Raw genomic sequence first — 57671 nt, forward strand, 5'->3', positions numbered from 1 at the left:
CTGGCGTCTGTCTGCCACCGCGAGACGATCTCCTGAAAGATCGGATCGTAGTGGACCATCTCGATCTCGAACTGGGTGTCGAAGGGGATGGCGGCGAGCTTGGGGTATTTCTTGTACGCGGCGACCAGGACCTTTTTGACTTCCTTGGCCCAGGTGTCGCCGTCGTAGACGCCCATTCCGTGAACCAGAAACAGCTTGTGGCGCATGGTGCCTCCGCGCAGCAGGTGCGGCGACGGTGAGACCTCTCTGGGGCATCGTTACCGTTGTGGCCTAAACGACAGTGCAATGAAATCGTTTTTCTACGCCATCGAGTTTCGCCGTAACCCGTGCCGTGCCCGGAGCGACGGCATGCAGGGTTCCATCGGGCAGCACGGAAAGTGTTGCTGGATTGTCCGTCGCCCATGTAATTCCGTGCAACGGCACGGTGGCGCCGGTTGCATCGGTCGCCGTGACTGTAAGAAGCTGATAGAGGCCCACTGAAAGGCTGGGAACCGGATCGGGGTCTATCTGAATACTCTTCGCCACAGCGAGCTGGTTCCTGAAATCCTTCACCGCACTCCGAAGCACGTCCTCTCCCACGACATTGAGAAGAGCAAGTCCCAGGAGACTCACCTTCACTTCGTCACTCAGATTCTGGAGGCCGCGAATGTCGTTGATGGTTCTTGCAAGCGACTGCTGTTGGTCCTGCGGCAGGTTCTGCATAAGCGCGAGACATAAGGCCGGCAACGCAACAGCGGCCTTGGTAAAGGAGACGTCACCCATGAGCTTTGATACGGCTGTCGAGCGAGCGCCCCCGCGGTGGCGATCCACTTCGCGGTCGGCCGCGGTCAGAGCGAGCTGGAGAAAGCTGGCCGGCCCCACGCTGACATCCTGATTGCCTACCCGGACCGTGAAGAGCGAACTTCGGAACACAGCCATGGCTCCGAATCCGGCGGTGACCAATTGCGTCCAGCGTATGGCTTCCGGCGAGGCGCCGCTGCCGAGCCCGAATTTCCAGTCGAATGCCCGTATCAGGCTCAGGACAAAAGCGGCCGCAGCGGCGTTGAGAGCGATATAGATCCATCCCGGAGTTGTATTTACGGCACTCACCGGGGCGTCACGATAGCGCGAGACGAGCTCCCCTGCCCCGATGAGTCCTCCAAACGCCGCCACGAGGCCGAAGTCGATCAGAAGCTGCCAGTTGATGCCCATCGCTCAACGGGTGAATTGATAGTCCGACAGTAGCCGCTGCCCTTCCGGGGAAAGATCAATGACCTCCCCTTTAGGCGACGTAGAGATATGTATGAGCCCGGCATCGAGCATGTTGTCGATGAGCACCGCAAACTCCCGGACATCTATCTCTTCCTCGACTGCCAGGTCGCGGGCCAGGTGCGGTCCGTCAGACAGCCGCCTGAGGAATTTCGTGGGAATGTAGCCTCGGCCTTCCGACTGGTTCTGCCGCTGAAGTCTCGCGGATTCTTTCAGGAATGTCGAGAACCCTGTTGGGTCCCCGCCGCTGCCGCCCGAACTTTGCATCTGCTTTACCTCGCGATTACGGCTGGCGTTGTGGTCTGGTGAGCCCGGGGAGGCTCAAATAGGAGATATGGTCGGGTCCCACTGCCAGTACGCGGTGACCGACCTCAGTCTCGGCCTGCATCCATTCCACCACCGCGAGCGCAGCACGCACTGCATCCGCCCTCGACTTGAGGGCAAGGCGATCTCGAATCGCGTCGAGCGCCACGGCTTCGTGGACGGGCAGGTCAAGCTGAATCCGAACTTTGGATTTCGCGTTCCCAACCCTGGATGCTACCACTGATTTTTTACTCATGTCGTTGAATATATCATACTCAGGCGCGTGAGTACAGTATCGCGCGGCGTCCCACGGGGGACGAGGGATTGGTGGCCGGAAATTCCACGCGATCGCTAAGGCCTTACTTTCGGGCGGCCTCCCTTTGCCCCGTTGGCCCGCGCTGCGCGAGCTTTCGCCGGACTTCGCGACGCGCCTCCGCTACGCCCCAGTAGCCGCATCCAACGACTGCTGCCCACTATGGCTTCAAGCACACCTGCAACGTAACCAAATTGGTTACATGCCAACCCCCAACATAGTGAAGCCATCTGATATCTACGGATCGGTGGCGTCTGGGAGCCAGAGGCCGGCAAGCGACATCGATCTCGTAGTAGTTGGTCGGATCACGTTGACCAAGTTGTTGCCCCGATTGCGACGCCTTCAACGCCAGCTCGGCCGCGAAATAAATCCCACGATCTATACGCCCGAAGAACTAAGGTCCAAGTATTCGCACCGCGAATATTTCGTTCGCCGTGTTATGGAACGACCAAAGATCATGTTACTGGGGACGGAAAATGACCTTGCGGAGCTGGTTGGTCAAAGAGGTCTACTTGATAGCAACCACGCTGCGAGACAAGGTCCGAGCGTGGCTGGCTGAACGCCATCCAGAGAAGGTCGAGGCGGGTGAGCGTCGGACGGCAGACTTAAGAGTGTGAAGAATTTTCATGGCCAGAAGGGGCCTCCTTCAGGTAGCGCCGCGTTTCAACTGGTATCGCCCAGAAGTAACCGGTCGCGCGGATTTACCGGGCTGATTGCGAAGCAGATATGTCCAGGCTGCCCGTCGCCTACCACCGCGCAGAGTCACATACACTCGCTTCCGGGTAAACTCCGGACCCTCGTATCTGTCCAACGTCTCGAGCGAGCGGTCAGTGGTCTTCTCCGGAAAAGCGTACAGCTCACCGAAGACGCGATTGCCCGCGGACCTTTCTCGATAGACGCCCGGGTAGCGGCCCAGGTCGTAGAGCATTCCAGACATTGACGCAACGTCAACAAATTGCGCGTTGCGCATGAGAGCATGAGGAGAACGCCTGGTGGAGCGCTTAAGCGTTCCATAGACGAAAATCGGCAGTGCCATCAGTTCGAAGCCAGCAAGTTGGTTTGCTGAGGATTTCGTTATCAGAAATCTGGCGGAGTTGCCCCAGGCTTGCCAAGAGTTCAAAGAAATTCAGATACCTGAAAAACTCGTCGACAACCGGGAGGTATTTGCCCGCTGTCACGGCCTCTTGAAGCTCAGTGTACGCGGGATCTTCGTGGTAATCCAATATTCGGCGCACGTGAGCGTATCGGTCCGTTTCAAAGAACTTCTCGTGCAGCGAGGAGAGCCACTCGGCGCGTCTCGTGCGAACCGCCCGACGATAGTGGTTGATCGCGAACAAAGCTCCGCCCATCGTCACCCGAATTGTTTTACTCGCGGCGCGCGAAGCAGCCGCGCGTGCGAACGCTACAGATCCATCTGGTACCCGATAGCACGGTATCCGCGCAGCCGCTTCTCGAACATCCGCACCAGCACCGGAATCGCCCGATCCACGTAGTCGTAGACATGCACCTCCCGCTTCCCGGCATATGCCCGGTGGAGTCGTCCGGCATATTGCACCAACGTTCCTCTCCACGCGAAGGGCATGGCGAGGAAGAGCGAATCGAGCCGTGCGTCGTCGAATCCTTCGCCAAGATAGCGGCCGGTTGCGAGCACCAGCCGTTCTTCGTCCGGTGGAATATCCGCCAACTGGCGCATGACTTCCCGTCGCACCTTCGTACCAGTGCCCCCGTGCATGACTACCAGATGCCGCGTGAATGGCCGAAGCCGGTTGGCCAGATACTCCAGGTGATCGCGTCGCTCTGTGAGGACAAGTGGCGAGCGCCCCACTTCGAGAGCACACAGGATATCGTCGAACAGCAGATCGTTGCGTGCCTCGGATGCGCCGAGAGCGGCGTACAGCTCCTGGATGCTCTGCTCGGTGAGGCCGGCGGCGAACGGTGTGTCACGAACGATCAGACGATGTGACAGTCGTCCGCGCAAAGCCGCCCCGGTGCCGATGACGTGTCGCACCGGCCCGAGCTGCATGTGCACGATGGGGTGCAATCCATCGCGCCGCGTTGGCGTAGCGGTCAACCCAAGGATATAGCGTGCCCATACGTGAGAGAGCACGCGCTCAATGGAGACCGCCGCGACGTGATGGCACTCGTCGACGATCACTGTTCCGTACGATGCCACCAGATCGTCGACGACTCCATTCCGCACCAGGCTCTGGACCGTGGCGACGTCGATCGCGCCGGTGACATGTCGCTTTCCCGACGTGATCTGCCCGATGTCGCGACTCTGGAGCCCGGTGAAGGCAGCAATGCGCGAGACCCACTGATCGACTAGCGGTCTGCGATGAACCAGCACGAGCGCATTCCGCCCGCGCCGCGCGAGTAATGCGATGGCAATGACGGTTTTCCCCGAACCCGGCGGTGCCACCAGAACGCCGGTGTCGGTCAAAGCGAGAGTCTCGACGGCTTGCGCCTGTTCTGCGCTCAACGTGCCGGTGAAGCGCACATCGGCTGCGGCGCCATCAGTGCGCCGGTCTTCGACGACCAGCGCCACGCCATAACTCGCTAGCAATGCCTGCAAATCGTCCAGGCAACCGCGGGGAAGTGAGATATGCGCGGGGAGTTCCTCGGCGCAGCTGACAATCCGTGGTGTGTCGTGGGTTGAGAGGCGCAGTCGCTGCTTCTGGTAGAATTCGGGGTTCTGGAACGCCGCCAGTTGCTTGATCTGCGTGATGAGTGACGAGGGTAGCCCAACCAGGGGAACGAAGAGTCGCTGGGCGATCACTGCGGCGACGCATTCGGGGACGGGATCCGTGAGGCGACGCGATTGCGACTCCATCGGCGATGGAGCGAGTTCCCATGGTTGATCCTCCGGCTGTGTGTCCGTCTCGCGGACGGCCCGTACGCCGAGGATGCGTCCGCTTTTCTCCGCCTCTCGGGCGAGGAGCTCGAGCGCGGCAGCCGTATGTCGCTCAACTGACGCGAGATATTCCCATTGATCGGCCTGCGGTTCCCACCGATCGTTGAGGAAGAGTGTGTTGCCCTGTTCGGCTGCGCTGCGTTGCAACGGCAGCGCGATCAGGTTTCCGAAGCCGCCTTTGGGTAGGGTGTCCTGATTCGGGAAGAGCCGGTCGTACGACGTGAGCCGGAGCTGGTGCCGGCGCACCATCGTCTCGGTAATCAGAAAGCAGCCCACGGTGCGCGCGGTGCGAGCGGGCACCGGACTGGAGAAAAAAAACCACACATGCGCACCCCTCCCGGAGCGCGACCGCTCGACTGACGGCTCAAGACCGAAAGTCCGACACGTCTCCGCAAAGGCCGCTACATCATCGCGCCAGCCGTCGTCATCGAAGTCGGCCGCGAGGAACCAGCACGTGTCGTCCGTCAGCAGCGGGTATACGCCGATGGTGTGCCGGCCGCGCAGGTGATCTTCAATCACGCGATCCGTGACAGGGAGAAACTCACGATTCAGAGCGTCTCCGCCCCGGAGCAGTGGCTTCTCGCGAACGCCCCGGAACCATTCGTTGGCGCACGCCGGGGCATAGCCCGACCGATTGAGTTTCGGGTTGTGCCAGAACTTCGGATAGACGTCTTCGCGGCCACGAAAGAGCGTGCGAAACCGGGAGATTTTCTCTGGAACGCTCAGTCGGGATGATGTCCCCGGCGGCGACGGTGCTGGTACTGAAGGACGCACCCCCAGCGCGACGGCCTGCCGTTCACGCAGATCCAGCAGGTGCGCTCGAGCTTCGGCTAACTCGTGGTCCAGCCGTGCTACACGCGCCTCCTGTTCAGCGAGCGCCGATTCGATACCGGGCGGGTCGTCCTCAGAATTCATATCCATCGGGTGGACTCGAACTCTGAGGCTCAAGCCGCCCGCGTCGCGGAGGGCTTGCGAGGCCGACCCCCACGGCGCCCGTTCCGCCTCGAGGCAGCTGCTTTCGCCGAACTTCGCGCACTCCCGCCCTTCTTACCCACTTCTGCCATCCAGCGGCGCGTACCGAAGACCCCGCCTAGCAGCGCCGGAACGTAATGGTCAATCCCAAGCGCCGGCCAATGCAAGCCTGATCCGGGTCCTTCGATCTCGATTTGACCCAGTTCTTCGGGCTTCCTGCCTTCAAGGCCTTGTATCAGGGCGCGCGGAATGGCCACTTCGATACCAGTTGAGAGCAGCAGAACGACATGATCTCCCCGGGCACGATACTTCGCCTTTATGACCCGAATGCCCCGCTCTTCCTGACTCCTGGCTTGTGCAATCGCCTTCTCGATCTGAGCGTCGTTTGCCAATACCTTGGCACTTGTCCTCACGTGTGCGGTTCTGAGCTTTGTCATCGGTGCATTGCCTCCCATGCCGCGACTAGCATATCAAAGTTGTCAGCTGCCAAATCCAGAATGTGTCGCACCTGATTTCGTTTCGCTTTCCCTGGCTGTACTGCATCCTTTCGATTGGCCAGAGTCACAGTTGCATTCTCATTCAAATCGAAAACGACCTCGATTCCCTGGTAGAGACCATGCACATGTCGAGGCGTATGGTCCTGCGGATACACTTTGAAGCGCACTCCGCCTATTTGTATCGTGGCCACGAGTTTCCAGTATAACCTAAGCGGCTTAGGTTTTCAAGGTTGAGCGTCTGTTGGTTTGACGTTCTGACACCTTCCCGAAGGTGTGGAGCTACGACCAACGGGGAAACCAGGAGAGAAGTAATTCCCGTCGCCGAGTCGATATCGCGCTGGTGATCCTCAGAATTCGTATCGCATCCGGACCCAATAGTGCCAATCCGCGACCGCCCGGGTTGTCTGGGAATCGGTGGCAGGGATGGGCTTGAGTTGAGCCAGCGGCACCGCCAGACTCCTCTTCTCCCACCGGATCGTAACAAATATCTCGTGCGCACAGACATCCTCGGCGGGCATCCGAATGACATCGATTTCGTCGTTCACCCGGAGCGGAGAGATTGACCGCTTAGCGATACAGGTCGCGGTGAACGGAAAGCGGAGCTGCTCGTGGAGGTAATTGTACCAACTCATCGCCCGTTCCTCGGCGCCATAAGCGTCAACGACGATCTCCTCGATTATTCGGCGTTCGCGATCTGTGTCCTGTTTTGGCATGGTCTCCGCGCTACGGCCTTACTTTCGGGCGGCCTCCCTTTGCCCCGTTGGCCCGCGCTGCGCGAGCTTTCGCCGGACTTCGCGACGCGCCTCCGCTACGCCCCAGTAGCCGCATCCAACGACTGCTGCCCACTATGGTTTCAACCACACCTGCAACACTCAGGTCTGCATCCAACTCCTCCCACATCAACCCTTCTCCGGACGGGCTTACCTCGACCTTGGCAAGGTCGGCGTCAGATGCCCTTTGCAGACCAAGGGAAAGTTTCGCTGGAAAGCTGAATATTGCGCCGTTCGTCAGCGCCACTGTAACGCGCTTCGTTGCCCGGCTGTATCGAGCGCTTCTGGCACGCGGCTCGGTTGCCTTTGCAAGACGAGCCCGCTCTCTGGCAGCGGGAATCTGAGCCAGTATCTGGGCGTCAGTCAATTTGTTATCCGCCATGATGCTTCCTCCAATATTCCATGAGCGCGTCTGCGTTCATCTCGACGATCCAACGTGAGCAGGCCCATGCTCCCTTGGGGGCAGAAAGACCTTGATCGCAAAACCATCAATTCGAAGGACGGTCGGCATCGAGAAATTAACCCAACGGTTGGGTTCTAGCAACTGGTAAAGGTTCCACAGGCCACGAGGGCATACCCTTCGCCACGTCTTGGCGAGCTGCGTGATGTAGGAGAAAAGGAGGGATTCAGAACAAGCTTTCATTGGCTTGGATCATCGTTCCGCTGCGGCGCGCCGAGAACGAGGGAAGCGCTTCAGCCGCACGGGAGTCCAATCTCAGCGGCCGTTCCGGCTGAGCGTCATCCAGGGTTGCTCGAGTAGCCTTACGCTGTGGGACGCCTGCCTCACTCCGATTCTGCTTTTAAGCCGTTCGGCGCTTTGGTCGCGTTTTCAGATAGGCTCGCAGCGCTGACCGCCCTGGAGTTGGGAAACGCAGCAGCGAGGTCGGGGTCCAAAACAATCAGATGGGCGCCATTTGAAAAGTGCCTGGCGTATTTGTTCCGAACACCGCCGCGGAAATCGTATTCCACCCGCATCTCATTCGCGGAGTCAGACGTTGACTTCTTCGCGCGAGACGGTCTGGAACTCTTCTTCATACACTTTCCGTTCTCGACGGTTGGCGAGCCGAGCGTTGATGATTCGGATATTGTCGCCACGCTCGGCATGGGCGACGATCAACAGATGTCTTCGCCGCGACATCCCGATCAGCAGATACCGATTTTCGTTTGAGGAGTGATCGGGGTCGGGGATCGCTGACCACATGTGGACCGTTGAAGAAATTCCAGAAAAGATGAGTCCCGATTATCTGTTACAATCAAACTGACTCACTACCGGCAGAGTTGCTGGACTTGCCGATTTCCCGAATTGCATGCTATTGTTGAGGGAGATCCCTGACCCGTGGCGATTTAAAGCAACTTGCGGCCACGTTAAACATTCCGCTAAAGCGCTCCCGCCCAGCGCCCACGCGTGGGCTTTTTTCGTATAGGTATCTCGCATGACCGCTCGACCAACTGACTCGCCCTACCTCAAGCTCCTCGAGAACCGCGTCCTCATCTACGACGGCGCCATGGGGACGAGCATCCAGCGCTTCAACCTCACCCCCGAAGACTTTGGCGGCAAATCCCTCGAAGGCTGCAACGACAACCTGGTCCTCACCCGACCCGACGTCATCCAGGCAATCCACGAGTCGTTCCTCGCGGTCGGTTGCGATGTGGTCGAGACATGTACCTTCCAGTCCACTCCCCGCCGTCTGGAAGAATGGGGACTCGGTGACAAGGTTCGAGAGATCAACATCGCGGCAGCAACAATCGCCCGCGCCGCAGCCGATAACTACAGCACTCCCGAAAAACCCCGCTTCGTTGCCGCCTCGATGGGCCCGACAGGCATGCTGCCCTCGAGCTCCGACCCCGCCCTCGGCAACATCACATTCGAAGAACTCTCGCGGAATTTCCACGACCAGGCCCAATACCTCATAGAAGGCGGCGTTGACCTCCTTCTCATCGAGACGTCGCAGGACATCCTCGAGGTCAAAGCCGCGGTCGCGGGAATCGAGCAGCTCTTCGCTGAGCTCGGCCGCCGCATCCCGATCCAGGCTCAGGTCACGCTCGACGTGTCGGGCCGCATGCTGCTCGGTACGGACATCGCCAGCGCGATGACTACTCTGGAGTCGCTCGGCGTAGACGTCATTGGGCTCAACTGCTCGACGGGCCCGGAGCACATGCGCGAGCCGCTCCGCTACCTCTCCGAAAACGCGACACTCCCGCTATCGGTCATCCCGAACGCAGGACTCCCGATCAACACAGGGGTTGGCGAAGCGGTGTATCCGCTCGAGCCGGCGCCGATGGCAGAGGCGCTCGCGGAATTCGTGAAGGATTTCGGCGTGCGGATCGTCGGCGGATGCTGCGGAACGACACCGGCTCACCTCGACGCGGTGGTCAAGGCGGTGCACGCGGTGGAATCGGCCGCGACCGCCGGCCCCCAAGCCGAAGTTGGCCGGAACGGCAAGCGAACCGGACACCACCACGTCCCCCGCGTCAGCTCCGCAATGCGCGCGATCACCCTCCACCAGGACCCACCACCCCTCCTTGTCGGCGAGCGGGTCAATTCCCAGGGCTCACGCAAGGTGAAACGCCTCCTCCTGGCCGACGACTACGAGGGAATCCTCGAAGTCGCACGCGACCAGGTGGACTCGGGCGCCCACGTCCTCGACGTCTGTGTCGCCCTGACCGAACGGGCCGACGAAGCCGAGCAGATGTCGAAAGTGGTGAAGCTGCTCTCGATGTCGGTCGAGACGCCGCTGGTCATTGATTCGACGGAAGCCGACGTGGTCGAAGCCGCCCTCGAGCACATCCCGGGGCGCGGCATCGTCAACTCCATCAACATGGAGAACGGGCGCAAGCGCATCGAAGCGATCGTGCCCCTTGTCAAGAAGCACGGCGCCGCGGTCATCGCGCTCACGATTGACGAAGTCGGCATGGCCAAGACCCGCGAGCGGAAGCTGGAGGTCGCGAAGGCCATATACCATATAGTAGTGGACGAGTACGGACTCGCCCCGGAAGACATCATCTACGACTGCCTCACCTTCACGCTCGCCACGGGCGACGCTGAATGGATCGACTCGGCGCACGAGACGATCGAAGGCATCCGCCTCATCAAGCGCGAGCTCCCGGGCGTCTCAACGATACTCGGCGTATCCAACGTCAGCTTCGGCCTCACGGTCGAAGCCCGCTCGGTCCTGAATTCGGTGTTCCTCCACCACTGCGTCACTGCGGGTCTCGACGCGGCGATCGTCAACCCTGCCCACATCACGCCGTACGCGGAGATCTCGGAAGAGCAAAGAGTATTGGCCAACGACTTGGTCTTCAACACCCGCGCGGACGCCCTCCAGCACTTCATCGAGTACTTCGGGGAACACAGAGGCACAGATGGCACGGATGTCACAGAAAAGGCGGACCCTACCGCCGGGATGACGGCAGAAGAGCGCATTCACTGGATGGTTCTCCACCGGAAAAAAGACGGGATCGAGGAGCAGCTTGATGCGGCAGGGGTGAGGGAAAACCCTGTACGCGTTCTGAACGAAGTGCTTCTCCCCGCCATGAAGGAGGTCGGCGACAAGTTTGGCGCGGGCGAGCTGATACTTCCGTTCGTGCTGCAAAGCGCAGAAGTAATGAAAAAGGCGGTCAAGCACCTCGAGCAGTTTCTCGAAAAGGCCGAAGGCTACACAAAAGGCAAGGTCGTGCTCGCTACGGTTTACGGAGACGTGCACGACATCGGCAAATCGCTCGTCAACACGATCCTCTCCAACAACGGCTACACTGTCTACGACCTCGGCAAGCAGGTCCCGGTCAATACGATCCTCGAAAAGGCGATCGAGGTCGAAGCGGACGCGATCGGACTGAGCGCCCTGCTCGTCTCGACGTCGAAGCAGATGCCGCTGTGCGTGAAGGAGCTGGACAAGCGCGGGATGAAGATCCCGGTCATGATCGGCGGAGCGGCGATCAACCGGCGCTTCGGACGCCGCGCGATGTTCGTCGAGGACGAGCGCGACTACGCCCCGGGTGTGTTCTACTGCAAGGATGCATTCGAAGGCCTGGAGACGATGGACAAGCTCCAGGATCCGGAGCGGCGCGACAAGTTCGTCGCGAAGAATCTCGACGATGCGAAGAACGACGTCTTTCTTCACACCTCTGTCGGCAAGGACATCGCCGCCGGCGACGACGCAGGGGTGCGCAGCGACGTCGCGGCGAACAACCCGGTGCCGGCTCCGCCGTTCTGGGGAACGCGCGTGCTGCGCGACATCCCGGTTGACGAAGTGTACGATCTGCTCGACCTCGACGAGCTCTATCGCCTGCAATGGGGGGCGCGCGGGTCGGGCCCGCAGTACGATGCGACGGTGAAGAACGAGTTCGAGCCGGTGCTCGCGCGCCTCAAGAAGGACGCGGCGGAGAAGGGCTGGGTCAGGCCGGAAGCGGTTTACGGATACTTCCCCGCGCAGTCGCAGGGCAACGACGTGATCATCTACGATCCCGCCGCCTACTCGAGCGACGGCGGATCACTCCGGGAGATCGCGCGCTTCCACTTCCCGAGAATGGTGGGCAGAGAGCGCCTTTGCCTCGCCGACTACATCCGCTCGGTCGAATCAGGCGACGTGGATGTCATTCCCCTTCAGATCGTCACGGTAGGCAAGGAAGCGACGCTGCACTTCGAGAAACTCCAGGGCAACCACGAGTACACTGAAGCGTTCTACTCGCACGGCCTCTCGGTCGAAACGGCCGAAGCTACCGCGGAATGGCTGCACCGCCGCATCAAGAGCGAGCTCGGCATCGAAGGCGCACACAAGTTCAGCGAGGGCGAAGCTGCGCGAGGCGGCAAGCGCTACTCGTGGGGCTACGGCGCATGCCCGGACCTCGACGATCACGCCACTGTCTTCAAGCTCCTTCCCGCCAAGGAGGCGTTGGGCATGGATCTCACTGAGTCGTTCCAGCTTCTTCCCGAGCAGAGCACGGCTGCGATCATCATTCATCACCCTGAAGCCAAATATTACGCTGTAAGGGGGAACGCTGGTGAGCCCGGTAAGACCGGTGAGATCTCGCTCGCCGAGGCGGGGACGGCGACGTGAGCGACCGCCAGGAGCTGCTTCAACGGCTGCTCGATCCGGAGCAGGTCGTCGTCTTCGACGGCGCGATGGGGACGATGCTCTATTCCAAGGGCGTCTTCATCAACCAGTGCTACGACGAGCTTAACCTCCGCGCGCCCGAGCTCGTGCGCGAAGTACACCGCGCATACGTGAAAGCCGGTGCCGAAGTCATCGAGACGAATACCTTCGGCGCAAGCCGTACCAAGCTCACGGGTTACGGACTCGAGACGCAGGTGCACGCGATCAACAAGGCGGCAGCGACGATCGCCCGCGAAGAAGCCGGCGAAAACGTCCTCGTCGCCGGCGCCATCGGCCCGCTCGGAGTCCGTCTCGAGCCGTACGGCCCGACGTCGCATGAGGAAGCGCGCGCCATATTCGCCGAGCAGATGCGGGGACTGAAGGACGGCGGCGCGGATCTCTTCATCCTCGAGACGTTCGCCGATCTCACCGAGATCGAGGAGGGTATTCTCGCCGCACGTGACGTTGATCCGAACATGCCCGTCATCGCCCAGATGACAATCGGCACGGACTGCCTCACGCCCTACGGCGCATCGGCCGAGGACATCGCGAAGTCGCTCGATGCATTCGGCGCGGACATCATCGGCCTGAACTGCTCGGTCGGGCCGCAGATCATTCTCGACGCGATCGAGAAGATGGCGAGAGTCACACGCAAGAAGCTGAGCGCGCAACCCAACGCTGGAATGCCGCGCGAGGTCCAGGGCCGCAGCATGTACATGGCGAGCCCGGAGTACATGGCGACCTATGCGGCGCATCTGGTCCGAGCCGGAGCGAAGGTCGTCGGCGGATGCTGTGGCACGACGCCCGAGCACATCGCCGCGATGGTCGAGGGAATCCGTCCGCTGTCCCCGAGGCATCCGCGGGTAATACACAGAGGCCGCAGAGCAAGTGCAGAGACCGCAGAGATTCCACACGACAAGCCGGTCGAGCCAATCCCGTTCGGCGAGAGATCGAAGTTCGCGGGCAAGATCGCACGCGGAAAGTTCGTCACGTCGGTCGAGATCGTCCCGCCGCGCGGTGTGGATGCGTCGAAGATGCTGCGCGATACAAAGGCGCTCAAGGACGCAGGCGTTGATGCCGTCAACGTTCCCGACGGCCCGAGAGCACAAAGCCGCATGGGCGCGCTGCTCACCAGTCTTCTCATCGAGCAGCGGGTCGGCATCGAGGCGGTCACGCACTACTGCTGCCGCGACCGCAATCTCCTCGGCATGCTCTCCGACCTGCTCGGCGCATCGGCGATCGGGCTGCGCAACCTGCTCATCATCACCGGCGACCCGCCGAAGATGGGCCCGTATCCCAACGCCACCGCGGTGTTCGACATTGATGCCATCGGCCTCACCAATCTCGTCAACAACCTGAACCACGGCCTCGATCCCGGCGGCAATGCCATCGGCGCACCGACGTGCTTCGCGATCGGAGTCGGCGTGAACCCCGGAGCGATTGACATCGAGCACGAGCTGAAGCGTTTCACCTGGAAAGTCGAAGCAGGCGCCGAGTACGCCATCACCCAGCCGGTGTTCGACGTCGAGCAGCTCGAGAGCTTCCTCGCGAAGCTCGACGGCAATCGCATTCCCATCATCGCGGGCATCTGGCCGCTCGTCTCGCATCGCAACGCCGAATTCCTCGCCAACGAGGTGCCCGGGGTCACGGTGCCGGCTCACATCATCGAGCGGATGCGGAAGGCGAACGAGAAGTCGAAGGAGCACGGCGTGCAGGAAGGCATCGCGATTGCGCGCGAGATGCTCGATCGCGTGCGGCCCTCAGTGCAGGGTGTGCAGGTCTCTGCGCCGTTCGGTAAGGTCGAGCTGGCGCTCGAGGTGTTCAGGGAAACGCTGGCGGCGACAGGCACATGAAAACAGGTTCATCGCGGAATTCTTATCCCGCGACCACCTCCCCCGCCGCGGCTCCAGGCGGTAGAATTGCCAATCCCATCGCTAACGGGCATCAGGAATTGCTTGAACAGCTAGAGAAGGCCCTTTCCGGGAAATACCAGGTCGAGCGCGAGCTCGGTCGTGGCGGCATGGCGACGGTCTACCTCGCCCACGACCTCAAGCACGACCGCGAGGTCGCGCTCAAGGTCCTGCATCCCGAGCTCTCCTCCTCGACGAAGCGCTCTACCTCGCTCGCGGAATCGCCGGAGCGCTTGACTACGCGCATCGCCAGCGGGTGGTCCATCGCGACATCAAGCCCGAGAACATCATGCTTCACGAAGGTGAAGCGATGGTGATGGATTTCGGGATCGCCAAGGCGGTCAGCGTGGCCAGCGGCGACACGCTGACTCAAATGGGCATGATGGTCGGCACGCCCGCGTACGTGAGTCCGGAACAGGCCGCCGGTGAGGCCGAGATAGATGGACGGAGCGATCAGTACAGTCTGGCGTGCATGCTCTTTGAGATTCTCACGGGCACGAAGGCGTTCGAGGGATCGTCCACACAGGCTGTGTTGAGCAAGCGATTCACCGACCCTGTGCCATCTCTCAAGAAAGCCGACCTGACTGTTCCCGACGAGATAGACGAAGCGGTTACGCGCGCCCTCTCGAAAGAGCCTCGCGAGCGGTTCAACACCTCCGGCGAATTCGCCTTCAAGGGAACTACCGAAGACATCCGCCAGGTCGGAAAGAAGCTGGATGTCGCCACGGTTCTCGAGGGAAGCGTCCGCAAGGCGGGGATGAAGCTGCGCATCAACGCGCAGCTCGTGAACGTCGCCGACGGATACCAGCTCTGGTCGCAGCGATACGACCGCGACATGGAGGACGTGTTCGCGATCCAGGACGAGATCGCGCAGAACATCGTCAAGGCACTGCGGGTGATACTCAGCGAGGACGAGAAGCGCGCGATCGAGAAGGTGCCCACGGCCAACGTCGAGGCGTACGAGTGCTATTTGCGAGGCCGCCAGTTCTTCCACCAGTTCCAGAAGTCCGCGCTCGAATTTGCCCGGCAGATGTTCACGCGCGCGATCGAGATTGATCCGACGTACGCGCTGGCATACGCCGGACTCGCTGACTCCTGCTCGCTTCTCTACACGAACTTCGACGCGTCCGAGACGAACCTTCGCAACGCCGACACGGCGAGCCGCCGCGCGCTCGAGCTCGGGCCCGAGCTGGCCGAGGCTCACGTCGCGCGCGGTCACGCGGTTTCGCTGAGCGGAAACCAGGCGGAAGCGGAGGCGGAGTTCGAGACCGCGATGCGTCTCAACCCGCAGCTCTTCGACGCCGCGTACATGTTCGGTCGCGCGCTGCTCGCGCAGGGGCAGCTCGAGCGGGCGGCGGAAATGTTCGACCGCGCGGGAGAGCTTCGTCCCGAGGATTACGTCGTTCCCGGTCTGCTCGGCGGAGCATATGCGGGACTGGGCCGCACGGCCGATGCCCAGCGCGCGTTCAGGCGTCAGCTCGACGCGGCGAGCAAGCGCCTTCAGCTCAATCCTGACGACCCGAGAGCCCTCTACATGGGCGGAGTTGCCCTTGCCCGATTGGGCGAGGGAGCGCGCGCCAGGGATTGGGCCAGCCAGGCCCTCGCCATCAACTCGAACGACGCGACTGTTCTGTACAATGTCGCGTGCATCTTTTCACTCAGCGGTGAGATCGAGGAAGCGATCTCCATGCTCGAGCGCTCTGTCGGCGCGGGGTTCGGACACTGGAGCTGGATTGAGAACGACTCCGATTTCGAGCCGCTTCACAGCCATCCCCGCTACCAGGCGCTGCTCGCCCGCAAGGACCGGTAGCCGCTCACACGGGCTGAACAACATCAACGCAATCCTGAAATGACGACACAAGCCGAAGTGCGCCCCGCACTCACCATCCTCTCCGAAGAAGAGGAGATGTTCCGCGACGCCGTCGCGGCTTTCGTGGAAGCAGAAGTTCGCCCCCGCGTGATGGACATGGAGCGGGCGGCAAAAATAGACCCCGATCTCATCCCCAAGTACTTCGAGCTCGGCCTCATGGGCATCGAAGTGCCCGAGCAGTACGGCGGCGCCGACGGCTCGCTCTTCATGGTCACCCTCGCAGTCGAAGAGATCAGCAAGGTGGACGCTTCCTCCGCCATCCTTTGCGACGTCCAGAACACGCTCGTCAACTATCCAATCAGCCGCTACGGCTCGGATACGCTGAAGTCGAAGTACCTGCCGCGCCTCACATCGGACACGGTTGGAGCGTATGCGCTCTCCGAATCCGGCTCCGGCTCCGATGCTTTCGGACTCGCCGCGCGCGCGGAGAAGAAAGGCGACAAGTGGATCCTCAACGGCGAGAAGCTGTGGATCACCAACGGCCACGAAGCCGGGATCTTCGTCATCTTCGCCAACGCGAATCCGTCGGCCGGCTACAAGGGAATCACGGCGTTCATCGTCGAGCGCGATTCCCCCGGATTCTCCGTCGGCAAGAAGGAGGACAAGCTCGGCATCCGCGCCTCCAGCACGGTCGAGCTGCTGCTCGACAACTGCGAAGTTCCGGAGGAGAACGTGCTCGGGCCGGTCGGTCAGGGATACAAGATCGCAATCGAAACGCTCAACGAAGGCCGCATCGGCATCGGCGCGCAGATGATCGGCGTCGCACAGGGCGCACTCAAGGCCGCGGTGCAGTATCTCAACGAGCGCAAACAGTTCGGCAAGTCGCTCAGCGAGTTCCAGGGCATCCAGTTCCAGGTCGCGCAGGCCGCGACGGATCTCGAAGCCGCGCGGCTCATGGTGTACAACGCGTCGCGCCTCAAGGACGCGGGACGCGACATCGCCCGCGAAGGCGCGATGGCGAAGCTCTTCAGCTCGCAGGTCTGCGAGCGCGTAACGTCACTGTGCGTCGAGCTGTTCGGCGGGTACGGGTATACGAAGGACTACCCGGCCGAGAAGTTCTATCGCGACGCCAAGATCGGCGCGATCTATGAAGGAACCTCCAACATGCAGCTCCAGACGATCGCCAAAGCGGTCCTGAAAGGATGACGATGACAAGTATCACCCGACGTTGTTTCCAGATTCTCGCAATTTTCTCCACGCTCTCTGCGATTGGAACACTGGCTGGGGCGCAGATCGCCACCTCCGAGTACGCAACCCGCCGCGCCGCACTGGCAGAGCGGCTCCAGAATGGAATCCTCGTCGCACTCGGCTCCCCCGAGCCCGAAGAGGATTACATCTCGTTCAACCAGAATTCGCCGTTCAGATATCTGACCGGGTTCAACGAGCCGGAAGGCGCGCTGGTGATGGTGATCCGCAACGGCGCGATCGTTGGCACGCCGATGCTGTTCGTCCAGCCGAGCGATCCCGCGCGCGAGGTCTGGACCGGCCACCGCCTCGGCCTCGATGGCGTGAAGACGATGCTCGGCTTCGACGGCCGCCCGTTCGTATCGCTCGGCGCCGTTGTGGATACGCTGCTCTCACGAGACACGACCGCCGTTCTCCGCACAGTCGGCGCCTTCAACCCGGCGGGTCCGATCATGACGCGCGACGACCAGATCGTCGGCACCCTGATCAGGAATCACGTCGGGACGAAGGTCGATTCCGCCAACGCCGATGTGAGAGCCCTCCGCCGCGTGAAGTCAGCGGCCGAGCAGGACTTCATTCGCCGAGCGGTCAACGTCACAGTCGGGGCGCAGCGCGACGCCATGCGGCTCATCGAGCCGGGGGTGAACGAGTTCGAGGTGCAGGCGCTGATCGAGTACGACTTCCGTCGAAATGGCGCGGATCGCCCATCGTTCTCGACGATCGTGGGATCGGGACCGAATTCGACGACCCTGCACTACAACGCCGACGACCGCTTCATCGAGAAGGACGACATCATCGTCATGGATATCGGAGCGTCTTACCGCGGCTACGCGGCCGACGTTACGCGATCGGTCCCGGCGAGCGGAACTTTCTCTCCCGTTCAGCGCGACATCTATACCGCCGTCCGGGCAGCGCAGGCATCCGGGGAGCGCGCGGCGATAGTCAACGGGCCAGGACACGCAATGACCGACTCGGCCGTTGCGTCACTCGGCGCATCGCTTACGCGGCTCGGTCTCATCGAAGCCCCCAGCGCGACGTATGACTGCGACGTTTCGGCGAGCCGTCAGTGCGCGCAACGCTTGCTCTACTACATGCACGGCCTCGGACACGGGATCGGACTCGACGTCCACGATCCCGGCTCGGCGCCGAACAACGGCACGCTCGTTCCGGGCACCGCATTCACCATCGAGCCGGGCATCTATGTGCGCGGCAATCTGCTCGACATCATCCCCAACACGCCGAAGAATCAGGCGATGATCGCGAAGATCCGCCCCGCCGTGCAGAAGTACGCCAATATCGGCGTGCGCATCGAGGACGACTACATGGTCACGCCGGCAGGCGTCGAGTGGATCTCGCGCGCGCCGCGGGAAATGGCCGAGATCGAGGCGATCATGAAGGAGAAGTGGAGCGGCCCCGCGCCGCGCGACGCCGCTACTGTTGAAGCGTACCGGTCAACAGGCCGTCGCGTACCCTGATCGCTTTCGGCGTCGCGTTCGTCATCTCGACGAGCCGCCGCGCCTCGATAGTTCTGAACTTCGCCGGGGCATTCAGCGTGAGACGCTGGGTGCCCCGCATTATTTCCACCGGAATCATCTCGCCGGGTGGTGTTGCCGCGTACTTCGCGTTGAACTTGTCCTGGAACGCGGGGTCGGAAACGTCCAGACCACCGATCGTCAGCAGGTAATCGCCGAGCTTCGCTCCAGCAACGTTGCCCGACCCGCCGATGACGACCTGCATCACCCGCAGCCCCTGGTCGTCGCCTGACACCGCAAGACCGAGCGAAGGAAGCACGGACCGCTCGACCATCAGACGCAGGCCGGCGAGCGGAAGCACGCTGTCATACGGAAAGGGCTCGCGGCCGTTTACATACCTTTTCTCGAATTCGGCGAAGGATTTTCCGCCTGCTGCCTTCGATACCGACGCCCACCACTCCGCGTTCGTGAATCCCTTCCCCCGCTTGTAAGTCGTCTCGTATAGCTCGCGCATGACCGTGTCGAGCGAGCGCTGGCTGTCGCTCGCGTCGCGGATCATGATGTCGAGCAGCAGCCCGGCGACGGATCCCTTGTCGTAGTAGAGATCCTTCGTGCCGTTGACGGGACTGATCCACGCCGAGAGCGACGCATCCTCGAGAGCGGTAGGCACGCTCTCGGCGATGGTGTCCATCTTTCCTTTTGTCGTCGTATAGAACGCGCGCGGCGTGACTGTCTTGCCACGAACCTGCGTGAGATCAGCGTAATAGTCGGTGACCCCCTCGCTGATCCAGAGGAGAGTCGTCGGCTGTTCCCTGTCGTACTGATACGGCACCATCTCCGCCGGCCTGAGCCGTTTCACGTTCCACGCGTGGAAAACCTCGTGAGCGTAGAGCGACGTGAGGAACGGATTGCCGAGCACCTCGCTGGAGACGATGTCGAAGTGCGAATTCTGATGCTCGATACCGGCGGCGCCGCCAAGGGAAAAATCGGGATCGGCGACCTGCATGACCGTGTAGGTGTCCCACGGCACTTCGCCGAATATCATCGCCTGCCAGGGTATGATCCTTCCGAGCTGCTCGAATGCCCCGGCGCGTGCCCCGGCGCGTGCCGCGGCCGTGACGCTGCCGGTCGGATAACTCGCGAACCGCAGCGTCTTCCCCACCACGCGCGTGCTGTCCATGTCGAACCTGCCCACGAAGAAGGGCATGTCCACGAGATCGTGATAATTCGACGCCGTGAACGTGTTTGGCGTCGCCGCCGGGGTCATGCCGGTGGCGACTCGCCACGCGGTGTCGGTGTGCACCGTGACGGTCGCGGCGAAATCGGTTCCGCGCCCCTCGGGATAGAGAAAGAGATTCGTCCCGTTGAAGAACGCGAAGTTCGGCTTTGACCACGACATGGCATTGTCGAGAGAGTCGGCCCTGTACTGGAAGGCCACTCTTACGTCACCGCCCAGCGGCACGCTGATGCGCCACGTATCGGGGTCGGCCTTGTCCCAGTCGAGCGAATCACCGCCGGCCGTAGCGGTGAAGTAATTCACGAACCGCGCGTAGTTGCTGATCTCGTACGCGCCCGGCGTCCATGCCGGCAGCGACAGCAGAACGTCACCGCCTCCCGCAGCCGTGAACGTCATGGATACGTCTATGGTGCGCGACTGGGCGGTGGCGGAGTCGAACGTCACGTCATAGCGAATGCGCGAGACAGGCGCCGAGCGCGGCGTCTGCGAACTCGCGGGGCCAGCAAGAAGCGCCGCGAGCGAGATAATCAGCAGTTGTTTCACATGCATACGTTACAGCCATGCAATTAGGCGTGCTATATTCGCTGACCCGATAACAGAGCGCGGCGAAACCGCCGCCGGAGACAACCCAGCATGTTCAACGACGACGCCCTCGGATTCCTCAAGCAGCTCCTCGACAGCCCCGGACCCTCCGGTTTCGAGTCGGCTCCCGCCAAGGTCTGGCGTGAAGAAGCCGCAAAGTTCGCCAGGGTTCGCGGCGACGTCGCGGGCAACAGCATCGCGGAAGTGAATTCGCAGGGCTCGCCGACGATCATGCTGGCCGGCCACATAGACGAGATCGGCGTCATCGTCACCTACATTGATGACGAAGGCTATGCCTACATCTCGGGAATCGGCGGATGGGATCCCCAGGTGCTCGTCGCTCAGCGGATCCGCTTCATCGGCCGTGATGGTGATGTCTTCGGTGTGGTCGGCAAGAAGCCGATTCACCTCATGAAGACCGAAGACCGCAAGAAGGCGTCGAAGATAACGGACCTGTGGGTGGACATCGGCGCCACCACGAAGAAGGAGGCCGAGGAGCGGCTGTCCGTCGGCGACGCGGGAGTAATTGACTCACGCCTGATGGAGTTCCCGAACGGACTGATCGTGTCGCGTTCCATTGACGACCGGATCGGCGCATTCATCGTCCTCGAGGCGTTGCGGCGGTACGCCGAGTCGCCGGGTTCGGCGCACGTCGTGGCAGTGGCGACGACGCAGGAGGAGATCGCGTGGCGCGGGGGCGGGGCACTCATCTGCGCGACGCGCGTGAATCCGCAGATGGCGCTGGTGGTGGACGTGACCTTCGCCAGCGACCACCCGCAGGTCGAGAAGAAGGAGATCGGCGAATCGAAGCTGGGCGGAGGCCCCGTGTTCGCCCGGGGGTCCATCATCTCGCCCGTCGTGTTCAACCTCCTGCGGAAGACCGCCGAGGAGAAGAGCATTCCGTTCGCCGTGCATGCGGCGGGACGGGATACGAGCACCGACGCGGATGCGATCCACATCGCCCGCGAGGGGATCGCGACCGGGCTCGTCTCGGTGCCGAACAGGTACATGCATTCGCCGAACGAGATGGTGTCGCTTGCCGACGTGGATCACACCGCCACGCTGCTGGCGGAAGTGTGTCGCGCGGTCAACAACGACACCGATTTCACGGCCCGGTAACCGAAGCTGTCGCGAGGATCTGCCGTGCGTTCGTTCAGGCGTATAGCTTCAGAACGAACCTCCCAACCCAGACACCAATGAAAAGAACGATTCTGCGGCCTCTCGCCGCTTCGAGCATCATCATCGCTCTCGGTGCGTGCACTTCCGGCATGCGCGCACCCGAGCTTTCCCTGGGCCAGGCGATCGCTGATTCCACCGCTATCCGCGGTGACATCGCCTACCTCGCGAACGACCGGCTCGAGGGCCGCCTGACCGGAACACCCGGAAACGATTCAGCCGCCGCGTATATCGCGCGGCGATATGCCGCGCTCCGACTTCGCGCTCCATATCCGGGATACTATCAGAATTTCGTCGCACGGCCGGCGGCCGCGGCTCATACGGGCGATACGACAGGACTCGTGACCCGGAACGTCGTCGCCATCCTTCCGGGCAGCGATCCCGCCGCAAAAGGCCAGTACATCGTGCTCGGCGCGCATTTCGACCATCTCGGCAAGAGCGCGCAGTTCTCTCTAGACCCGGAGGCGAAGGACGCGATCAGGAACGGCGCCGACGACAACGCGTCGGGGACAGCGGCGATACTTCAGCTGGCGCGGATGCTCTCGGTGGTTCGGCCGCGGCATTCGATCATATTCGTGAATTTCAGCGGCGAAGAGGAAGGCCTGCTCGGATCACAGTACTTCGTTGACAACTCGCCGGTGCCGCTCGACAGCATCGTCACGATGCTCAACTTCGACATGGTAGGCCGTCTCAAGGACAAGAAGCTGTTCGTCTACGGAACCGCCACCGCGACCGAGCTTGCCGCACTCGTGGACAGCGCCAATACCAGGTCGCCGCCGGAGTTCAGCCTTCAGGGCGGCGGCGACGGATTCGGATCGTCCGACCATGCCTCGTTCTACGCGAAGAACATTCCCGTCCTGCACTTCTTCACCGACAGCCACGAGGACTACCACCGCGCGACCGACGACGTCGAGAAGATCAATGCCGCCGGTGAAGCAGGAGTCGTCAATCTCGCATTGCGCCTCGTCAAGTCCATTGACGCCCGGCCCACGCGCCTCAGCTTCGTTCGTTCCACGACGCCTTCAAGGATGAGCACGAGCCGCAGCCAGGGATCGCAAGTGTTCCTCGGCTCGGTGCCCGACATGTCCGCCGGCACCGTGCCAGGCCTCAGACTCACCGGTGTTCGGCCCGGAAGTCCCGCGGAGAAAGGCGGGCTCGCTGCAAACGACATCATCGTCGAGCTCGGCGGCGTCGCCGTGGCGGACCTGCAGGGCTACAGCGACGCGCTCTACGCGCACAAGCCGGGCGACGTGGTGAAGGTCGTGTTCCTGCGAGATGGCAAGCGGATGGAAACGTCGGTGACTCTGGGCAGCCGGGGCGGCTGACCGCGGGCGAGGAGCGATGCCCGAACCGATCCCCGCTCCTCGCGAGTCCGGCTTCACCGCAACGACGACGGCCCCGCTCTACTGGGTCGCCTACGGGCCGCCCGCGGCCGGGAAGCTGCTCGTGCTCCACGGGGGGCCGGGCGCGCATCACGACTATCTGATCCCGCAGATGCTCCATCTCGCGAAGCGATACAACGTCATCCTCTACGATCAGCGCGGTGGGGGCCGGTCGAGATCGGACGACCGCGAGGAAATCACGTGGCGCACGCACGTCGCGGATCTCGATGCGGTGATTCATGAGCTCGAAATCCCTTCGCCGTCAATCGTCGGGTACTCGTTCGGTGGAATGCTCGCACTGCTCTACTGCATCGAGGCGAACGGGAACGATCGCATGGAAATGCCGTCGCGGCTGGCTCTCATTGATACGGCGCCGTTGAGAATGGAATACAGGAAGCAGTTCGAGGCCGAGTTCGCGAGACGGCAGAACGGAATGGAGATCCGCCGCATGCGAGAGGAGCTCGCCGCATCCGGCCTGCGCGAAACGGATCCCGCGGAGTACAGGCAGCGGACCTTCGAGCTCGCCGTGGCAGCCTATTTCGCCGATCCCGCGAAAGCGCGGAAGCTCACGCCCTTCAGGGTGACCGCCCGGGTTCAGCAATCCACCTGGGAAAGCCTGGGGGCTGACTACGATCTGATCCCCGACCTGAAGCCGATGGGATTCCCCACCCTGTTCGTCCACGGCCGTGACGATCCAATTCCCGCGGCGTCATCCATTGAGGCCTCCAAAGCGATGGAAGCGCAGCTGGTTCTTCTGGACGACTGCGGGCATGTACCATACGTTGAACAGCCCGGCCAGTTGTTCGCGGCGCTGGATAAGTTCCTCGCCGCGTCGGACTCCCCGTTGACGCGCGGTTAGCGATGTCGGATTTCGGTATAGTTCAACAGCATCTTTCGACCATCGAAATGGACGGCAAGCCGTGCGCGGTGTCCGTCCGCATCGCTTACGACGGCATCGAGTACATTGGCCGGCTGTTCTTCGGCGAACCCGAGACCGGTCAGAGCATCCCGGACCACGGGGCGATTCCCGGCCGCACGGTCGAAGAGGCCATCGAGTTCGCGCGACGGCTCAACGTCGAGGACTTCACGCGCCGATACCTTCGCGCCAAAGCCGACAAGCGCCGCTACACGTCGCTGCGCAAAGCTACCGACGAGATACTGATGAAGATCAAGTACATGAACCGCGTCTCGATCAACATGCGCAACGGGCTGCTCGACCATGAAGGCGCGAAGCAGGAGATCGAGCTCATCCAGCGTCAGCTTCATGAGATGATAGACCGGATGCCCGGTCATGCCGGCACGGAAGGGTGATCCGCCTGCATCGTTGAGTGAAAAAGCCGGCCCCCAACGCCGCGGCGAGGAATCCCGCCAAGCGCAAAAAGAAGCGCGGCGCCGAGCTGAAGGAGCACGCGCTCGAGATTCTTGCGCGCCTCAAGCGGGAATATCCGGATGCGCACTGCGAGCTCGACTTCGAGACACCCCTTCAGCTGCTCATCGCGACCATTCTCAGCGCGCAATGCACCGACAAGCGCGTCAACATGGTAACACCGGAGCTTTTCAGGACGTTCCCCGATGCCCGCGCACTCGCCGCGGCTGACGTCACGGTCCTCGAGGATCTGATCAGGAGCACCGGCTTCTTCCGCAACAAGACGAAAAGCCTGCTGGGCATGTCGGCCGCCCTCGTCGAACGGCACGGCGGCGAAGTGCCATCAACGATGGACGAGCTGGTCCATCTGCCCGGAGTGGGCCGGAAGACCGCCAACGTCGTGCTCGGCAACGCCTTCGACATCAACGAAGGCATCGTCGTAGACACCCACGTCGGGCGCCTCGCCCTCCGACTCGGCCTAATTGATCAGGGGGATCCGGTCAAGATCGAAAAGGCGCTCATGCCATTGATTCCCCGCGAGGACTGGGCACTCGTCTCGCACCTGCTCATCTTCCACGGGCGGAGAGTCTGTATCGCCCGGGCACCCAGGTGCGCGTCCTGCGTCCTCTCCGATGTCTGCCCGTCGGCCCGGCTTTGATGTATTTTCACCGTTCTACCCTCTGAAATACGATGACCAGATACGCAACCATAGAGACCAACCGCGGCATCATGACCGCTGAGCTGTACGACAAGGAAGCGCCGAACACCGTCGCCAACTTCGAGAAGCTCGCCAACGACGGCTATTACGATGGAATCAGGTTTCATCGCGTTATTTCCGGATTCGTCGTACAGGGCGGCGACCCGTACTCGCGCGACCTGCCGGAAGGCGATCGCCGCATCGGCACCGGTGGCCCGGGCTACAAGATCGACTGCGAAACCGCCGGCAATCCGCACAAGCATGAGCTGGGCTCGCTTTCCATGGCACACGCCGGGAAAAACTCCGGCGGCAGCCAGTTCTTCATCGTCCTCGACGAAGGCAACACCCGCCACCTGAACGGTGTCCATACCGTGTTCGGCAAGGTTACCGACGGGCTGGACATCGTGACGGCCATCAAGCCGAACGACAGCATGACCAAGGTGCGCGTGTCCGACACGCCCTCTTCCAAGGAGTAGTAATCCAATGGCTGCCCCCAGACCCAAGAGCCCGGACCTCGGCGCCGCCTTTGCCGGGCTCGTGCTCGGTGGATCGGTGATGTTCCTCATCATTCTGACCATCGTGTGGCTCACGAACTCCCACTTCGCGGCCGAGAAGGCAGTGGAGAAGCAGCAGCATGCGACGCCGGTGGCGACCGCACCCGCTCCCGCCGTTCCCGCCGCCACCCCTCAGAGCCCGCCTCCCGCGACGCGCTAGGGAAGTACCTGGAAGCCCAACAGCGGGCGGCATGGAGGCGTAAGACCGACGTGAACCGCTCGTTCCCCGATAGCCATTCAACAACAAGCCGGACCGGTGCGTATCCCTGATGAGGAACGCGCGCTGGCTGAACGGGCCCGCGCAGGCGATAACGAAGCCTTTGCGGGCCTGGTGCGTTTGCACCAGCGGCGCGCGTACCTCGTGGCGCGGGCGATCGTAACCGTCCATGAGGACGCGGAAGACGCTGTCCAGGAAGGATTCGTCCGGGCGTGGCAGGCGCTCGACAGGTTCGATCCGACGCAGGGCTTTGCGGCGTGGCTGAACCGTATCGTCGCCAACGCCGCGCTCGACATCGCACGGCGACGGAAGGTGAGAGCGACCGACGAGCTGAGCGACGCGCTTCAATCGCCTTTCCGGGACCCCGCGCAGGACGCGGAGCTGAAAACGCGCCTCACTGAGGCGCTGGCCCAGCTCCCGGAACGGGCAAGATCGGTGATCGTGCTTCACGATGTTGAAGGATTCACACACGTGGAGATCGGAGAGATGCTCGGTATCCCGGGCGGCACGGCAAGATCCGATCTACATCATGCGCGGCAGAAGCTGCGCGGGCTTTTGAAGGACCTGAGGGGATGACACATGAGCGATGAACTGAAATTTCCTGATTCCGCCGCGAGAGCCGATCGCGACTCGTTGCCCGAGTCGCTGAACGGCATCATTCGCGACGCGTATGCGCCGCCCGCCGGACCCGGCGGAGCGGAAGCGTACTGGGCGGGGTTGGAGCAGCGTATCATGGCCCGTATCGCGGCCGAGGGTGCGGGCGACGGACGCTGGTGGACCGTGCTCGCTCCGTGGGCGCGCGCCGGCCTCGTCGCCGCCGCGGCGATCTTCGCGCTCGCCGGTGTCATCAACGAGCGCCTCGGCGATGCCGAATCGCAGCTTGCCTACGAATCCGTCGTCGAGGCGACCACTCCCGAGGTGCTTTCGACTTCGGAAGAGCTCCTTACGGTGCAGAGTGGGCCGGATAACGACGGCGCCGCGCTCCGTTACTTCCTTTCACACTAACGAGATCCTTCGATGCAGCGCTCCAAGAGCTACGCATTGCTGTTCCTGCTCGCCGCTTTCGTGGCGGGAGTCGCGCTCGGCTTTACCGCCGACCGCCTTCTCCTGACGCGCGGCGGGCATGGCCGAAGCGACCGTCCATCACGCAACCGGATGGCGAAAGAGCTGGGCCTGACACCCGCTCAGCGCGCGCAATTCGATTCGATCACGACCTCGAGGCGGACGCAGATGCGCGAGCTGTTCAAGCCGCTCCGTCCGCAGATGGACTCGCTGCAGAAGGTCGCGAAAATCATCGGCGACAGCACGCACGAGCAGCTCAAGCGGGTGCTCACTCCCGGGCAGGCCAGGAAGCTTGACGAGATGCGCGAGCACGGACGCAAGCGGGCCGCCGAGGCGCGTGCGCCTGGCGACAGCGGCAGAGACAGACCAACTCCGATACCGTAAATGAGACTTTCAGCAGCCATAGCAGCATCGTTTTTCGCGATCCCGCTGGCACTCGGCGCGCAGACATCCGATACCGCCGCGACACCGATGACGCTCGCCGAGGCGATTCGTCTCGCGCAGCAGAACGCTCTTACGACGGTTCAGGCGCGCGGCTCGATCCGCACGTCCGAGCTGAGCGTGAAGCAGTCGTATGCGGCATTTCTCCCGAGCTTCTCGCTTTCCGCTGGAACGCAGCGGCAGAGCGGCGATCGCTTCGACACACAGGGCAACCTCGTTCCGTTCACGGGAAACCCGTCGAACTATTCGACGGGTATCCAGAGCAGTCTTCAGCTTTTCGATGGCGGCCGTCGTTTCTTCGACGTGAAGAGATCGAAGGCCGATGTGGACGCCGCCGAGGCGGGCGAGACGGCGTCGCGATTCCAGGTCGCGCTGCAGGTAAAGCAGCAGTACTACAACATTCTCGCCGCGCGTGAATCGCAGAGCGCGGCCGAAGCGCAGATCGAGCAGACGACGCAGCAGCTGAACGCGTCATCGCTCCGGCTTCGCGCCGGCGCGGCGACAGTTTCCGATTCGCTCCGTTCTGTCGTTCAGCTCGGCAACGCGCGTCTCGCGTTGCTCACCGCGCAGAACAATCTCCAGCTCGCCAACGCGACGCTGACGCGCCTCGTCGCGTCGTCCCGCCCCATTACCGCGACCGTGTCGGATACGGTGGACCAGCAGGTAGTGATCCCTGACATCGCCGAGCTCGACGCTCTTGTTCAGCGCGCGCCGGCGATTCAGCAGGCCGATGCCCAACTGGCGTCGGCGCACGCCAGTCTCCGCTCGGCGAAGACGTCTTATCTGCCGACCGTAAACATGAACTTCAACCGCAGCGGGAGCGGACTCGATCCGCAGTTCGGCATCGGCGACAAGCGCTATGCGTACAACCAGAACCTGAGCTTCAGTCTCAACTTTCCCCTGTTCAACAACCTGACCCGCGAAGTCAACGTCGCGAGGGCGATCGTCGCCGAGGATGTGGCTGAAGTCGCGGCGCGCGACGCGAAGCTCCTCGCGCACCAGACGCTCGTGCAGTCACTCGGGCAGATGCAAACCGCGCTGGCGCAGGTGGCGATTCAGACCACGTCCGTCGCCGCCGCAACCGAAGACCTGCGCGTGCAGAAACGCCGATACGAGCTGGGCGCAACGACATTGCTCGATCTGCTCACTTCACAGACCCAGCTCGACACCGCTCGCTCCGCTCTCATCAGGGCGCGTTATGACTACCGTGTGGCCAAGGCGCAGCTCGAAGCGCTGATCGGCCGTGACCTTTAGGAGAAGACCTTGAACAGAAAGACAATTCTCGCGCTGGCGGCATTCACTGCACTGGCGTGCTCGAAGAAGAAGGATCAGGTGCTCACCATTCCCGTCGAGCCCGTGCAGCGGCAGACGATCGTCGTGAGCGCGGACGCCACTGGTGTAGTGGAGCCGATCAATGTCATCGAGGTCAAATCCAAATCCTCTGGTCAGATCGTCGCGATGCCTGTCGAGACAGGCACCTACGTGAAGCCGGGCGATCTCCTGGTGCAGCTCGACACGCGTGACACGCGCAACGCGTATGCACAGGCCAAGGCCGACCTCGACGCCGCCCTGATCAAGCTGCGCGTCTCGAAGACGGCGCGTGACCGCGCTACCAAGCTCTTCACCGAGCGCATCATCACGTCCGCCGAGAACGAGGCGGCCGAGGTGGATTACGCCAACTCGCAGGCGGCCGTGCTGCGGAACCGCGCGTCGCTCGACCTCCGCGCGCAGAGCCTGGAGGACGCGACCGTGCGCGCTCCCGTCGCCGGCACCGTCATCGAGAAGAGCGTCGCGCTCGGCCAGGTGATCGCATCGGGCACCGGTACCTTCGGCGGAGGGACGACCATCCTCAAGATGGCCGACCTCACCAAGGTGCGCGTGCGCACTCTGGTGAACGAGACCGATATTGGAAAGGTTCGCGCGGGACTTCCGGCGACGGTGACCGTGGACGCGTATCCTGACCGGCCGTTCAACGGAACAGTCGAGAAGATCGAGCCGCAGGCGACCATCCAGCAGGCCGTGACGATGTTCCCCGTGCTGGTGAGCATTGACAACGTGAGTGGATTGCTGATGCCGGGCATGAACGGCGAGGTATCCATCGAGGTGGAGCGTCGCGACAACGCGCTCGCCATCTCGAATGACGCCGTGCGCAGCCCGAACGAGATCGTTTCGGTGGCGACTCTGCTCGGCCTCAATCCCGATTCCGTCCGCGCACAGCTTGCGTCCCAGGGTGGCGGCGGATTCCACCGTGGTGGAGCGGCTGGCCAGAACGGAGGCGTGGCAAACGCCAGTCAGACTGGCGGGACCAGCGGGACCAGCGGGAACACGGCCGCCGCGGGCGGACAGCGGGGTGGATTCAATCTGCCGGCTGTGACCGACCAGCAGTGCCAGAAAGTCACGGAGACGCTCGCGAAGCATCCCGACGTGCAGACCAAGCTCTCCGACCTTCGCACGAAGATGATGAACGGGGAGCTCGACCGTCAGGCGATGCAGGCGGAGTCACAGAAGATCTATTCGGCGATCGGTCTCGACGCGTCGGTTGCGCGCGCGTGCAACTTCCGCCAGCACGGAGGTCAGACGGCCGCGACGGGCCAGTCCGGCGCGAACGGCGGCCAGCGTGGGGGACGCCGCGGGATGGTATTCACCGTAAAGGGCGGCAAGTACACGCCGAAGGTCGTTCGTCTCGGCGTGAGCAACTACGACGTATCGGAAGTCCTGTCGGGACTGAGTGAGGGTGATTCGGTCGCCATCCTCAATGTTGCGGCGATGCAGGCGAAGCAGCAGGCTGACATGGACCAGGTGAGAAACCGTGGCGGTGTCCCGGGCCTTCAGCGCCAGCAGACGGCTGGCGGTCAGGCGGGCGGTCAGGCGGGCGGTCAGGGCGGAGCAGGCAGAATGGGCGGCGCCGGCGGCGGCACCCAGAGATGAGGAGGGGCTGATGACAGCACCGGTTCAGAAAAGCGAAGAGCGAGGCGTCAAGCTCCGCGGCGCCAGCGCGGACCATGACAGTTCGAAGAGCGGCGGCCGTCGCGCCCAGATTCCCGCCGCCGGCATCATGCTCGCGAAGGAGATCGTGCTCGTCGCGCTCGGCGCGCTGCGCGCCAATAAGCTGCGGTCGTTCCTCACGATGCTCGGCATCGTGATCGGAGTCGCCGCGGTGATCGCGATGGTCGCGATCGGCAAGGGCGCGCAGAATTCGATCAGCCAGCGGATCGCCGGACTCGGAACGACGCTGCTCACAGTGCGTCCCGGAGCGCGCCGGGGAATGGGCGTCGCCACCGAGAGCAACGAGAAGCTGACCATCGAAGACGCCGATGTGCTGTCTAAGCGCGGCCAGTATTTCGCTGCCGTCGGGCCGGAGATGAACAAGCGCACGCTGCTCCAGTACGGCTCTCTCAACGCGCAGACTCAGGTCACCGGCGCCAAGCCGGAGTTCCTCGCGATTCGGAAGTTCACGGTGGCCGCGGGCCGTTTCTTCAACGAGGGCGAAGAGGCCGGGATGCGTCGTGTCGCCGTACTCGGATCAGCCGTCATTGACAATCTCGGACTGCAGACACCCGAAGCGATCGTCGGCGAGAACGTGAGAATCGGCGGGCTTCAGTTCGAGGTTATCGGCGTGATGGCGTCGAAGGGACAGGCCGGCGGATTTGGAAACAATCCCGACGACATCGTCATCATTCCGCTCTCCACGGCGCGCTATCGGCTGATGGGCACGCCGAATCTCAACTCGATCAGCGTCCTCGCGATCACGGAGGACAAGATCCCGGAAGCGCAGGCCGAGATTCAGTCCATCCTGCGGCGCCAGCACCGCCTCACCGCCGGTAAGAAGGACGACTTCGACATCCGCAACCAGGCCGAGTTCCTGACCACGTTCGCCGAGACGACGAAGACGTTCACGTTCCTGCTCGCGGGCATCGCCGCGGTGAGCCTTCTCGTCGGCGGAATCGGCATCATGAACATCATGCTCGTGTCCGTCACCGAGCGCACGCGCGAGATCGGCGTGCGCAAGGCGCTGGGCGCGACGAAGGTCGCGATCCTCTTCCAGTTCCTGATCGAGGCGATAGTGCTTTGCCTCCTCGGCGGACTGGTCGGTGTGGTGGTGGGAGCCGGCGGGGCGTTTGCGCTCAGCAAGCTTGGCGGATTCAACACCACGGTGGACATCTCATCGGTGATTCTGGCGTTCGTCTTCTCCGCCACTGTCGGAGTTCTCTTCGGCGTGTGGCCCGCAAGACGCGCGGCGGCACTCGATCCGATCACCGCTCTGAGGTACGAGTAGCGGCCTGAAAAACTACGGAACCGAGAAAAGACGGGCTCCGATTTCGGGGCCCGTCGTCGTATTCCTGGAACCTCAGTGCGCGATCAGACCGATTCGTCGGCCTTTCTCTCGCCCTTGCCGAAGTTCTTCTGGATCCTCCCCTTGAGCTCCTCCACGCGGCCCTTGATGTGCTCGCTCCTGTTGTCGGTCGCGTCCCCGAACTTGCCACGCACCTTGCCTTTCATCTCTTTCGCCGCGCCCTTCACTTCGTTCTTGAGTCCGCGGCTTTTCAGATCCTTGTCCATATATTCCTCCGGTTAGACTTGCGCTTGATCGATTGGCCGCGCTTTGCGGCACAGAATACAAATGCAATGGGTGTGCCCGTCATCGTGTAAACGGTGACCGAGCTTGGGGACGGGTTCTGGCGAGTGGTGGCGAAGTTCGGATTCATGGAGAAGGCCGACGTCCCCCAGGTGCTCGCACGAGCGAAGGAGATGGGGGTCATAGCCGATCGGCGCGACACCACCCAGATCAAGATCTAGCGGGTGTCCGCTTGCCCCGCCGAAGCGACCTGTTGAGATTCCTTGGCCTTGGGCCCGGTTTCCGGCAGCCCGTCAATCGAACCAGGTCGACACATCAGTACAAATCCGGAGACGCACCCCGGCGGGATGCGCCTCAGACAATTAACCGTTGTTGCACTCGGCGTCGTCTATGGCGACATCGGGACGAGCCCGCTCTACGCCCTCCGCGAATGCTTCAAGGCGGAATATGGAATCAGCGCCACGCCGGCGAACATCTATGGCGTTCTCTCGCTGGTCGTGTGGGCTCTCATCCTCGTCGTCAGCGTCAAGTACCTGATCTTCATCCTCCGCGCGGACAACCGGGGTGAAGGCGGCGTGCTCGCGCTTCTCGCACTGCTTCTCCAGCAGCAGCAACGGGAAGGCGACAAGCTCCGAAAGAAGATCATCATCGTGCTCGGCCTCTCCGGCGCGGCGCTGCTCTACGGCGACGGTGTCATCACGCCGGCAATCTCCGTTCTCGGCGCGATGGAAGGACTCGAAGTGATAACGCCGAAGCTCACGGTCGCCGTGGTTCCTCTTACGCTCGTGGTCCTGCTGACGCTGTTCCTCGTGCAGAAGAAGGGCACGACCGGCGTCGGGCGCGTCTTCGGGCCCATCATGGCGCTGTGGTTCGTAACCATCGGAGCGCTCGGCGCGTACGAGATCATGATCGCGCCCGAGATTCTCGCCGCGGTCAATCCCCTGTACGGGGTCAGATTCTTCGCGGCGTACGGCAGGCAGGCCTTCGTTCTGCTCGGCGCGGTTGTTCTCGTCGTGACGGGAGGTGAGGCGCTTTACGCCGATATGGGACACTTCGGAGCGAGGCCGATCAGGCTGGCATGGTTCGGGCTCGTGCTCCCAGCCCTTCTGCTCAATTACTTCGGGCAGGGCGCGCTCGTTCTGCGGGAGCCCGCGGCGGCAGCGAATCCGTTCTACCTCCTTGCCCCTCGAGTGCTTCTCTATCCGATGGTCGCGCTGGCCACGATGGCGGCGATCATCGCCTCACAGGCCCTCATCTCCGGCGCGTTCTCCCTGACCCAGCAGGCGGTCCAGCTCGGCTATTCACCGCGTGTGAACATCATTCACACATCGAAGAGCGAAGCGGGACAGATCTACAGCCCCGAGGTCAACACCGCGCTGATGGTCGGTTGCCTCCTCATCGTGCTCGGCTTCAGGTCCTCCAGCGCACTCGGCGCGGCGTACGGCATCGCCGTCACCGGTACGATGGCAATCACCACGATCCTTTTCTACATGCTGGCGCGGTCGCGGTGGAACTGGAGCATCGCGAAGGCCGGCTCTCTCGCCGGGTTCTTCCTCATCATAGACCTGGCCTTCTTCGGCTCCAACGCGCTCAAGATCCTGCATGGCGGGTGGGTTCCGATCGTGATCGGCCTCGGACTCTTCACTCTGATGACAACGTGGTACACCGGCCGGCGCATCGTCCTGAAGCTGCTGCACCGCGGATCGCTTCCGATCGAGATGTTTCTCAACTCGGTCGCAGAGCACAAGCCGGTGAGAGTTCCCGGCACCGCGGTGTTCATGACGTCGGATCCCGACGGCGCACCACTCGTGCTTCTGCATCACCTCAAGCACAACAAGGTGCTTCACCACCAGGTGGTGCTGCTGTCGGTGCTGTCGGCGAACGTCCCGGAGATTCCGGAGTCCGAGCGCATCTCCGCCGTTGAGCTGAGAGAGGGATTCTGGCGCGTGAAAGCGCGTTACGGATTCATGGAATCCGCGAACGTCCCCGAGATCCTCGCGCGCTGCAAGAAGTCCGGCATTGTCTGCGAGAGGCTGCAGACCACGTACTACCTGGGACGCGAGCGGCTGATACCGAATCCGAAATCCAAGCAGCGCCTCGCGGGGTGGCGGAAGAAGCTGTTCATATTCATGTCCCGGAATTCGCGATCGGCTACGGAGTTCTTCGGGATTCCCCCGAATCGCGTCGTGGAGCTGGGCGCGCAGATAGAGTTCTGACGGGCGTTTGACTCCGGCGATGCGCTTACTCGCGACGGCGCAGCCGCTCTATCTCGCGGCGGTCTTTCTTCGTGGGACGGCCGGCCTCGTAGCCGGTGTTGGCGTTCATCGCGCGGACATGCGCGGCCATCACCTCGCGCGCCTTCCTGCTGTCGGGCTCTTCCTCATAGGGAGCCTGCGCGATGGATGCCGATCCGCGCCGATCCGAAACATCACGGACGACTACGATATGCTCGTAGGGGCCGATACGGATGCTCAGGCGATCGCCGGCATGGACGAGCCGGGCGCGCTTGGCACGCTCTCCGTTCACCTCGATCTTCCCACCGTCGATTGCCTCGGCGGAAAGCCCGCGCGTCTTGTAGAAGCGCGCCGCCCACAGCCACTTATCGAGGCGCACTTTGCCGGGCTGTCCGGCTTCGTCATCGTCGCGCTGCGCTCGCATTTTTCTCCCGGCATCAACTGAAGCGGATAAGTTATCGCGCATGGCGAAACGACAGAACGCCCGGAGGCATCACTGCCTCCGGGCGTTTTGTCGCCGCGATTACTTCTTCTGGGTTTTCGCCTTGTCGTTCTCGGTCTTCACCTCTATCCGGATATGGTCGCGCATTCCATCGAGCTGCATGCGCGGGAGCTGCATCTCCTCCATCCGCATGTGCGGCATGCCGCGGAGCTGCATCATCGGCATGCGCATGTGCTCCATGTCGGGCATGCCGCGCAGCGTCATCGCTCCGGGCCCGTCGAAGAAATAGCCGAACGGGCCGGGCTCACGCAGATCCGACGCGCGTCCCGCCGTGACCTGGACATCGCGCACCCGTCCACCGGACGAAACTCGCAGATTCACCACCGCGCCGGGCGACAGCTTCGCGACCTCGCGCGTGAGGCGCCGCGACGGCAGCCCGCTCGCATAAGCGTCTCCCGCATCGGCCGCGTTGACGCGCAGATCCACGCCGTTGACCGAGACGATCCGGTCACCCTCGACGATCCCGGCGTTCTCCGCGGGTCCCTTGGGCGTCACGCGGGCCACGAACACGCCGATCGTGTCGCGGACGCTGCCCGTGGCCGTAAGCTGAATTCCGAGGGCAGCCCGCTTCATTAGCGCCGAATCAGGGCCGATGCGGCGGATGATACGGCACTCTGTCCTGCCGCCTGTGGTGACGCAGTTTTCGCCGTCCGGAGCCGGGACGCGCATCGGCGCGGGCTCCTTCCCCGGGGCGGGGCTCCTCGGCTGCTGGGCGCCGAGACCCGCGGCGAGTCCGAGAGTGGCGCCGCCGGCAATTATCGAAAGAATCACACGCATTGTCTTCTCCGGAAGTGGGGTTCTTGTGCATATGACAGCATCGCGTGGCGGAGGGTTGCCGGTGCCTAAAGATGGATGCTCCGGACATATTTGAGCCATGGCAACTACGGCCGAATCAAAGCGCGGCGCGCGGCAAGAGCCCGACGTCCACACCTTCGAGCACCACTGGCAGGACGAGGCCGACGCGGCCTTCCTCTACCGAATACTCTCCGAAACCGAGTCCGACGCCCACAGGAAGGACATCTACGCGCGGCTCGCTGACGTCGAGGAAAGGCACGTAGTCGTCTGGGGAGACCTGATGGCGAAGCTCGGCCATCCCCCGAAGCCGTTCCGGCCGAGCGCGCGGGCGCGTCTCCTCGCCCTTCTTGGAAAGTTGTTCGGACCTGGATTCCTTCTGCCGATGCTTCTCCAGGAGGAAGGACGCGAGGTCAAGGGATACCTCGACATGCACCGCGCGACTCCAGCCGGCGCCCCCGGCGGGGGCGAGGCGCTCACTCTCGCGCGCGAATCGGCCGAGCACGCCACGACCCTCGCGGGAATCGCCGGAAAGAGCAGCGAGCCGTGGCACCGCACCGAGTCCGGTGGATTCCTGCGCAACGTGGTGTACGGCTTCAACGACGGCCTCACCGCGAACTTCGGTCTCGTCGCGGGTGTGATCGGCGCGGCCACCACGCAATACCACGAGGCAGTGATCGTGGCCGGTGCGGCAGGATTGATCGCCGATGCGCTGTCCATGGGATCCAGCGGATATCTCGCCGCCAAGAGCGAGCGCGAGGTTTACGACTACGAGATCGCGATGGAGCGCGACGAAGTCGCGCTGATGCCCGAGATCGAGCGTGACGAGCTCGCGCTGATCTACGAAGCCAAGGGAATGGACCAGGCCGCCGCGTACGCGCTCGCGACGCAGGTGATGGCCGACCCGGAGCGCATGCTCGAGGAGCAGGTGCAGGAGGAGTTGAAGATCGGAAAGCAGACGATCTCACCGCTCCGCGAGGGCTGGGTCACGGGCCTGGCGACCGCATTCGGCGCGATCATACCGGTATTCCCATTCTTCATCACCGCGGGACGCAATGCCATCATCGCGTCGTTCGCGTTCTCGATGCTCTCACACTTCCTGGTCGGCGCCGCGCGATCGGTGTTCACCGGTCGCAGCATCTTCCGCTCGGGCCTCGACATGTTCGTGGTGGGACTCGGCGTCGCGATCGTCGGCTACTACGTCGGCGGGTGGATCGGGCACGTTTTGTAGATCCGCTACCCGCTACCGGCAACGATGTTCAGGAGCCGGCCCGGCACGAAGATGATCTTCCTCGGCTCCGATCCGTTCAGGAATTTCGCCAGCGATTCCTCGGCGAGCGCGGCGGCGACTGCATCGTCCTGACCGATGTCGCGCGGGACGCTGAGCTTGCCGCGCGTCTTGCCGTTGATCTGCACTACGAGGTCGAATTTCTCGGCGGAGGCGAGCGCGGAGTCGAATACCGGCCACCCCGCGTCGAAGACGCTTCCGACGTGGCCGAGCTTCTCCCACAGCTCCTCGGCGATGTGCGGCGCGAACGGCGAGACGAGCTGAACCAGCGGCTCGACTTCCGCGCGCACGGGTGTGCGCTCGCCGCGACGGAGCGCGTTCATGTACTCCATCATCGCGGCGATCGCGGTGTTGTAGCTGAGACGCGAGATGTCGCCGCCGACCTTTCTGATCGTCTGATGCAGCTTGCGCATGACGTCCTGATCGGCGGCGCGATCGGGTGCAGGCAAATCGCACACAACCGCCACTGACGCCCACAGCCGATCGAGGAACCGCTTCGCGCCGGAGATGCTGGCGTCGCGGAAATCTCCCCCTTCCTCGAACGGGCCGAGGAACATGAGGTAGGTGCGGAACGCGTCGGCGCCCCACTTCTCGATGTAGCGATCGGGAATGACGACGTTGCCGCGGCTCTTCGACATCTTCGCGCCGTTCCTGATGATCAGCCCGTGCGCGCGGAATCGGACGAACGGCTCCTCGAAATCAATGATCCCCATGTCGCTGAGAACCATCGTCACGAAACGCGAGTAGAGCAGGTGCAGCACGGCGTGCTCGTTGCCCCCGATGTAGCTGTCCACCGGCAGCCACTTCTTCGTCAGCGTTGCGTCAAATGGAACTTCGTCGATCCCGACGCTCGGGTAGCGGAGAAAGTACCACGCGCTGTCGAGGAAAGTGTCCGACACGTCCGTCTCACGCCGCGCCATCTTCCCGCACTGCGGGCACGGGACGCGGTACCAGTCTTTGTGGCGCGCGAGTGGAGACACGCCGGAGTCGTCCGGCTTGAAGTCGTCCACGTGCGGCAGAACCACCGGCAGATCCTTCTCCGGCACCGGCACCGCGCCGTGGTCGTCGCAATAGATGATGGGAATTGGCGGGCCCCAGTACCGCTGGCGCGAGATGCACCAGTCGTGCAACCGGAAATTGATCACCGGCTTGCCCGCCTGCTTCTCTTCGAGCATCGTGATGATCTCGCGCTTGGCTGTCGCGACAGTCATTCCGTCGAATTTTCCGGAATTCACGATGATCCCGCGTTCGTTTTCCGTGAAGGCGGCGGCAAGCGGAGCGGCCGGATCCTCGCCTTCGCCACAGACGACACGTACGATCGGCAGACCGAACACCTTCGCAAATTCGAAATCGCGCTCGTCGTGTCCGGGCACGGCCATGATCGCGCCGGTGCCGTACTCCATCAGCACGTAATCGGAAATCCAGATCGGTATCTCTTCGCCGGTCGCCGGATTCGTCGCGTGCACGCCCGTGAACACGCCGCTCTTTTGGATGTTCGACTTGCGGCTGACGACGTCCTGCTTCGCGCTCCGCGCGAGATACTGGTCCACGGCGCTCCTGTAGAGACCGCCCGTGAGCCACGACACCATCGGATGCTCCGGCGCAATCACCAGATACGTGGCGCCGAAGACAGTGTCGGGACGCGTGGTGAAGACGCGAATCGACTGCTCTTCGCCGTTCCGCCTGACCGGGAACGACAGCTCGGCGCCTTCCGACCGCCCGATCCAGTTCCGCTGCGCCGTCTTCGTCGTCTCCGACCAGTCGAGCTTATCGAGGTTGGCGAGGAGACGCTGCGCGTAGTCACTGATCCTGAAGAACCACTGGCTCAGGAAACGCTGCTCGACCGGCGTGTCGCACCGCTCGCACGCGCCGCCGATGACCTGCTCGTTTGCCAGCACTGTCTTGCAGCTCGGACACCAGTTGACCGCCGCCTGCTTCTTGTAGGCGAGCCCATGCTTCAGGAGCTGCAGGAAGACCCATTGCGTCCACTTGTAATAATCCGGATCGGTGGTGGACAGCGATTTGGACCAGTCAACCATCAGCCCGGCCCGTTCCAGCTGGCGCCTGAAGTTCGAGATGTTCTGCGGAATCAGGTCCGTCGGGTGCTTCCCGACCTTCAGGGCGTAGTTCTCGGAGTGAATCCCGAACGCGTCGTAGCCCAGCGGCTCGAAGACGTTGTGCCCCTGGAGCCTCTGGAATCGTCCATATATGTCGTTCCCCACGAACGCGAAGAGGTTGCCGACATGCAGCCCCTCGGCGGACGGGTAGGGGAACATCATGAGCGCGTAGAACGGGTCGGGAGCGTTGGCGACGTCGGTTGTATTCGTCTGCATTTCGCGCCAGCTCTGCTGCCACTTCTGCTCGACGGTCGCGGGGTCGTACCCCGCGGTCTCTTCGATCGGGTCGGGATTCACCGAATTGTCCATGGTTACAAAGTAGCGTCACCGTTCCACTCTTTCATCATCCATGCACCAGCTATCGCCGATGGGCCCCGCATTTCAGCTCGATGGGACGGAGCGGACACACACGCCCTCATGGGACCGAATCCCCATCGTCGAGATCAAATCCGATGGCATTCTGAGCCCGATCGTCGGGCTGCTCCAGCGCCAGGCAGCCTTCGTCATCGTCTTCTCGATCTCCGTCGTCCATGTTGGGATCGGGTGGATGGCTTACCGGCTCTTCCACCTTCTGTCGCCCGACGTTCAGCGCGCCTTCCTCGCTTCTGGCGACGTGCGATGGACGATCGCCGTGGGAGCGATCTGGGTAGTCGGGCTGCTGGTCATGGCTTCGCTCTTGGTGCTCCGGCTGATCAACGCGCACATCACTGCCCCGATCGCCGAGCTGGCGCGCGTGTCTGAAGCGGTGGCAGGCGGTGAGCTCGCGGTTCCTTTCGTTGCATCGGCCACCAACAACGAGGTCGGTCGGCTGAGCCGGGCGACTTCCTCCATGATCATCGCCTTGCGCAGGCTCGCCGCGACGATGCGGTCATCTGCCCGTGATACCAGTGCTCTGTCCGCTCAGATCACGGCTGCCTCCGAGAATATGGCGGCAGCAGCGCAACAGACAGCCGCCACTTCAAGCGCACTTAGCCAGGAATCGAAGGAAATGGCCCGAACCATCAACGAGATCGCGGCCGATGCCGCAAAGCTCGAGGAAGTTTCGAGCTCACTCCGAGGGAGGGCCCAGGAAGGGCTCCGACGAGAGCGCCACCTCCGCAACCTGGCCCAGGAGAACCGCGCCCGCCTCGACGACAGCTCGCGCGCTCTCGAGATGCTGACCTTCGACGCCAGCGCCAGCGCCGAGTCCATTGACGCCCTCGCCACCGCCGTGGACGAGATCCGCGCCTTCCTCACGCTGGTCCAGAAGATCTCGCGCCAGTCCAAGCTCCTTGCCCTCAATGCCGCGATGGAAGCCGCCCGGGCCGGTGAGCAGGGCCAAGGTTTCGGGGTCGTCGCCGACGAGGTGCGCCGTCTGGCCGCCGATTCAGCCGAAGCGGCTGAGCGTACCGACCTTCTCGCTCGCGCCATGGCTGAGCGGGTGGGGCGGTCCCGCGAGTCGGCCGCTCGCACGCTGTCGACGCTTCAGACGGTGAACGATGCGACGCACCACGGCCGCCAGTCCTTCCTCCAGGTGGAGCAGGGCGTCATCGACGCCGAGAAGTGGAGCGGCGCGATCGAGAGCGCCGTGGAGGAGTCCGGGCGTCTGGTTGTGGACATGACCCGCCGTCTCGACAACCTGGCTCTCGGCACTCAGGGCTTCGCCAGCGCCGTGCATCAGGTCGCCACCGCGAGCGAGGAGCAGAGCGGCAACATCGATCAGATCGCGTTGGCCGCGAACTCGCTGAGCGCCGCCGCCCGCAAGGTCGTCCAGATCGCGGGGACGTTCCGGCTTGGCGAGGCGGCAACGCCCTGGGACATGCAGGAGGTCAGTCCGTAGCCTTACCCTCGAACGCCGGCTCCATCTCGAACGTCTGGGCACCGTTCTCGGTGCAGATGGCGTAGCTGCCGGCCTTGTACATCCCGACGCCCGCGTACCGGCCCTGTTTGTCGAGGGCGTAGAAGCTCATCCCGAAGTTCGGCAGCCCGCGGCTGTTGAGCAGTCGCTTCTCGACTGTGTTCTTCGCGATCCGTTTGCACACGTCGATCATCGCGTCCCTGGGATGCATGCCCTTACGCATGTTATCCACGATCACGTACGACGAAAGGTTGTACAGATTTGCTTCACCGCGTCCCGTGGATCCCGCTGCCCCGACGTCGTTGTCCACGTAGAGACCCGCACCGAGTATCGGTGAGTCGCCGACACGTCCGGGGACCTTCCACGCAAGACCGCTGGTCGTCGTCACACCGCAGATCTCGCCCTTCGCGTTGATTGCGTCACAATTGATGGTTCCGTAGATGTGCTCGGCGTCGAGCAGGCCCTCGGCTACCATCTCGTGGCGTACGCGCATTTCGGCCGCGGCGCGCGCATTTGGATCCAGATAGTGAAGCGGATCGGTGCGCCGCTTCCACTCGAGCCACTTCGCTCGCGAGTTCGGCGTGTTGAGATCGTCTTCGACCGTGAACCCGAGCTTGCGCGCAAAATCCTGCGCGCCCTTTCCGGCAAGCAGATGGTGATCGGTCTGCAGCATCACTTCCTTCGCGACGTTCGCCGGCGTGCGAATGCCTTCGATTCCCGCCACTCCACCAGCGCGCTTTTTCGGACCGTGCATCACGCACGAGTCGAGCTGCACGACGCCGTCGGCGTTCGGAAGTCCGCCGTAACCCACGCTGTCATCGAGCGGATCGAGCTCCACGATGTTTACGCCCGCGACAACCGCGTCGAGCACGTCGGAGCCGCCGGTGATCATGCTGAACGCCTTTTCCACCGCCGTTTGTGATCCGCCATTCCTGAAACGATTGCCGTTGCCGGAGGCGATCACGAGCGGCTTCGCGGCCGATCGCGTGATGACTGCCGGCGCCTCCGTCATGCCCGTCGCGGGGATCGCCAGTGAGAGTCCTGCTGCCGCGCCGACGACGACAAAATCGCGGCGGTTGATGTTCTGAGTCATGACGATCCGTGTGATGGTGAAGGGGGTTGTCTTAAAAAATGTACGACTCCGATGTAGTTTGACGCTATCCATGACGACCCCCGCAAATAATTCGCGGCATAAGAACGAGAGCCCAACCGGCCTCACCGCCGCTACACGCCGCGAGCACGACCTGCTTGGCGAGCGCGACGTTCCGCAGAATGCGCTCTATGGCGTGCAGACTCTCAGGGCGATGGAGAACTTCGCCATCAGCGGCGTCGAGCTGAGCGAATTCCCGACTCTCGTGAGCGCCATCGCCGCCGTGAAGGAAGCGGCAGCCGAGTCGAACCGCGATCTGGGGCTGCTCAATGCGCCGATCGCGCAAGCGATAATTGACGCGTGCCGCGAGATCCGCAGCGGGCTGCATCACGAGCACTTCCGCGTGGACATGATTCAGGGTGGTGCCGGGACCTCGACGAACATGAACGCCAATGAGGTCATCGCCAATCGAGCCCTCGAGCTGATGGGTCACGAGCGCGGGCAGTACGACATCATCAGCCCCAACAGTCACGTCAACCTCAGCCAGTCCACCAACGACGTCTATCCGACGGCGATCAAGCTGGCGATGCATTCGAGCATTGACGACCTGAAGGAAGCGATGGGCGCCCTCGCCGGCGCGTTCCTGCTCAAGGGCGAAGAGTTCGCGCCACACGTCAAGATGGGACGCACGCAGCTTCAGGACGCGGTCCCCATGACGCTCGGCCAGGAGTTCACTGCTTTCGCGCACACGATGCTCGAGGACGTGGACCGACTCACCGAGGCGCAGGCGCTGATTCGCGAGATCAACATGGGCGCGACCGCGATCGGCACCGGCATCACCGCGACGCGGGGCTACGCCGAATCCGTTCGCCAGCATCTGGCGCGAATCACCGGACTGCAACTGATCACTGCGCCCGACCTGGTCGAGGCGACGTCCGACACCGGAGTGTTCGTTCAGCTCTCCGGCGTGCTGAAGCGCTGTGCGGTCAAGCTGTCGAAGATCTGCAACGATCTGCGCCTGTTGAGCTCGGGCCCGCGCGCGGGGTTTGGTGAGATCAATCTTCCGGCGATGCAGCCGGGCTCGTCCATCATGCCGGGCAAGGTGAACCCCGTGATTCCCGAGGTCGTGAACCAGGTGTGCTTCGACATCATCGGCGGCGACGTCACGGTGACGCTCGCGGCCGAAGGCGGCCAGCTCCAGCTCAATGTTTTCGAGCCGATCATCGCATTTCGGCTTCTCAGGGGGATGATTATCCTCACACGGGCATGCGAGACTTTGCAGACCAGGTGCGTCGCAGGGATCACGGCGAACGTGGAGCGGATGCGGTATTTCGTCGAGCATTCGATCGGGATCGTGACCGCGCTCGTGCCAATCCTCGGATACGAGAAGGCCACGGAGATCGCAAAGGAAGCGCTCGATTCTGGACGCGGCGTCTACGATCTCGTGTGCGATCGCGGAATGATGACGCGGGAAGAGCTGGACCGCGCGCTGAATCCCGAGGCGATGACCGCGCCGCGCTAGGGAGACGGCTGTCTGTCACACGGCTGTCTGTCACACTCCCAATGTGTCATGGCAGGCGTTAGCTTCCAGCAGTTTTTACCACCCGTGGAGCGCCCTGTTTCCCCCCGTTGGGGCGCTTTTGAAACGACGGCCTAAAGGACCTGGAATGAAAGGCAATTCCCGCCTGCGCCAACTTGCGTGGTTCGGCTCTATGGCTGTGCTCGCCTTCGCGCTCGCAGCCTGTGCACAGACTTACCCGAATACGGTGTTCGAGCCCAGATCGGAGACCGGGCGAGCGATAGACGTCCTATGGGACCGGCTGCTTCTCATCGGCACCATCGTATTCATTCTGGTCGAGCTGGCGCTGGTCTATGTAGTCATCCGCTATCGTCGCCGGCCCACCGATACAGGCAAGCCGCCGCAGACGCACGGGCACACAGTCCTCGAGGTCATCTGGACGCTCATTCCCGCATTCATCCTTCTCTTCATCGCCGTGCCGACGGTGAAGACGATTTTCCAGACCCAGGCGAGAGTCGCTACGGGAACACTCGATATCGAGGTGATCGGACACCAGTGGTGGTGGGAGTTCCGTTATCCCGAGTACAACGTCGTCACCGCGAACGAGATCTACATCCCCACCGGGCGTACGGTGAATTTCAAGATGACGTCGAACGACGTCATCCATTCGTTCTGGGTTCCCCAGCTCGCCGGAAAGCGCGACGCCATCACGAACCGCACGAATTACCTCTGGTTCACGCCGGATTCCTCTCTCGGACCGTCGGTATGGAACGGCTTCTGTACCGAGTACTGCGGCACCTCTCACGCCAAGATGCACTTCCGTGTATTCACGGTTAAGCCGGACCAGTTCGCGAGCTGGATCGCGGGCCAGCAGAAGCCGGCGGCGTTCGGAGCAGTCGCTACCGCGCCGCAGCCGATGCTTCCGGCATTCCCCGGGTCGAGGGAAAGGATGACCGGGGTCGAGGGCGGAGCAGCGCACGCGAGCCCCGCCGCGACCTCATCCCCTTCTCCTGCTCCGGCAACCGGAGTCGCGACAGCAAGCCTCGCTTCCGGTTACACTTTCCCGCGCAACCAGGCGGAGTTCGACTACGCCAAGCCCCATACACCGGTGCCCGCGGGACTCACGTTCACGAAAGGGCTCACCGGAAACGCCGCCCGCGGACAGCAGGTCTATTCGTCGACCGCATGCATCGGGTGTCACGTCGTCAACGGCAACCCGATGTCAATGGGAGTCGTCGGACCGAACCTGACGCACTTCGGATCGCGCGCCACCATCGGTGCGGGCAGCTTCCCGAACACGCCCGCATATCTCGCGCTGTGGATCAAGAACGCCCGCGCGATGAAACCCGGCATCCTGATGCCGACGCTCGGAAAGAATCAGTACGACCCCCAGCTCAAGCAGCCGGTGACCACGGGTGGGCTCGACGACCAGCAGATCGCTGACATCGTCGCCTACCTGATGTCGTTGAAGTAAGAGGAAATAACAGAATGGCCACGACAGCTGTGCCCAGCCACCCGGTTCATCACGCAGCAACTGCGTACGATGAGCATTCCGGAATATGGGGCTGGCTCACAACGGTAGATCACAAGCGAATCGGAGTGCTGTATCTCTACACGGCACTCGTCTTCTTCATAATTGGCGGGCTCGAAGCCGTCATCATCCGCGCCCAGCTCCAGGGCCCGAACGGTAGCGTCGTCTCGGCAGAGACCTACAACCAGCTGTTCACGATGCATGGCACGACGATGGTCTTCCTCGCGATCATGCCGTTGTCGGCCGCGTTCTTCAACTTCCTGATTCCGCTGCAGATCGGAGCGCGCGACGTCGCGTTCCCGCGGCTCAACGCGTTCAGCTACTGGGTCTACCTGTTCGGCGGCATCTTCATCACGATCCCGATTCTCTTCCATGTTGCTCCGAACGGCGGATGGTTCGGCTACGCGCCGCTCACGACGAAACCGTTCTCGCCCGGGATCAATATCGATTTCTGGGTGATCGGCATCCAGATCCTCGGCGTCTCCTCGCTCGCCGCCGCGTTCAACTTCATCACGACCATCATCAACCTCCGCGCGCCGGGCATGACCCTCATGCGGATGCCGGTGTTCACATGGATGTCGTTCGTAGTGCAGTTCATGATCATCCTGGCGTTCCCCGTCATCACGGTCGCCCTCGTATTTCTGCTTTTCGACCGTTTTTTCGGAACACAGTTCTATGAAGTCGCGGCGGGTGCCGATCCGCTTCTCTGGCAGCACCTGTTCTGGATCTTCGGACACCCCGAGGTCTACATCCTGATCCTGCCGGCCTTCGGCCTGGTGTCGGAGGTCCTGCCGACATTCGCCCGCAAGCCGCTCTTCGGCTACCCGGTGGTGGTGTACTCGGGGGTGCTGATCGGCGTGCTCGGCTTCGGCGTCTGGGCGCACCACATGTTCGCGGTGGGAATGGGGCCGATCGCCGACAGCATGTTCGCCATGTCCACGATGCTCATCGCTATTCCGACGGGCGTGAAGATCTTCAACTGGATCGGCACGATGGCCCAGGGCCAGCTCCGGTTCACGACCGCGAACATGTTCGCCATCGGACTGATTTCGCTGTTCACGATTGGCGGAATCTCCGGAGTCATGCACTCGTCACCGCCCGCCGACCTGCAGCAGACGGACAGCTACTTCATCGTTGCGCACTTCCACTACGTGCTGTTCGGCGGCTCGATCATGGGAATCTTCGCCGGCATCTACCTCTACTTCCCGAAGATCACCGGCCGTCTGATGAACGAGAAGCTGGGCAAGGTCCACTTCTGGCTCAACTTCATCGCCATGAACCTTACCTTCTTCCCGATGCATTTCTCGGGAATGCTCGGCATGCCGCGCCGCATCTACACGTACGACGCGGGCCAAGGCTGGGACACCTTCAACCTGATCTCGAGCATCGGCGCTTATCTGCTCGTCGTCGCCACGGCGATCTTCCTGTTCAACTTCTTCCGCAGCAGGAAGAACGGCGAGGTCGCGGGCTCGAATCCGTGGGACGCCGGCACGCTCGAGTGGACGATTCCCTCTCCCGCTCCCGTGTACAACTTCGCCGTGATTCCGCAGGTGACGTCGCGCTACCCGCTGTGGGAAGGCAACGAGAAGGACGCCGAGAGCGCGCGGATCAATTCGCAGGAAGGCAGGACGGCGGAGGAGCTTCACATAGTTCTGCCGTACAACACCATCAAGCCCATGCTCGTCGCGGGCTCGATGGTCATCATGTTCTGCGGACTCATCGCGTCCAAAGCACTCATCTTCGTCGGCGCGGCCGCCATGGTCGCGGCGCTTTACAGCTGGCTGCTCAGCCCGCTCGAGCCGGAGCACCACTAAAAACATGACAGCACCAGCCGCAGGTCACTACACGACCACGGGTCTCGACAGCCGGAAGATCGCAATCTGGGCCTTCATCGGCTCGGAGTGCATGCTCTTCGTGTCCCTCATCTCGACCTATCTCATCTATAAAGGGCGCAGTCTCGCCGGCCCGTATCCGCACGAGGCGTACGTCAGCCCCACCGGCGAGCACTTCAATCCCATCCTCAACATCCCGGTCACGTCGGCGTCAACGTTTGTCCTGCTGATGTCGTCGCTGGCGATGGTGCTGGCGCTCGCCGCGGTGCAGAACAAGAACGTGCCCAGGCACACCCGGGGAGAGCGAATCCTCGGTTCATCCAGGCTCTGGCTATGGATGACGGCGCTCCTCGGCATGACGTTCCTCAGCTTCCAGGCGTTCGAGTTCACGTCGTTCGTTCACGAAGGGCTGACGATTCGCACCAATCTGTTCGGCTCGTCGTTCTTCACCCTGACTGGCTTCCATGGCGCGCACGTTACGGCCGGCGTGATCTGGCTGCTCACGCTGCTGGCGATCGACTACCGCCGCGGACTTGGCCCGGCCGACGCGGCGAATGTAGACATCGCGGCACTGTACTGGCACTTCGTTGACGTGGTGTGGATCGCGATCTTCACTCTGGTTTACCTGATCAGGTAGGCGACGATGGCACACGAACCAACTCATCCGGATACCGCCACCGCCGAAGGCCATATGAGCGGCGGGGAACATCATCATCCCGGCTGGTCCACCTACTGGAAGGTGGCCACCATCCTCACGCTCATCACCGTGTTCGAGGTGTGGGCGTACTACGTCCCGTCATTCGTGGCGTCGCGGGCGTTCGTGCCATCGCTGCTCGTGATGTCGGCGGTGAAGTTCGCGGTCGTCGTGATGTTCTACATGCATCTCAAGTACGACCATAAGCTCTTCCGCACACTGTTCACCGGCCCGCTGCTGATCGCGGCGCTGACGCTGACCTCGCTTCTTTTCCTCTTCGGGCAGCTCGCTGCGCGGTTTGGCCCGGGCAGGTAACGTCCCATGATCGTGCTGGCGCTGCTGCACCCGTTCACCCGGTTCAGCTGGCTCTCGTGGTCCATTCATCCGAGCACCGTCATCGGACTGGCAGCACTCGGAGCGCTGTATCTCTGGCGGGCGCGTGACGCGTCCGCCGAGAGACCGCTCAGCGGATGGCGGAAGCTCTCGTTCTTTTCCGCGCTGTTCGTCATCTTCGCGTCGCTCAACGGTCCCATCCACGACCTGAGCGACAACTATCTGTTCAGCGGCCACATGGTGCAGCATCTGCTGCTCACGCTGGCGATGCCGCCGCTGCTGATCGCCGGTGTGCCGGGCTGGATGATCCGCCCGCTGCTTCGGAATCGAGCCATCGGCTGGCTCGCGCGCCGACTGACGCGGCCGATCGCCTGCTTCGCGATCTTCAACATCGTGATCGCCGCCTGGCATCTGCCGGTGCTCTACAACGCGGCGATGGACAACCACGACATTCACATCTTCGAGCACCTGATGTTCATGGCGTCGGCAGTGCTGATGTGGTGGCCGCTGGCGAGCCAGCTGCCGGAGCTGCCGCGGCTGTCATATCCCGGACAGATGCTCTACTGCTTCCTGATGAGCATTCCGATGTCCATCGTGGCGGTGTACATCACGATGTCCGACCACATTCTGTATCCCGCATATTCATCGGCTCCGCGCATCATGGCGCTCTCGCCGATGGAGGATCAGCTTCTTGGCGGTCTGATAATGTGGGTGCCGGGCGGACTGATCTTCGTGATCATCATGTCCGTCGTCTTCTTCAAGTGGGCCGCGCACGGCGAGGACGACACGGCTGGCGCGCAGGTAGACTGGAAGCCGGTGTATGACTCGATGAGAGCCCGCTCGCTGAACGCCTGACTGTAATCCATGCTGTATCGCAAACTCAGGGTCTTTGCCGCAATTCTACTCGCTTCTCTCGCGGTGGCCCCGCTGAATCTGCCCTCGCAGACGACGAAGAAAAGAACCACGACCAGCGCTCAGCGACGGGCCGCGGCGAAGAAGAAAGCGACAAGGAGGCCGGCGACAAAGCCGAAGCGCCCGTTGAGAAAAGCTGCTGCAGCTCGCGCCGCGCCAGTCGTCAGTGCCACTTCCCCCAGGTCGGTCGGCGCGCTCAGCGCCGATATGGGGTTCATGACGGGAAGGGTGAGAAGCGGTCAGTTCGGGATCATGGCTGTGTCGCTCACTCGCGGCGACACTCTCTTCACGCACAACGCCGGCACGCCTCTCATGCCGGCATCAACGATGAAGATTCTGACCAGCGCCGTGGCCTTCGAGCGGCTCGGTCCCCGCTATCAGTTCAGCACTGATGTCCTCTACGACGGCACGCTGGCACCGGACGGCACGCTCATCGGCAACATCTATCTCCGCGGCGATGGTGACCCGTCGCTGTCCGGCCGATACCTCGCCGGCGGCCCCGAGGCGCCGATGAATTTTCTCGCCGACCAGCTCGTCTCGCGCGGCGTGAAGCGGATCACCGGTCAGGTCATCGGCGACGCGAGCGCATTCGACGATCAGAAGATTCCGGAGGGCTGGCTGACGCGCTATCTGCAGGCGGGGTACGCGGCGCGTGTGTCAGGGCTGTCGCTCAACGAGAATCTCGTCTGGGTCACGATCACCCCAGGTAGTGTGAAGCTCGAGCCGGCAACGAGCGCGATCCAGCTCGTGAGCAACGTGCGCACGGTGCCCGGGGGGGGCGCGAGACTGTCGGTCCGCCGACAGCTCAACGGGACGATCATGGTATCGGGACGGATCGGATCGCGCTCACCACCACGCCGCTACGAGTACGTGGTCGAGGACCCGGCGTTGTTCACCACCGGCGCGCTGAAGGCGGCGCTCGTGGCGAAGGGCCTGGCGGTGGACAGCGGAATCCGGCTCGGCCGCACTCCGCCGTCAGCGGTGAAGATCGCGAGCATCCAGTCGCCGACGCTCGACCGAATCATTTCGGCGATGAACAGGGAGAGCATCAACCACTTCGCCGAGCTGCTGATGCGGGACGCCGTGCGCGGGCCGCAGCGCAATGAACAGGGGACGGTCGCCAACGGACAGAGGCTGCTTCGTAACTTCTTCGCGACGAAGATCCGTGCCGACACGACGTATCTGCAGATCTCCGACGGCAGCGGGCTCTCGACGCTGGACCGCGTCACACCGCGCGCGATGACTCAAGTGCTGGGCTATGCGCACAAGGCGGAGTGGGGCCCGTGGTTCCACGCATCGCTCCCGGTGGCCGGCGAGTCCAAGCTGCTGCGCCGCCGCATGCGCGGCGGCGCAGCACAGGGAAATCTCCACGCCAAGACCGGCACGACGAACAACGTCGTCGCCCTTGGCGGCTACGTCACTGCGCTGAACGGTGAGGTGATCGCATTCACGTTCATATACAACGGGACCGACCGATGGACGGCCAAGTCAATGATAGACGTCATGGGGCAGACGCTGGCCAACTTTGCCCGGTGAAAGACGACTGGTTCTCGGCTTACGACTCGGAGACTTTGATATCTATGCCGCGCTTGCGGAGCTCGTCGATGTATCGGACCGCGGGGATGCACTCGTCGGGGGTGTGCACGCCGGGCGGTTGTACTTCGCCGCGCGCCTGCATCTGGCCGGTGATCGAAAGCGAGTATCCGGTCGTGCGCATCATCGCGCTGATGCCGCGCTCCTCGTCGTAGCGGTCCACGAGCTCGAACTCGATCATCTTTGGGTTGCCGGCCTTCTTTCCCTTCACCGTCACTCTCAGCGCCACGAGATCTTTCCCCTTGGGCTTCGTGAGGCGCGGGCCCATCGCGGCGACGGCGACATCGCGCGGCGAGACCATCACTCCCTTCACCTCGATCGGCTCCAGCTCGAGGAGGCCGAGCTCACGGATCGCTTCCATGATTTGCGCGTGCCCGGGATACCGGAGCGTCTTGTATTCCATCGTCGGAATCCTGCCTTCGTAGCGCGCCGCCATCGTCGAAAGACCACCGGCGGTGTGGAACGCCTCGAGCTCGCCAACCGGCGCGTCGAAGTGCACGGGCTCCCGCTCCGACAGTGCCTTCACCTGCGTCTGCTTTCCGTCGCGCACGACCCACGACAGCGTCGTGTAGTAGTCGAGCACGCCCTCGAGCGAGTACACGATCTGATAGTTGAGCGGTGGCTCCGGATTCTGCGGCAGTCCGCCGACGTAGATCTTCACCTCGTCCACGCTGTCCATCTGACTGATGCCGTACTGCGCCAGGATGTTCACCATTCCCGGCGCCAGTCCGCAGTCGGGAACAACGGTGACCCCCTTTCTCCGCGCTGTCGCGTCGAGCTTCTTCTGTTCGACCACGATATCGGTGTTTCCGCCGAGGTCGCAGAAATGAACGCCGGTCTCGGTGGCGAGCCGCGCGAGGTCGAGGTTGAAGTAGTACGGAATGGCGCTCATCACCGCGTTGGCTTCGCGCATGAGCGCCCGCACTGCATCGGTATCGCGCACGTCGAGCGGTGTGGGAATCAGCCGCCTGCCCGAATACGGCGCCAGAAACGGGGCGATGTGCCCGACATCGAGATCGGCGAGTCGTACTTCCGTCACTTCGTCGTTCTGCAGCAAATCGTACGCGCAGGCTGAGCCCTGAAGCCCCGCCCCGAGAACCAGCATCTTCATGTCGTGAATCTCCGTGTGGATCCGTGATGCGACCGGAAATCTATCCGGGATGAGCATTTCACGTCAGGTCGGCGCAATCGTTGCATTGATGCACACGCAAGATGACAACCGATATCGAAACTCCGATTGCCCGCTGGCGCGAACACATCATTGATTCGCACGAAGGAATCCGTCGCGTCATCGCCGATACGCGGCGGATCGCCGTGCTCGGTATCAAGGAAGGAGACCACCGCCCGGCATTCTTCGTACCCAAGTATGCGCAACACGCTGGCTACGAGATCGTGCCGGTGCCGGTCTACTATCCGGACGCCACCGAGATGCTTGGCGAGCCGGTGTACCGCACGGTCTCCGCGGTTCCGGGAGAAGTGGACATGGTGAACGTCTTCCGCCGATCCGAGGACATCCCGCCGCACGTTGACGACATTATCGCGAAGAAACCGAAGTCAGTCTGGTTTCAACTCGGCATCCGCAATGACGAGGCCGCCGAGCGATTCGCGAAAGCCGGCATAGATGTGGTGCAGGACCGTTGCCTGCTGGTCGAATTGCGGCGGCTCGGGAAGTAGCCCGCAAAATCGTCGCGCGCCCGCCAGCTACTCTACATGGCAGCGGAGCTTCCCCGGTACGCTACCAGCCGACCACATAGACGATCGCCTCGACCGGCACCTCGTTCGCCACCGCGTTCGATCGCGGCGCCAGAGCGAGTATGTATCTCCCGCCCTTCGTGGCGGCGAGCGCTTTGCCGGAGCCGATGGTGAAGCTGCGTGACGTTGTGTCGGCGACGGGTGTCGTCTCGCGGGCCGTTATCACTCCTCGCACGCTCTCGATAGAGAACGATCGGCTCCCGTTCTTCACGTTGATCGGCGGAGCGCCCTGCATGTCCACCGGTACCGAGATATCGAGCACGGGCCCGTTTACCCATCGCGGTACGACGAGCTGCGCGTTCGCCGGCAATGTGCCGTGCAACGCTCCGGTCTTCGGGTCGAGTGCGGCCCACGTTTGCGACGGCTCGTCGTCCTGCACTCGCGCCGGGCTGTTACCGAGCGCGATCGTCGAGCCGTCGGGTGTCCATCGTACGCGCCAGCCGAGTGCGATGGGGTACATGCGCGGTGTGGACGCGTCGCTCGCGCCGGTCGCGCGCGAGTCGGCCGGCACCTGAATGGTGCCCGGCTGCGCGATGGCGCGGGCCATGGACATTCCGCTCGACGCGAACGATCCCATGCGTACTGTCGCGGTGTCCATCCCAGTGCGGCGTGCAAGGTCCTGCCACATCGCTGCGGGAATGCTGTCCGCCTCGCGCGGATTCAGAACGTACGCGCGAGAGAACGCGATTGTTCCCCAGTCCGGAGACGGCGCGACGTCCCAGACACTGTCCATTCGCGTCTGGAAGTTTCTCGATTCGCTTCCGTAGAAGAAACCGTTCGGGATCGCTTCGTTCTCGACACCGGCGGGGTCCACCATCGCGATGATGGCCGAGCTGTCCGGCGATATTACCCACTTCACGCGCGACGCCATGCCATACGTGCCCTGGTTGATGCGAAGCGACGTGATGACGGGTGCCGTTCGCGCTGCCGATTCGGTGTCCGCGGAGCCGCGTGGAGCGGTCTCGACGCATGCCGTCGCGAGCGCGACGAGCAGCAGGATCTTCAGCATGGATTTCATGAGTCTGCGAGGTGGAAGCGGAGACGCGGATGTCTCGCGCGTGTTCGAGCTTCAGCTGCAGACTAGATTACGCCCGCTCCCCTTGGCGCGATAGAGAGCCGCATCGGCGGCCCTGAAGAGATCCTCCGCCGACTCGATCTGCGACGACGGATACGTTGCCACCCCGATGCTCGCCGTGAGATGTATCTCCTGGCCTCCGGCGACCGGGAATCGATGCGCCGCCATCTTGTCCCGGACGCGCTCGGCGAACGAGACGGCGCCATGCTGTCCAGTCTCCGGCAGAACGATCACGAACTCCTCACCACCGTAGCGGGCCACGAGATCGACGCTCCGCACCGCATGCTGAAGCAGCGACGCGACGCCGGACAGCACGTCGTCTCCCACCAGGTGACCGTACGTGTCGTTGACCAGTTTGAAATGATCGAGATCCACCAGCAGCATCGCGAGCGGCGCGTTGTACCGCCGCACCCGCTCCATCTCCGTCACCAGCCGGATCGTCAACGCACGCCGGTTGACGAGTTGCGTCAGCGGATCGGTCTGCGCCAGCGCCTCGAGGCGATGATTGTCCGCCCGCGTGCTCTCGATCGCGTGGGCGCGCTGGATCGCCGCCACGCCGCCCTTCACCACCGTCTCGGCGAACTGTACGTCGGCGGCATCGAACACGGGGGTGTCCACCGTTCGGCGCAGCAGGAAGACGCCGGCCTTCTCGTCGTCGAGCGGAAATGGCAGCGCCATCACCGACCTGACGTCGATATGCGTCCCCTCCTCCGCCCACTTCGCGCGCAGCGGCGCGTACAACGGACAGTGCTGGAGGTCGGGTATCAGCACCGGGATACGTCCGTGCAGCGCGGAGATGACCTCGGGATACTTGTCGAGCTCGATCTCGAGGTCGTGCAGGTGGGGCTGCTCGAAAGCCGTCGCGACCACACCCGTTCGCTCACCTGGCTTCGCCAGAATCACCGATGCATGCGAGAGATTCAGCGCCCGCGCCAGTCGCCGCGCGAGAAGATGGAAAATCTCATCGGTCGGGAGATTTCCCATCACCTCGTTCAGAACTTCGACGAGATGCTTCCGCGACTCTTCTTCGTCGCGGAAACGCTGAAGCTCAGTCTCCGTATTGCGGAGCGCCGCCCTCAGCGCCTGCACCTCGTTGCCATTCTGTGCGTTCAAGCGATACGCCCTCACTGTGCTACGTCAATCCGCTTCCGCCTCGCCGATCTCTTCTCCGGTGAGGACCACAGAATCGTCCCCTGCCTGATCCCCTTCATCTTCCTCGGGAATCACGCGGGCGACCGCGGTCAGGATGTCCCCATCATCCAGGTTGACGAGCCTCACCCCCTGCGCGATACGGCCGGTCACCCTGATTTGAGCCACCGATGAACGGATGATCACTCCGTTGCGCGTGATCAGCATGATCTCGTCCTCCGGAAGCACCTCCATCACCCCGACGACGTTACCCGTCCTCTCAGTCCGGTTCACGGTGATGATTCCTTTCCCGCCTCGCCTCTGCACACGGTAGTCATCTATGTGCGAGCACTTGCCGAGCCCGCGCTCGGTCACCACCAGGATGGTCGCCTCGCGCTTGATCACGACCATACCCACCAAGCTGTCGTCGGGCCGGAGCTCGATTCCCTTCACGCCCGTCGTGTCACGTCCCATCTCGCGCACGTCCTGCTCGTGGAACCGCACCGACAGCCCGTGCTTCGTCGCCAGCACGATGTCGTTCGTGCCGCTCGTCACCTGCACGTCGATCAGCTCGTCGCCCGGCTCGATCTTGATCGCCTTGATTCCCGTGGTGCGGACGTTCGAGTACTGCGACAGCGCGCTCTTCTTGACCGTTCCCTTCTTCGTGCAGAAGAGGAGGAATTGCGTATCGCTGAATTCGCGCACCGGCACCATCGCCTGGATCTGAGTGTCCGGCTGGACGTTGATCAGATTCACGATCGGCTTGCCCTTCGTCGCACGGCCCGCCTGCGGGATCTCGTGCACCTTGAGCCAGAAGCACCGCCCATCGTCCGTGAAGCACAGGATGTAGTCGTGCGTGGACCCGATGAAGAGCTTCTCGATGAAATCCTCGTCCTTGAGCGTCTGACCGCTCAAGCCCCGCCCGCCACGACGCTGCTTGCGATACGTCGAGACCGAGGTCCGCTTGATGTACCCGGAGTGCGAGATCGTGATCACCATGTCCTCTTCGGCAATCAGGTCCTCTATGGTGAACTCACCCTCGTCGCTCGTGATCTCTGAACGTCGCTCGTCGCCATATCGCTTCACTACCTCGAGCAGCTCTTCGCGAATGATGGACATGCGGCGCGGCCGTGAGGCCAGGATGTCCCGCATGTCCTTCACGAACGCGCGAACCTCTTTCAGCTCGGCTTCGAGCTTCTCGATCTCCAGCCCGGTGAGCTTGGCAAGGCGCATGTTGAGAATCGCTTCGGCCTGCCGCTCGCTCAGCTTGAACCGCTTCTGAAGCTGCGCGCTCGCCGTTGGCGTGTCCTCCGCCGCGCGGATCAGCTTGATCACCGCATCAATGTTGTCAACGGCGATCTTGAGACCTTCGAGAATGTGCTCGCGCTCGAGCGCCTTATCGAGATCGAACTGCGTCCGACGGATGACGACCTCGTGGCGGTGCGCGATGTAATGCTGGAGCACCTCCCTCAGCGGCATGATCTTCGGGACGAGCTGCCCGGTGAACGGATCGGGCACGAGCGCCAGCATGATCACGCCGAACGTGGACTGCATCGTCGTGTGCTTGTAGAGCTGGTTGAGGACGACGCGCGGAATCGCGTCGCGCTTGAGCTCGATCACGATGCGCATTCCGTCCTTGTCCGACTCGTCGCGCAGGTCGGAGATGCCCTCGAGCTTCTTGTCGCGCACCAGCTCGGCGATATCCGCCACGAGCCTGGACTTGTTGACCTGGTAAGGAAGCTCGTTGATGACGATCTGCGACTTGTTCGAGCTCTCCTTCTCCTCGATCACCGCGCGGGCGCGCATCACGATCCGGCCGCGTCCCGTCTCCTGGTAATCCTTGATCCCGGCGCGACCGTAGATGTAGCCACCGGTCGGGAAATCGGGGCCCTTTATGATTTTGCGAAGCGCAGCGACATCGAGCTCCGGGTTGTCGATCAGCGCGACGGTAGCGGCGACGATCTCGCTGAGGTTGTGCGGCGGGATGTTCGTCGCCATTCCCACCGCGATTCCCGATGAGCCATTGATCAGCAGGTTCGGCACGGCGGACGGGAGAACCTTGGGCTCCTGAAGCCGGTCGTCGAAGTTCGGCGCGTAATTGACGGTGTTCTTGTCGATATCGGCCAGCATCTCCATCGCGATTCGCGTGAGACGCGACTCGGTATACCGGTACGCCGCCGCCGGGTCCCCGTCCACGCTGCCGAAGTTGCCCTGACCATCCACCAGCGGATACCGCAGCGAGAAGTCCTGCACCATGCGCACGAGCGCATCGTAAACCGACTGGTCGCCGTGCGGGTGATACTTGCCCAGCACGTCGCCGACGACGGTCGCCGACTTCTTGTAGGGGCGGCCAGGGACGAGGCCAAGCTCGTTCATCGCATAAAGCACCCTGCGGTGCACAGGCTTGAGGCCGTCGCGGACGTCGGGCAGAGCTCGCGACACGATCACGCTCATCGAGTAGTTGATGAACGATTCCTTTACCTCTTCATGGATGAGGCGCGGCAGAATCCGCTCGCGATTGTTGGGCGCGGTCATTTGGGTTTTGTACGGGCTGCGAAAGGTGGGAAAGGCAACCCTCAAATATAGCGTTTTGAGGGTGTTTTCGCAACCTGAACCACTGCCGCTAACTTATTGCCCTTAAACCAGTTACAGGTGTGCGCAGACGCCCGCTCGAGCCGGCCGGGAAACTACCGCTCACAAGCCCTTTCGCGGAGGCCGTCGAACCAGCAATAAGCCGCTCGAACTGGTCAGCTGGAAGGGGATACGATACATAGAAACCCTGGCCCAGCCCGCATCCGAGAAGTCGCAGGCGGTCCCACTGTTCCTTCGTCTCGATCCCTTCGGCCACGACCCGCAATCCGAGAATCCGGCCCAGGCCGATGACCGCTTCGGCAAGTGGCGACTTCGACTGCTCGGTGCCGAGCCCGCTGATGAATGACCGGTCCATCTTGAGACTGTCCACAGGGAAGCGCTCGAGGTACGCAAGCGACGAGTAGCCGGTACCGAAATCGTCGATGGAAAGCCGGACTCCGAGTGTCTTCAGTGCGTGCAGCCGCTCCAGTGTCGCGCGGTTGTCATGCACCAGCATGCTTTCCGTCATCTCCAGCACGAGGTGGCTCGGCGTGAGACCGGAGGCCCGACCGAGGCGAGTCCTTCCCGCGGTCGCGAGTGAAAGACGGGGGAAGGGGTGCACGTCACAGTTTTTCGGGTCACCAGGTCACGCAGGGGAGGCGCAGAACCCGGAGATGGCGATCAAGGCGACATAGTCGCCTGGCTAGCTGCGGTAGCCCTGCGCCTCGGCTTCGTCTTCCAGGTCGAGTTGCGCGTTGTCCTTGTCAATCGCGTCCTTCTCCGCCCGGTAGCGGTTGTACCACTCGCGCGTGACTTCGGCGGCAAGCTCACGGTTTCCGAGACCGAACGCGAGCGCGAGAGCGAGCGCGACGGCGCCGAAGAGAAGGGCGAACGCGGTCGTGACGATCTCGCTCGCGACGCCAAGCTCCTGCAACGCCATGAAGACGGCGAGGACGATCACGCCGCCCTTACCGACGCGGGCGAGAGTCGGACCGCCGTGAAGTCCGCCGGCGCTCGCCATGATCAGCCCGCCGACG

Annotated in this window: 53 protein-coding genes and 1 riboswitch (2 of these 54 cut by a window edge); of the genes, 32 read left to right on the top strand and 21 right to left on the bottom strand. The window is 62.8% G+C overall.

Annotated elements, in window-relative coordinates:
* The 3 genes from Q7S20_06455 to Q7S20_06465 form a co-directional block, all read right to left on the bottom strand.
* Positions 1–206, bottom strand: partial view of a hypothetical protein gene (locus Q7S20_06455; protein MDO8501465.1) — the beginning only. 865 nt of this gene lie to the left of the window's left edge; only the first 206 of its 1071 coding nucleotides appear in the window; the start codon lies at positions 204–206; the stop codon falls past the left edge of the window.
* A gap of 64 nt (positions 207–270) precedes the next feature.
* Positions 271–1191 (bottom strand): Ig-like domain-containing protein, encoded by a 921-nt coding sequence (locus tag Q7S20_06460; protein MDO8501466.1) that lies wholly within the window; start codon positions 1189–1191, stop codon positions 271–273.
* A gap of 3 nt (positions 1192–1194) precedes the next feature.
* Complete coding sequence (locus tag Q7S20_06465) at positions 1195–1515, bottom strand: hypothetical protein (protein ID MDO8501467.1); 321 nt, start codon at positions 1513–1515, stop codon at positions 1195–1197.
* Positions 1516–1582: 67 nt separating this feature from the next.
* Between Q7S20_06465 and Q7S20_06470 the strand changes: the two genes are divergently transcribed.
* Complete coding sequence (locus Q7S20_06470) at positions 1583–1795, top strand: hypothetical protein (GenBank protein ID MDO8501468.1); 213 nt, start codon at positions 1583–1585, stop codon at positions 1793–1795.
* 1070 nt (positions 1796–2865) lie between these two features.
* On the opposite strand, the gene Q7S20_06475 is transcribed toward Q7S20_06470, so the two are convergent.
* The 5 genes from Q7S20_06475 to Q7S20_06495 all read right to left on the bottom strand — a co-directional run bounded on the left by Q7S20_06475 (position 2866) and on the right by Q7S20_06495 (position 8215).
* Positions 2866–3219 (bottom strand): hypothetical protein, encoded by a 354-nt coding sequence (locus Q7S20_06475; GenBank protein MDO8501469.1) that lies wholly within the window; start codon positions 3217–3219, stop codon positions 2866–2868.
* 47 nt (positions 3220–3266) lie between these two features.
* Positions 3267–5690: a DEAD/DEAH box helicase family protein gene (locus Q7S20_06480; GenBank protein MDO8501470.1), complete on the bottom strand. Its 2424-nt coding sequence runs from the start codon at positions 5688–5690 to the stop codon at positions 3267–3269.
* 901 nt (positions 5691–6591) lie between these two features.
* Positions 6592–6957, bottom strand: a complete 366-nt coding sequence (locus tag Q7S20_06485; GenBank protein MDO8501471.1) for a calcium-binding protein — start codon at positions 6955–6957, stop codon at positions 6592–6594.
* 840 nt (positions 6958–7797) lie between these two features.
* On the bottom strand, positions 7798–7983 hold the full coding sequence (locus tag Q7S20_06490; protein ID MDO8501472.1) for a hypothetical protein: 186 nt from the start codon (positions 7981–7983) through the stop codon (positions 7798–7800).
* Positions 7984–8002: 19 nt separating this feature from the next.
* Entirely contained in the window at positions 8003–8215 is a 213-nt protein-coding gene (locus tag Q7S20_06495) for a BrnT family toxin (GenBank protein ID MDO8501473.1), read from the bottom strand.
* A gap of 125 nt (positions 8216–8340) precedes the next feature.
* A riboswitch (SAM riboswitch) is annotated at positions 8341–8416 on the top strand.
* Between the two features lie 31 nt (positions 8417–8447).
* On the opposite strand from Q7S20_06495, the gene metH reads away from it, so the two are divergent.
* The 6 genes from metH to Q7S20_06525 all read left to right on the top strand — a co-directional run bounded on the left by metH (position 8448) and on the right by Q7S20_06525 (position 18547).
* Positions 8448–12071 carry a methionine synthase gene (metH, locus tag Q7S20_06500; protein ID MDO8501474.1) on the top strand — a complete coding sequence of 1208 codons (3624 nt, stop codon included), beginning with the start codon at positions 8448–8450 and terminating at the stop codon, positions 12069–12071.
* Complete coding sequence (locus Q7S20_06505) at positions 12068–13960, top strand: bifunctional homocysteine S-methyltransferase/methylenetetrahydrofolate reductase (protein MDO8501475.1); 1893 nt, start codon at positions 12068–12070, stop codon at positions 13958–13960. Before metH ends, Q7S20_06505 begins: the two co-directional genes overlap by 4 nt.
* A 98-nt stretch (positions 13961–14058) precedes the next feature.
* The gene (locus tag Q7S20_06510; GenBank protein MDO8501476.1) at positions 14059–14334 is read left to right on the top strand and encodes a hypothetical protein; all 276 of its coding nucleotides are present in this window, start codon (positions 14059–14061) and stop codon (positions 14332–14334) included.
* The gene (locus Q7S20_06515; protein MDO8501477.1) at positions 14238–15827 is read left to right on the top strand and encodes a protein kinase; all 1590 of its coding nucleotides are present in this window, start codon (positions 14238–14240) and stop codon (positions 15825–15827) included. Before Q7S20_06510 ends, Q7S20_06515 begins: the two co-directional genes overlap by 97 nt.
* Positions 15828–15866: 39 nt before the next feature.
* On the top strand, positions 15867–17033 hold the full coding sequence (locus Q7S20_06520) for an acyl-CoA dehydrogenase (protein ID MDO8501478.1): 1167 nt from the start codon (positions 15867–15869) through the stop codon (positions 17031–17033).
* A 2-nt stretch (positions 17034–17035) separates the two neighbouring features.
* Entirely contained in the window at positions 17036–18547 is a 1512-nt protein-coding gene (locus Q7S20_06525; GenBank protein ID MDO8501479.1) for a Xaa-Pro peptidase family protein, read from the top strand.
* Here Q7S20_06525 and Q7S20_06530 read toward each other — a convergent pair.
* Positions 18504–20324, bottom strand: a complete 1821-nt coding sequence (locus tag Q7S20_06530) for a hypothetical protein (protein MDO8501480.1) — start codon at positions 20322–20324, stop codon at positions 18504–18506. The genes Q7S20_06525 and Q7S20_06530 overlap by 44 nt on opposite strands.
* A 90-nt stretch (positions 20325–20414) precedes the next feature.
* On the opposite strand from Q7S20_06530, the gene Q7S20_06535 reads away from it, so the two are divergent.
* The 13 genes from Q7S20_06535 to Q7S20_06595 all read left to right on the top strand — a co-directional run bounded on the left by Q7S20_06535 (position 20415) and on the right by Q7S20_06595 (position 31534).
* Positions 20415–21482: a M42 family metallopeptidase gene (locus Q7S20_06535; protein MDO8501481.1), complete on the top strand. Its 1068-nt coding sequence runs from the start codon at positions 20415–20417 to the stop codon at positions 21480–21482.
* 77 nt (positions 21483–21559) lie between these two features.
* Positions 21560–22864 carry a M28 family peptidase gene (locus Q7S20_06540; GenBank protein ID MDO8501482.1) on the top strand — a complete coding sequence of 435 codons (1305 nt, stop codon included), beginning with the start codon at positions 21560–21562 and terminating at the stop codon, positions 22862–22864.
* Between the two features lie 16 nt (positions 22865–22880).
* Entirely contained in the window at positions 22881–23780 is a 900-nt protein-coding gene (locus tag Q7S20_06545; GenBank protein ID MDO8501483.1) for an alpha/beta hydrolase, read from the top strand.
* A gap of 2 nt (positions 23781–23782) precedes the next feature.
* Entirely contained in the window at positions 23783–24232 is a 450-nt protein-coding gene (locus Q7S20_06550; GenBank protein ID MDO8501484.1) for a hypothetical protein, read from the top strand.
* Positions 24233–24249: 17 nt separating this feature from the next.
* On the top strand, positions 24250–24945 hold the full coding sequence (gene nth, locus Q7S20_06555) for an endonuclease III (protein ID MDO8501485.1): 696 nt from the start codon (positions 24250–24252) through the stop codon (positions 24943–24945).
* 32 nt (positions 24946–24977) lie between these two features.
* Entirely contained in the window at positions 24978–25460 is a 483-nt protein-coding gene (locus Q7S20_06560) for a peptidylprolyl isomerase (GenBank protein ID MDO8501486.1), read from the top strand.
* A gap of 7 nt (positions 25461–25467) precedes the next feature.
* On the top strand, positions 25468–25698 hold the full coding sequence (locus tag Q7S20_06565; protein MDO8501487.1) for a hypothetical protein: 231 nt from the start codon (positions 25468–25470) through the stop codon (positions 25696–25698).
* A gap of 96 nt (positions 25699–25794) precedes the next feature.
* Entirely contained in the window at positions 25795–26331 is a 537-nt protein-coding gene (locus Q7S20_06570; GenBank protein MDO8501488.1) for a sigma-70 family RNA polymerase sigma factor, read from the top strand.
* 3 nt (positions 26332–26334) lie between these two features.
* Complete coding sequence (locus Q7S20_06575; protein ID MDO8501489.1) at positions 26335–26760, top strand: hypothetical protein; 426 nt, start codon at positions 26335–26337, stop codon at positions 26758–26760.
* Positions 26761–26772: 12 nt separating this feature from the next.
* Positions 26773–27201: a Spy/CpxP family protein refolding chaperone gene (locus Q7S20_06580; GenBank protein MDO8501490.1), complete on the top strand. Its 429-nt coding sequence runs from the start codon at positions 26773–26775 to the stop codon at positions 27199–27201.
* Positions 27202–28512 (top strand): TolC family protein, encoded by a 1311-nt coding sequence (locus tag Q7S20_06585; GenBank protein MDO8501491.1) that lies wholly within the window; start codon positions 27202–27204, stop codon positions 28510–28512. It abuts the gene before it with no gap.
* A 9-nt stretch (positions 28513–28521) separates the two neighbouring features.
* Positions 28522–30186: an efflux RND transporter periplasmic adaptor subunit gene (locus tag Q7S20_06590; protein ID MDO8501492.1), complete on the top strand. Its 1665-nt coding sequence runs from the start codon at positions 28522–28524 to the stop codon at positions 30184–30186.
* A gap of 10 nt (positions 30187–30196) precedes the next feature.
* Positions 30197–31534 carry an ABC transporter permease gene (locus tag Q7S20_06595; GenBank protein MDO8501493.1) on the top strand — a complete coding sequence of 446 codons (1338 nt, stop codon included), beginning with the start codon at positions 30197–30199 and terminating at the stop codon, positions 31532–31534.
* 83 nt (positions 31535–31617) lie between these two features.
* On the opposite strand, the gene Q7S20_06600 is transcribed toward Q7S20_06595, so the two are convergent.
* On the bottom strand, positions 31618–31818 hold the full coding sequence (locus tag Q7S20_06600) for a CsbD family protein (protein ID MDO8501494.1): 201 nt from the start codon (positions 31816–31818) through the stop codon (positions 31618–31620).
* 93 nt (positions 31819–31911) lie between these two features.
* Here Q7S20_06600 and Q7S20_06605 point away from each other — a divergent pair, with 93 nt between their 5' ends.
* Together Q7S20_06605 and Q7S20_06610 are read left to right on the top strand one after the other, a co-directional pair.
* Complete coding sequence (locus Q7S20_06605; protein ID MDO8501495.1) at positions 31912–32055, top strand: hypothetical protein; 144 nt, start codon at positions 31912–31914, stop codon at positions 32053–32055.
* Between the two features lie 126 nt (positions 32056–32181).
* Positions 32182–34050 (top strand): potassium transporter Kup, encoded by a 1869-nt coding sequence (locus Q7S20_06610; GenBank protein MDO8501496.1) that lies wholly within the window; start codon positions 32182–32184, stop codon positions 34048–34050.
* Positions 34051–34075: 25 nt separating this feature from the next.
* Here Q7S20_06610 and Q7S20_06615 read toward each other — a convergent pair whose 3' ends face one another.
* The gene (locus tag Q7S20_06615; GenBank protein ID MDO8501497.1) at positions 34076–34492 is read right to left on the bottom strand and encodes a S4 domain-containing protein; all 417 of its coding nucleotides are present in this window, start codon (positions 34490–34492) and stop codon (positions 34076–34078) included.
* 99 nt (positions 34493–34591) lie between these two features.
* Positions 34592–35347, bottom strand: a complete 756-nt coding sequence (locus tag Q7S20_06620; GenBank protein ID MDO8501498.1) for a PDZ domain-containing protein — start codon at positions 35345–35347, stop codon at positions 34592–34594.
* 97 nt (positions 35348–35444) lie between these two features.
* Between Q7S20_06620 and Q7S20_06625 the strand changes: the two genes are divergently transcribed.
* Positions 35445–36593, top strand: a complete 1149-nt coding sequence (locus Q7S20_06625; protein ID MDO8501499.1) for a VIT1/CCC1 transporter family protein — start codon at positions 35445–35447, stop codon at positions 36591–36593.
* Positions 36594–36598: 5 nt separating this feature from the next.
* Here the strand turns inward: Q7S20_06625 and leuS are convergent, their stop codons facing one another.
* The gene (gene leuS, locus Q7S20_06630) at positions 36599–39076 is read right to left on the bottom strand and encodes a leucine--tRNA ligase (GenBank protein MDO8501500.1); all 2478 of its coding nucleotides are present in this window, start codon (positions 39074–39076) and stop codon (positions 36599–36601) included.
* Positions 39077–39116: 40 nt separating this feature from the next.
* Between leuS and Q7S20_06635 the strand changes: the two genes are divergently transcribed.
* Positions 39117–40586, top strand: a complete 1470-nt coding sequence (locus Q7S20_06635; GenBank protein ID MDO8501501.1) for a methyl-accepting chemotaxis protein — start codon at positions 39117–39119, stop codon at positions 40584–40586.
* Here the strand turns inward: Q7S20_06635 and Q7S20_06640 are convergent.
* On the bottom strand, positions 40576–41697 hold the full coding sequence (locus Q7S20_06640) for a N(4)-(beta-N-acetylglucosaminyl)-L-asparaginase (GenBank protein MDO8501502.1): 1122 nt from the start codon (positions 41695–41697) through the stop codon (positions 40576–40578). The genes Q7S20_06635 and Q7S20_06640 overlap by 11 nt on opposite strands.
* Before the next feature lie 70 nt (positions 41698–41767).
* Between Q7S20_06640 and Q7S20_06645 the strand changes: the two genes are divergently transcribed.
* From Q7S20_06645 to Q7S20_06670, 6 genes are all read left to right on the top strand, one after another.
* Positions 41768–43216 (top strand): aspartate ammonia-lyase, encoded by a 1449-nt coding sequence (locus tag Q7S20_06645; protein ID MDO8501503.1) that lies wholly within the window; start codon positions 41768–41770, stop codon positions 43214–43216.
* A 244-nt stretch (positions 43217–43460) separates the two neighbouring features.
* Positions 43461–44687 (top strand): cytochrome c oxidase subunit II, encoded by a 1227-nt coding sequence (gene coxB / locus Q7S20_06650; protein MDO8501504.1) that lies wholly within the window; start codon positions 43461–43463, stop codon positions 44685–44687.
* Between the two features lie 14 nt (positions 44688–44701).
* Complete coding sequence (ctaD, locus tag Q7S20_06655) at positions 44702–46558, top strand: cytochrome c oxidase subunit I (protein ID MDO8501505.1); 1857 nt, start codon at positions 44702–44704, stop codon at positions 46556–46558.
* Between the two features lie 4 nt (positions 46559–46562).
* The gene (locus Q7S20_06660) at positions 46563–47213 is read left to right on the top strand and encodes a cytochrome c oxidase subunit 3 (GenBank protein ID MDO8501506.1); all 651 of its coding nucleotides are present in this window, start codon (positions 46563–46565) and stop codon (positions 47211–47213) included.
* Positions 47214–47219: 6 nt separating this feature from the next.
* Positions 47220–47585, top strand: a complete 366-nt coding sequence (locus Q7S20_06665) for a cytochrome C oxidase subunit IV family protein (protein MDO8501507.1) — start codon at positions 47220–47222, stop codon at positions 47583–47585.
* 6 nt (positions 47586–47591) lie between these two features.
* A complete protein-coding gene (locus Q7S20_06670) occupies positions 47592–48458 on the top strand; it encodes a cytochrome c oxidase assembly protein (protein MDO8501508.1) in 867 nt (288 codons plus the stop codon).
* Between the two features lie 119 nt (positions 48459–48577).
* Here the strand turns inward: Q7S20_06670 and Q7S20_06675 are convergent, their stop codons facing one another.
* The gene (locus Q7S20_06675) at positions 48578–48733 is read right to left on the bottom strand and encodes a hypothetical protein (protein MDO8501509.1); all 156 of its coding nucleotides are present in this window, start codon (positions 48731–48733) and stop codon (positions 48578–48580) included.
* Here Q7S20_06675 and dacB point away from each other — a divergent pair.
* Positions 48732–50051, top strand: a complete 1320-nt coding sequence (gene dacB / locus Q7S20_06680) for a D-alanyl-D-alanine carboxypeptidase/D-alanyl-D-alanine-endopeptidase (GenBank protein ID MDO8501510.1) — start codon at positions 48732–48734, stop codon at positions 50049–50051. The genes Q7S20_06675 and dacB overlap by 2 nt on opposite strands.
* A 19-nt stretch (positions 50052–50070) precedes the next feature.
* On the opposite strand, the gene Q7S20_06685 is transcribed toward dacB, so the two are convergent.
* The gene (locus Q7S20_06685; GenBank protein ID MDO8501511.1) at positions 50071–51219 is read right to left on the bottom strand and encodes a saccharopine dehydrogenase C-terminal domain-containing protein; all 1149 of its coding nucleotides are present in this window, start codon (positions 51217–51219) and stop codon (positions 50071–50073) included.
* 101 nt (positions 51220–51320) lie between these two features.
* Here Q7S20_06685 and Q7S20_06690 point away from each other — a divergent pair, with 101 nt between their 5' ends.
* A complete protein-coding gene (locus Q7S20_06690; protein ID MDO8501512.1) occupies positions 51321–51782 on the top strand; it encodes a CoA-binding protein in 462 nt (153 codons plus the stop codon).
* A 61-nt stretch (positions 51783–51843) separates the two neighbouring features.
* Here Q7S20_06690 and Q7S20_06695 read toward each other — a convergent pair whose 3' ends face one another.
* The 5 genes from Q7S20_06695 to Q7S20_06715 all read right to left on the bottom strand — a co-directional run.
* Positions 51844–52878 (bottom strand): hypothetical protein, encoded by a 1035-nt coding sequence (locus tag Q7S20_06695; protein MDO8501513.1) that lies wholly within the window; start codon positions 52876–52878, stop codon positions 51844–51846.
* Positions 52879–52929: 51 nt separating this feature from the next.
* Positions 52930–54048: a sensor domain-containing diguanylate cyclase gene (locus Q7S20_06700; GenBank protein ID MDO8501514.1), complete on the bottom strand. Its 1119-nt coding sequence runs from the start codon at positions 54046–54048 to the stop codon at positions 52930–52932.
* 24 nt (positions 54049–54072) lie between these two features.
* Positions 54073–56598: a DNA gyrase subunit A gene (gyrA, locus tag Q7S20_06705; protein ID MDO8501515.1), complete on the bottom strand. Its 2526-nt coding sequence runs from the start codon at positions 56596–56598 to the stop codon at positions 54073–54075.
* An 88-nt stretch (positions 56599–56686) separates the two neighbouring features.
* Positions 56687–57256: an EAL domain-containing protein gene (locus tag Q7S20_06710; protein ID MDO8501516.1), complete on the bottom strand. Its 570-nt coding sequence runs from the start codon at positions 57254–57256 to the stop codon at positions 56687–56689.
* Between the two features lie 81 nt (positions 57257–57337).
* A protein-coding gene (locus tag Q7S20_06715) for a hypothetical protein (protein ID MDO8501517.1) crosses the window boundary here: on the bottom strand, positions 57338–57671 show its end. The gene runs 410 nt beyond the window's last position; 334 of the gene's 744 nt are visible here — the last part of the coding sequence; its start codon lies off the right edge, out of view — the gene reads right to left on this strand; its stop codon occupies positions 57338–57340.

This window comes from Gemmatimonadaceae bacterium (genome assembly GCA_030647905.1).
Lineage (GTDB): Bacteria > Gemmatimonadota > Gemmatimonadetes > Gemmatimonadales > Gemmatimonadaceae > UBA4720.

What these genes read in the sequence shown, in the direction of transcription:
- Q7S20_06460 (MDO8501466.1), bottom strand. Translation starts at nt 1,191, where the DNA reads ATGGGCATCAACTGGCAGCTTCTGATCGACTTCGGCCTCGTGGCGGCG.
- Q7S20_06465 (MDO8501467.1), bottom strand. Translation starts at nt 1,515, where the DNA reads ATGCAAAGTTCGGGCGGCAGCGGCGGGGACCCAACAGGGTTCTCGACA.
- Q7S20_06470 (MDO8501468.1), top strand. Translation starts at nt 1,583, where the DNA reads ATGGTCGGGTCCCACTGCCAGTACGCGGTGACCGACCTCAGTCTCGGC.
- Q7S20_06480 (MDO8501470.1), bottom strand. Translation starts at nt 5,690, where the DNA reads ATGAATTCTGAGGACGACCCGCCCGGTATCGAATCGGCGCTCGCTGAA.
- Q7S20_06485 (MDO8501471.1), bottom strand. Translation starts at nt 6,957, where the DNA reads ATGCCAAAACAGGACACAGATCGCGAACGCCGAATAATCGAGGAGATC.
- Q7S20_06495 (MDO8501473.1), bottom strand. Translation starts at nt 8,215, where the DNA reads ATGTGGTCAGCGATCCCCGACCCCGATCACTCCTCAAACGAAAATCGG.
- metH (MDO8501474.1), top strand. Translation starts at nt 8,448, where the DNA reads ATGACCGCTCGACCAACTGACTCGCCCTACCTCAAGCTCCTCGAGAAC.
- Q7S20_06520 (MDO8501478.1), top strand. Translation starts at nt 15,867, where the DNA reads ATGACGACACAAGCCGAAGTGCGCCCCGCACTCACCATCCTCTCCGAA.
- Q7S20_06525 (MDO8501479.1), top strand. Translation starts at nt 17,036, where the DNA reads ATGACAAGTATCACCCGACGTTGTTTCCAGATTCTCGCAATTTTCTCC.
- Q7S20_06535 (MDO8501481.1), top strand. Translation starts at nt 20,415, where the DNA reads ATGTTCAACGACGACGCCCTCGGATTCCTCAAGCAGCTCCTCGACAGC.
- Q7S20_06540 (MDO8501482.1), top strand. Translation starts at nt 21,560, where the DNA reads ATGAAAAGAACGATTCTGCGGCCTCTCGCCGCTTCGAGCATCATCATC.
- Q7S20_06545 (MDO8501483.1), top strand. Translation starts at nt 22,881, where the DNA reads ATGCCCGAACCGATCCCCGCTCCTCGCGAGTCCGGCTTCACCGCAACG.
- Q7S20_06550 (MDO8501484.1), top strand. Translation starts at nt 23,783, where the DNA reads ATGTCGGATTTCGGTATAGTTCAACAGCATCTTTCGACCATCGAAATG.
- Q7S20_06560 (MDO8501486.1), top strand. Translation starts at nt 24,978, where the DNA reads ATGACCAGATACGCAACCATAGAGACCAACCGCGGCATCATGACCGCT.
- Q7S20_06565 (MDO8501487.1), top strand. Translation starts at nt 25,468, where the DNA reads ATGGCTGCCCCCAGACCCAAGAGCCCGGACCTCGGCGCCGCCTTTGCC.
- Q7S20_06575 (MDO8501489.1), top strand. Translation starts at nt 26,335, where the DNA reads ATGAGCGATGAACTGAAATTTCCTGATTCCGCCGCGAGAGCCGATCGC.
- Q7S20_06580 (MDO8501490.1), top strand. Translation starts at nt 26,773, where the DNA reads ATGCAGCGCTCCAAGAGCTACGCATTGCTGTTCCTGCTCGCCGCTTTC.
- Q7S20_06585 (MDO8501491.1), top strand. Translation starts at nt 27,202, where the DNA reads ATGAGACTTTCAGCAGCCATAGCAGCATCGTTTTTCGCGATCCCGCTG.
- Q7S20_06595 (MDO8501493.1), top strand. Translation starts at nt 30,197, where the DNA reads ATGACAGCACCGGTTCAGAAAAGCGAAGAGCGAGGCGTCAAGCTCCGC.
- Q7S20_06600 (MDO8501494.1), bottom strand. Translation starts at nt 31,818, where the DNA reads ATGGACAAGGATCTGAAAAGCCGCGGACTCAAGAACGAAGTGAAGGGC.
- Q7S20_06610 (MDO8501496.1), top strand. Translation starts at nt 32,182, where the DNA reads ATGCGCCTCAGACAATTAACCGTTGTTGCACTCGGCGTCGTCTATGGC.
- Q7S20_06615 (MDO8501497.1), bottom strand. Translation starts at nt 34,492, where the DNA reads ATGCGAGCGCAGCGCGACGATGACGAAGCCGGACAGCCCGGCAAAGTG.
- Q7S20_06620 (MDO8501498.1), bottom strand. Translation starts at nt 35,347, where the DNA reads ATGCGTGTGATTCTTTCGATAATTGCCGGCGGCGCCACTCTCGGACTC.
- Q7S20_06625 (MDO8501499.1), top strand. Translation starts at nt 35,445, where the DNA reads ATGGCAACTACGGCCGAATCAAAGCGCGGCGCGCGGCAAGAGCCCGAC.
- leuS (MDO8501500.1), bottom strand. Translation starts at nt 39,076, where the DNA reads ATGGACAATTCGGTGAATCCCGACCCGATCGAAGAGACCGCGGGGTAC.
- Q7S20_06635 (MDO8501501.1), top strand. Translation starts at nt 39,117, where the DNA reads ATGCACCAGCTATCGCCGATGGGCCCCGCATTTCAGCTCGATGGGACG.
- Q7S20_06640 (MDO8501502.1), bottom strand. Translation starts at nt 41,697, where the DNA reads ATGACTCAGAACATCAACCGCCGCGATTTTGTCGTCGTCGGCGCGGCA.
- Q7S20_06645 (MDO8501503.1), top strand. Translation starts at nt 41,768, where the DNA reads ATGACGACCCCCGCAAATAATTCGCGGCATAAGAACGAGAGCCCAACC.
- ctaD (MDO8501505.1), top strand. Translation starts at nt 44,702, where the DNA reads ATGGCCACGACAGCTGTGCCCAGCCACCCGGTTCATCACGCAGCAACT.
- Q7S20_06660 (MDO8501506.1), top strand. Translation starts at nt 46,563, where the DNA reads ATGACAGCACCAGCCGCAGGTCACTACACGACCACGGGTCTCGACAGC.
- Q7S20_06665 (MDO8501507.1), top strand. Translation starts at nt 47,220, where the DNA reads ATGGCACACGAACCAACTCATCCGGATACCGCCACCGCCGAAGGCCAT.
- Q7S20_06670 (MDO8501508.1), top strand. Translation starts at nt 47,592, where the DNA reads ATGATCGTGCTGGCGCTGCTGCACCCGTTCACCCGGTTCAGCTGGCTC.
- dacB (MDO8501510.1), top strand. Translation starts at nt 48,732, where the DNA reads ATGACGGGAAGGGTGAGAAGCGGTCAGTTCGGGATCATGGCTGTGTCG.
- Q7S20_06675 (MDO8501509.1), bottom strand. Translation starts at nt 48,733, where the DNA reads ATGAACCCCATATCGGCGCTGAGCGCGCCGACCGACCTGGGGGAAGTG.
- Q7S20_06685 (MDO8501511.1), bottom strand. Translation starts at nt 51,219, where the DNA reads ATGAAGATGCTGGTTCTCGGGGCGGGGCTTCAGGGCTCAGCCTGCGCG.
- Q7S20_06690 (MDO8501512.1), top strand. Translation starts at nt 51,321, where the DNA reads ATGACAACCGATATCGAAACTCCGATTGCCCGCTGGCGCGAACACATC.
- Q7S20_06695 (MDO8501513.1), bottom strand. Translation starts at nt 52,878, where the DNA reads ATGAAATCCATGCTGAAGATCCTGCTGCTCGTCGCGCTCGCGACGGCA.
- gyrA (MDO8501515.1), bottom strand. Translation starts at nt 56,598, where the DNA reads ATGACCGCGCCCAACAATCGCGAGCGGATTCTGCCGCGCCTCATCCAT.